We start from the raw sequence: 51,534 nt of genomic DNA, 5'->3' as shown, positions 1-51,534 counted from the left end.
CGTTCCTTGCACTTCTTGTTAGGTGCATGGCCAGTAGTCGGCATCTGGTTTACCGCTTTGGGTATCTCCACGATGGCGTTCAACTTGAACGGTTTCAACTTCAACCAATCGATTATCGACTCTCAAGGTCGTGTCATCAATACTTGGGCTGATGTCATCAACCGCGCTAACTTGGGTATGGAAGTGATGCACGAGCGCAACGCTCACAACTTCCCTCTCGATTTGGCTGCTGGTGAGACAACTCCCGTAGCAATGGTTGCTCCTTCCATCAACGGTTAATTTTTAACTTGAGATAAACAAAAAGCGCTCCTAGAAATAGGGGCGCTTTTTGTTTGGGAAAAAATATTTTTTTAGACTTTATTCTGCCTTCTTCCCTCTATCCGTTAAATCCGTTAAATCCGTTACCCCCGTTACCTCCATCCGTTGCCTTCCTTCTTCCTTTTTCCTTCTTCTTTCTTCCTTGATCCTTAAATTTTTTATGATTACTATAGAATATAGCCACTATGCCGATCGAGAGACTGTGACATACTCCCACACTAAATCTCATATTATGGTCTAGGATTCCAATAGTCGGATTCAGAATATGTTGGGCTTGCTATAAAGTGTTCGCTAGCAGCAATGCAATTGTGTCAATTCCAGAATCTAACCATAGACAAATGTAGCTGATCGGGAGTCGCTCCTCACCGTCCCAAGCGCTCTATCTGTAAGGAGAATTTGTATTATGAAAGATGGACAAGAAGTACGCCGCGTCTCCACAGCCGTCATTGCCGGTGTTTGCGGGTTGGCTTTAGTGGCGGGAGGGGGCATTGCCTGGTGGACTGCGAACCGTTCGCCAACCCCCCCAGACACGCAGTCTTCCGCTCAGACTAACCCTCCGGTGCTGTCCCCAAGTCCTGCGGAATCCCCTGCTGTAATTATCCCCGTACCCCCTCCAAATCCTGTACAAGCGCCGCAGGCTCAGACGCCGCAGGTTCAGACGCCGCAGGTTCAGACGCCGCAGGCTCTGGCTCCGCAGGCTCTGGCGCCAAAGTCGCCACAGCCAAAGCCTTTGCAGCAGACTGATTTCCAGACAGTGCAAGTCTACTGGGTTAAAGATGCGAGTGGTAAATTTGAGGGAGTTCCTACGAAAGTAGCTGTCAAACAAGCTGACAAGCCTGATGCAACTTTACAAGCTGCTTTTAACAGTTTGTTGACCGGGCCGAAGGATGCAACTGTTTCTAGCGAAATTCCTAGGGGGACAAAACTCCGGAGTTTGAGTGTCAAGAATGACGGAGTTTATGTAGATTTGTCGGCCGAATTTACTTCGGGGGGAGGCAGCACTTCGATGACTGGCCGGTTAGGGCAAGTTATCTATACGGCTACGAGTTTAAAACCGAATACCCCGGTTTGGATTTCCGTCGAAGGCAAGCCTTTAGAACTTTTGGGCGGCGAAGGTTTGGAGGTGGCTCAGCCGAGTACCCGCCAAAGTTTTGACAAAAATTTTCCCCTTTAGGAATTATGAGTGATTAGTTATCAGTGATTAGTCATTAGTCTGAAGGCAGAGATTAGGGATGGGAGCATCACAATGAGGGCTTTCACACTCCGTGCGAGCATCTTACTCGCGCTTAGATAAGGCTTTACTTTGCAGGATGCTCGCACTCCTAAAAAACGCTTTTTGCTCTCCTTGAAATGCTCCCAGTAGGGAGTAAAGATTGATAATTGATAACTCCTAACTAATGACTAATGACTAATGATTGATGACTCATTTTCAGTGCTTGGTAGTCAGGCTAAATGCCCGAAAGTGGAGGGCTTGCTGTTCTATCCGGGTGGCAAGCCGATCGCACACCATATTACACAGCTCGAAAATTAACTCGTCTTGCACCTTATAATAGGCTGAAGTCCCTTCACTCCGGCGAGTGAGGATACCAGCTTGGAGCATGAGTTTTAGGTGCTTAGAAACATTGGCTTGACTTGTTTGAGTAGCTTCCACCAACTCTTGCACGCATTTTTCGCCGTCGCGAAGCAAGTTCAAAATTCGTAAACGCATTGGCTCGCTCAAAATACTGAAATACTCAGCAACTTGTTGCACAACCTCTTGCGGGACAGGCTGGGATGACTTCATCAAACTCACCGGAGAGAAGTGATCGGGAAATATTAGCATTTATTCCATAACAATAAAGTAATCTTTCAATCCGGATTAATTCGCATCAACACTTGACCGTATTCGACAGGTTCGCCATTTTGAACTAAAATTTCCATCACTTGACCGGACACTTCATCAGCATCGATCTCGTTCATCAGCTTCATCGCTTCGATAATACAGACTGTCTGGCTGACCTTGATGCGATCGCCCACATTCACAAAAGGCGGCTCGTCGGGGGCAGCAGCGCGATAAAAGGTTCCTACCATCGGCGAGATAATTGGCACCCATTTCGGATCTACAGAAGCTGGTAAGGCAGCAGGGGCGGCGGCAGGGGCCTCAGCCAGAGCAGATCCTGCATTTTGGTCAACAGCAGGAGGTGACGCTAAGGTGGGGCTAGCAACAGCACCCAACGCGATCGGAGCGACTGTCGCCGCGGCAGCAGGGAGCGCAGCAGCGGTTCCTGGTGAACTTGCCAGAACGCCTTTGCGTACTGTCAGTTCAAGATCCCCACTTTTTAACGTCAGTTCCGAAATGCCAGTTTTGTCTAAAACAGTTAGCAGTTCGCAAAGCTGGTTTAAGTCTAGTTGCACAGCAGATTCAAGGGTAATTGAGAATTGAAAATTGAGAATTGAAAATTGAAAAATTGAAAAATTGAAAAATTCGGCGAAGCTAGGATAATTCACCGAGTTTGGAGGCAAAAGGGATAGTTTTCAAGCTGTGAGCGATGAGTGTTGAATTTTGACTTCTTTAACTTATAACTCAGAACCAAAAACTAAAAACTCCCTTTTCCTCCGTTATTTCTACTCTCGGCCGAGGTACTTGTCTTCACGAGTATCAATCCGAATCCGTTCTCCAATGGAAATAAATAGAGGCACCATAACCTGAGCTCCGGTGGAGACGATCGCGGGTTTGCTGCCACCGGTGGCAGTATCTCCTTTGACTCCGGGATCGGTTTGCATCACTTCCAAGACTACAGAGTTTGGCAGTTCCACTTCCAGGATTTGGTCGTTCCAGCGAAGGATGTTGACTTCCATCCCTTCATTGAGGTACTTGACACGATCGCCTATTTGCTTGGCACTGAGGCGACTTTCCTCGTAGGTTTCCATATCCATAAAGACGAACTGGTCGCCCTCTTTATAGGTATGCTGCATTGCGCTCTTTTCCAGGTTGGCTTGAGGCATAGTCTCGCCCGCCCGGAAGGTTTGTTCTACTACGTTTCCGGTTTGGACGTTTTTTAATTTTGTCCGCACGAAAGCCGAGCCTTTTCCGGGCTTGACGTGGAGGAATTCGATAACCCGCCACACGCCGTTATTCCATTCAATTGAAACACCTGGTCGAAAGTCGTTACTGGAGATCATATAAATTTTTGCGGGCAATCCCGTCGCCTTGCCGGCACGGGGGAACTACAGTCAGTCGATTTTAGATTTTAGATTTTAGATTTTAGATTTACTCCACAGATGAATTTGGGAGATTGAACCTTGGTCTAAAATTTTGATCTCTCCACGACAGGAGTCTGGGGATTGTATCCGTTTTTGAGCGGGTCAGGTTAAAGCCGCAGTCTAGCTGACGGCATCAAAAAGCAATTGGCATTTTATTTTACCGTTCAAAGGGAGCAAGTGCTTTACGGAAATGTTAATGGCAGTTGTCAGTTGGCAGTTGTCAGTTGACTGTTGACTGTTGACTGTTGGCTGTTGGCTGTTGTGTCAACCCCACTCCCCCGGGCGAAGGAACAGACACTTTAGATGGGTAGCAGCTTAGAGGGCGGGCAGCGCTGTGGGAAGATAATAGAGGCAATAAAAGTTAAAGTTATGTTGCATTGGCCTAATTTCTCGATCGATACGTGCAAGCGCTGGGTCAAAACCGTCGCTTTAGCGCTCTTGCTGTTCACTCTCGGACTGAGTTTCAGCGCAGTCTCCCATGCCAAACGCCCCAGCAGCAGTATGCCTGCAGGAAATGCGATTACCGACGGCCGGGCGCTGCTGCGCTTGGCTTTACCTATTGACAATCAGACTGTGCGAGAGTTGCAAATCAGTCTCGAAGACATTGGCAACCACATACGATCTAAACGTTGGGGCCCCATTAGCAGCGATGTCAGCAAGGCTTCCAGGATTCTCAACCTTCGGGAATCTGACCTTTTAGAGAGTATTTCCGACGCCAAAAAGCCGGAAGCTGAGGTGCTAGTTGCAGGAGTCAAGGACGGAATTGCTCAACTGGAAAAGGCTGTTGAGGCTAAAGACAGGGACAAAGTGATTGACTTGAAAGCCACAATCCTAGGTTCGGTAGGCGAAATCGAAGAGTTGATGGTGACAAAGTTTCCGTTTGAAGTGCCGGCAAAGTATGCTAATCTGCCTCAATTGAAAGGGCGGGCTACTGTGGTTGTACAAACGGAAAAAGGGGAAATTACTTTTGTGGTTGACGGCTACAGCGCGCCTGTGACTGCTGGTAATTTTGTGGATTTGGTCGATCGAGGTTTTTATGACGGTTTGCCGTTTATTCGATCGGAAGAATCCTACGTTTTGCAAACGGGAGACCCCGAAGGCAAGGAAGTCGGTTTTATTGATCCAGCTACTGGCAAATACCGGAATATACCGCTAGAAGTGCTCGTCAGGGACGAAAAAGAACCTATTTACGGGATTACTCTAGAAGATGCGGGGCGTTATCGCGACGAACCTGTTTTGCCTTTTTCTGCTTTCGGTACTGTGGCAATGGCCCGTACTGAAACTGACCCAGATAGCGGTTCTTCTCAGTTTTTCTTTTTCTTGTTTGAGCCTGAACTGACGCCCGCCGGTCTGAATTTGTTGGACGGCAGATATGCTGTTTTTGGTTACATGATTGAAGGAAAAGAAGTTTTGGAGCAACTGAAGCAGGGAGACAAGATTCTATCTGCTAAAGTAGTTAAAGGAATCGAAAATTTGGTGCAACCTCAAGTTTAATTAATGACAGCGATTGAAATCGCTGCTTGTCAAAAGTGAAGGCGATTGAAATCGCTTCTGCACACACAAAGCCCGCCTCTGCGGGCTAAAAAAATCTAGAGTGACGGCGATTTAAATCGTTTTGAAATCACTTTTGCACAGACAAAGCCCGCCTCCGAGGGCTGGAAGAATAGATAATTTTTATAGTTTCGTTATTGAGAGCGGAAATTTAATCGAGAATATGGCAATTTTAGAATTTTTATTGGTAATTGGTTTGGGCGGATTCGCAGGCTTGCTGATTGTAAATAATATCAATGAAAGCAAGCAAAAGCGACAGTTAGATGAGGCTTTTTATCAGTTGTTGGAAACTCAAAACAGTCAGGTTTCGCTGATTCAACTGGCCGCTAATGCTAGGGTTGAGGCTGAAGTTGCTCAGCAGTATTTGAATCGGCAAGTTAAGATTTTTTCGGCGATTTTAGAGGTAGATGATGAAGGGGATACTTTTTATAGGTTTCCTAGGTTGCGCTTGCCGCCGAATTCGGGTAAGGAATGGTAATTGGGAAGTCATTAGTTATTAGTTATTAGTTATTGGGAATGGGAACCAACAAATAACAACTGACGAATGAATCAGAATGTAAATATAGGATGCCCGACTTTTTCAACAAGTCTGGTATCCTATATTCTATTTATTTAGATTGAGTTATATAGCAATCCTAAATGATTTGCTTGCATTATACGCGAGCTTTCTGGCTCGCACTGCAAGGATTCTGGTCTCGCTCGATTTTGCGACTGATGCGAGGATTGCTATATCAAATCAATTATAATCGGAATTATTATCTCTCTCTTCTCTTCCTCCGTGCCCTCTGTGGCCTCTGCGGTTAAATCATTCAAAAACAACCGCAAACGATATTACATAAAATCAAATATAATATTATCAAATTAATAAAAACTCTCTTTCCCCTCTGCAATTAATTCAAAATTATGCTGATTAAAGATATCGGCGAACAAGGTCTTTTAAGAATATTGCAAAAATTCTGCCCCGCAGAGATAGTGGGTGATGATTGCGCTGTCATGCCTACAACTCCCAACCAATCTCTCGCTATCACTACAGATATGTTGGTGGATGGAGTGCATTTTAGCGATCGAACTACGGGGCCTTATTACGCAGGATGGCGCGCCGCAGCCGCGAATTTGTCGGATCTGGCAGCTATGGGAGCAAGGCCTCTGGCGGTGACTGTAGCCCTCGCTGTGGCGGCGGATACGGCTGTGGAGTGGGTTGAAGAGTTTTATCGGGGGATGACGGCTTGCTTGCAAGAATATGATACGCCGATCGTCGGTGGCGATGTTGTGCGATCGCCCGTGGTGACGGTGGCGATTACGGCTTTCGGACAGGTTGAGCGCGATCGTACCATTAGTCGGTCAAATGCGCGATCGGGCTGGGCGATTGTGGCTACGGGTGTTCACGGGGCCTCCCGCGCGGGATTAGAATTGCTGTTAAATCCAGAATTCGGGCAAAATCTTACAGAAGTCGATCGATCTTCTTTAATTCTCGCTCACCAGCGCCCTAAACCGAGGCTGGACGTTTTGCCGGTGGTTTGGGAAATTTTAGATTCTGCGGGTGAGTTTTCCATCGCCGGAATGGACAGCAGCGACGGTTTAGCAGATGCGATTATTCAAATTTGTCGGGCTAGCGGTATTGGCGCAAAAGTCTATTGGACAAAAATACCAATTCCCGATATTTTCAGCAAAATTGTATCAACCGAAAAAGCTTTAGATTGGGCATTATACGGCGGGGAAGACTTCGAGTTAGTGCTGTTTTTGCCGATCGCAAATGCTAAATTATTAGTCGAAAAAATTGGTAATGGTGCTGCGATTGTGGGAACAGCTACGGAGAGCACCGATATTTGGTTGACTGATAGCAGCGGGATTTATCCTGATGCGGGGTTAAAGGTCGATCGAGGATTTCAACACTTCTGAATTATCTCTTACTCCGCATATGCGGACTTGGTTTGTGTAGGCGCGGTTTCAACCGCCTGGTTTTTGCCCGTTACAGATTTTGGGCCAGCGAACCGCTGACCGAAAGCATCCAGAATACAAGCACCCGGATTCATCCCTGAAAAAATAAAAAACCTGTATCCGATAAAGGAGCCCCCGAATTTATCCGTTAAACAAGCCTCCGAATTTATCCGTGAGGTCAATGCTTCAATTCTTTAATCTAAAATCTAAAATCTAAAATCGATTGACTCTGTTCTTGTAGGCAGTAGCCAGATAATTTTGAGTTTGCGTCCATTTTTCGCTTCCTGGTTCCCGATTATTTAAAACTATTTGATAACCTGTAATGGCAATTTCAATATTGTTAGCTCTATTACCGCTGGGAAAGTCACTAATATGAACACTCAAATTTTCAATCAGGCTGATAATTGAGCTAATTGTTTCTGAGTTTTCGCCGTCAATTAACTTCTGGGCTACTTCCTGTAAAATCTCGGCAAAACGGGCATTGAGGAGATGTTGCCGTTGTTCGAGCATGGGGTAAATTACTGCAATATCGCTATTACTATCTTGTTCGGCTCGCAATAATTCTAGGAAAAAGTTTGCATACTCTTGGAAATTTTCACTTTCAGAGTTATTGCTATCTCCGTCATCGTTCATATCGATGAGTGGCGCTAGGTAACTAGCTAGATGTCGGAGGAATTTAGCGCCATTTTCCCCTCCTTGTTCTGCTAAGGTTGATGCTACTAACTCGCAAGTTTCCATAAATTCGCGATCGAGTAATTCTGAGTTATCCTGTAATATCTGCGCTTCCTCTCCGTTGGGGGAATTCAGCAGGGTGTGAATTAATTGCAGATAGGCTTGAGCGCGGTTTTCTTCCATTGTGAGGAGTTGTGAATAACACCGGGATTTATTTTATCATGATTGGTGGGTGGCCAGAAACCGGGTTTTTGCGAGAATATTTGGTTACAGGCGAAGATTCTGGAAAAAACCCGGTTTCTTTGGTTGTGCGTAGAAAGAATGGACTCGGCGGTTTCAATCGCCGAATCATCTATTACAATTGATTTGGATCGATTCCCATTTCTCGGAGTCTTGATTCTAAAGCTTGCGATCGCGATCGTTCTTGTTCCAATAAAGCTTCTGTGTCAGTCGCTCTTTGCTCTGCTTGCTGAGCTTGTTGCTCGGCTTGTTGTCGCAGTTGCTCGGCTTCAATAGCCCGCGCTTGGGCCTGTCGTCGCAGTTGAGCGAGTTCCACAAAACTCATAAACGCTTCTCCATCAGGGCCGAACATTTCCAGTCCCGTTTCAGATAATTGGAACCGCACGCCCAGTCTGGGGCTGATCCAACCGTCTATTTGTTCGATCGCTTCTAATTCTTCCTCTTGACGTTGCCATCCTGTTAATTCTAATGTTTGTGGGTCGTACAAATAGTATTCTTCCACACCATAACGTTCGTAAAATTTGAACTTTTTAATCATCGGAGCAGGCCGATTTCCGGGCGACCAAATTTCAAACACGACTTGTGGCGAAATATTATCTTCATTCCACTGTTGATAGGAACCACGATAACCTTTTGGTCTACCAAAAACTACCATCACATCTGGTGCTTGGCAAAGTTTATTATTTCCTTCAACGGGATACCAAAGTAAGTCGCCGGCGACAAAAACATTCGGGTCATTCGCAAACAATAGTTCAGAATTTTCTTTAATCCAAACGATTAATCGAAACTGCTCCGTATTATCTGACATTGGTTCGCCGTTATCGTCGGGGTAGATGATATTTTGTTTGTCGGGAGATTGCAGTTGTGTAACCATTGCTGTTTCCCCAAATTCAATGGTAATTTTATTTTATTGTAAATGATATCAATCAGATTTTGTGTGTTTAGACGCGATTTCAATCGCCGAATCATTCCTAACGCCTAGATAATGCTACTTTGGGCATTAATCTATCCAAAATTTGCTCGATCGCAATTACTGTCCAATCAATATCAGCTTCTGTGGTTTCTCGTCCTAGAGTTAAGCGAATTCCACCAACTGCACCGATTTCGTCATATCCCATTGCTAATAATATCGGACTGGGAGTTAGTTTGCCGCTGCTACAAGCGGAACCGGAACTAATGCCAATTCCGGCTAAGTTTAGCTGTCTCACCAAAGTTTTGCCTGTGATTCCCCCTGTATCTCTCTTTTGGTAAGGGCGGGAGGAAGGGGAGACGATGCAAAAACTGACGTGGTGCGGCAGGCGATAATATCGATCGCCCGTTGGTACTAAACTGGGTACGTGGGATAATCGGTCAAAAAGCCGATCGCGCAATCCAATTAACCTCGGCGTTTCCACATCTATTTCCTGCAAAGCTAACTCCGCCGCCACCCCAAAACCGACGATTGCCGGCAGCGCTTGCGTCCCGGAACGCAGTTTCAATTCTTGGCCGCCACCGCCTAACATTGGCACTAATTCTACTCCTTGACGCACGTAAAGCGCCCCCGCACCTTGCGGCCCGTAAAGTTTGTGACTGGAAACCGAAAGCAAGTCTACGGGCAATTTCTGCACGTCAATCGGCAGCTTGCCGGCAACTTGAACTGCATCGGTATGAAACATGATATTGCGATCGCGCGCAATTTGTCCTAATGCCTCAATTGGTTGCAGCGTCCCAACTTCGCTTTGTCCGTAAATGATTGAAATTAACACTGTATTCGATCGCAGCGACTCTTGCAAATCCAAAGGGTGAATTCGCCCAAATTTATCCACCGGTAAGCGCGTCACTTCCCATCCCAAATGTTCTAGTTGTCGCGCTGGTTCTGCTACTGCGGAATGCTCTACGCTGGAGATAACGATATGCTGCGGCTTTGTATAAAGACGGGCAATTCCCATTATTGCCAAATTGTCCGCTTCAGTGCCGCCGGAAGTAAAAATCATCGATTCCGGTAGCGCGTTAATCAAGCTAGCAACCTGCATTCTCGCTAATTCTAAAGCTGTCGCCGCCCTTTGTCCCCACTCGTGCAAGCTAGAAGGATTTCCCCACTGCTGAGTCAGGGCTTTTTGCATGGCTTGAATCGCTTCTGGGCGTGTGGGCGTGGTGGCACTATAGTCGAGGTAAATTTGCATGATTTTAATGAGTTAGTTGTTAGTTGTTAGTTGTTAGTTGTTAGTTGTTGTTGGTTATTGGTTGTTGGTTATTGGTTATTTGTCAAGAGTCTGTGGGTGGTTTGCTTTTGGGTATTTTCTTAATTTTCAACGCTTGAGTATTTGCTTTGCTTTGAATTGAGTTTAGGTAAGCGTTGAGTTTGGGAGATACTTCGTCTATTAAAGGTTTTATGCGCTCGATTTGCTCGGTGGTTAACAGGTGTCGGGCACAAGCTAATCTTAACCAGTGTCTTGTTTCATGCAGTGACCCCCTGGCTATTTTGATAAAACGTTGATTATCATTGTAGTTATACCGCCCATTCCCCTCGGCAATATTAGCACCAATACTATCGACTGACCTAACCAATTGTTGCCCCACTGTATTTTTAGCAAAGAAATCCCAGGATTGAACAATCAACCAAACTTCATTAGAAATTTGCTCTGCTAATTGATAAACCTGCAACTCTTGAAACCTAACCATACATTTAAAATTTGAACATTGAACAATTATAACATCTTCCAAAAAAAAAGCACAACTAACCAATAACAACTAACCAATAACAACTAACCCATAACAACTAACCCATAACAACTAACCCATAACAACTAACCCATAACAACTAACCCATAACAACTAACCCATAACAACTAACCAATAACAACTAACCCATAACAACTAACCAATAACAACTAACCCATAACAACTAACCAATAACTGATGACTAACTTCCTGGTTTGCAGACGTTGTAGTCTTCGTGCGACAACACTTTTTGGGGAATTAAGAAAGTGCCGCAATCTTCACAAAGCATTCTGTAGTTGCGCGTTACAGGAATACTGATTATCAAACGGTTGTGACGCAGGCGTTTGCCGCCGAAATCTCTGTAATTCTTATTTTCGCCCAAAGCTGCTATAATTGTGCGGGCTTTAGTGACTACGTGGTCGGGCAGACCTCTGAGATCGATGATATCTCTAGCAAATGATGCTTCCCTCTCTTGTTTTTTGGTTTGTTTTTCTGTCAGCACTACTTCAACGTAATGCTGCTGCGCCACCAACTCTTGGCTGCAGCGATGGCACGCTTTACCATATCCTTTGTGACCGCACGGAAAAATTCTTTTTCTTTTAGCCATAAAGCAGCGGTATCGGGTTTGACCCACGCCCCTGAATGCTGCTACCCTACCAGTGATGCTTCCGGCATCGAGGCAGTCCTACAAGACGCAAAATCTATTCCCTTGCATAAATTTAATGGGTTCTAAGTTTACTTTATCGAATATATTTGAACTGTGGGTGAGCCAATAACCTCAATAATTTTAAATTTTTGTGACTGTATTTTATTATCATTTACTGGGTTTGTGTTGTGCTGGGTTGCTGGGGATCAGTCTGGCGGGCTGCGGACAAACAAAGCAAGACGTGCAGAATTTACCTCCCACTCCGGCTCCGCTGCCTCAAGACCCGTTGTTGCAAGTATACTTCAATCAGTCGATCGCTTCGAGTTATACAGAGCCTTACCGCCAGCAAACTAGACCTGGAGATGATTTAGAAAAGTTGGTCGCTTTTGCGGTAGCTAATGCTGGATCGACGGTAGATGTAGCGGTTCAGGAGTTTCGCTTGCCCGGTATTGCCCAAAAGATGGCCGATCGGCAGCGATCGGGAATTAAAGTTAGATTAATTGTCGAACATCTGTACAGTCGCCCCCCTGGCGATTTTACAGCCCAGGAGTTGGCGAAATTACCCGAAAGAGAGCGCGATCGCTACAGCGAATTTGTCCAACTTGCCGATACTAATAAAGACGGCAAATTGAGTGCCGAGGAAATCAAGCAAGGCGATGCTTTGGTAATTGTCAAGGATGCCGGGATTCCTGTAATTGACGATACTGCTGACGGCAGTAAAGGCAGCGGTTTGATGCACCACAAATTTGTAGTAATTGACGGCAAAACAGTAATAGTAACTTCTGCCAATTTTACAACAAGCGATATACACGGCGATTTCAAAACAGCAGCAAGTCGCGGCAATGCGAACAATTTACTGAAAATAGAAAATGCTCAATTAGCGCAACTATTTACTCAAGAATTTAACATCATGTGGGGCGACGGGCCCGGAGGCAAACCCGACAGCAAATTTGGCATCAAAAAGCCGTTCCGTCAAGTACAAAAAGTGAGAGTAGGGAATGCGACTGTTGCGGTGCAATTTTCGCCGACTTCCAAGATTTTGCCTTGGGAAAAAAGCGTTAACAGTTTGATTAACAAAACCTTGGGTAGTGCGAAAAAGTCGGTTGATTTGGCACTGTTTGTATTTTCGGCTCAACGGTTGTCAAATACTCTGGAAATTGAAGCTAGGCGGGGAGTTGCGGTGCGAGCTTTGATTGAGTCTAATTTTATTTATCGCTCTTACAGTGAAGGTTTGGATATGATGGGTGCGACTTTCATGGAAGATTGCCGGTTAGAATCTGACAATCGCCCTTGGAGAAAGCCGCTGACTGCGGTGGGAGTGCCGCTGTTACCGATGGGCGATCGCCTGCACCACAAGTTCGGCGTTGTGGACGGCAAAACGGTGCTTACAGGTTCTCACAACTGGACTGAGGCGGCAAATCACGGGAATGACGAGACGCTGCTGGCGATCGATAGTCCCACAGTTGCGGCCCATTTTGAGCGGGAGTTCGATCGGCTTTACAAAGGTGCTGTCTTGGGAATTCCCGCCCGAATTAAACAGAAAATTGACGCTAAGAAAAAAGAGTGCGATTCGCTACAAGCAGCATCAAAATCTGCGATCGCTAAACCTCAAATTGCTGGTAAAAATTTAATTAATTTGAATGCCGCGACTCAGGAAGAATTGGAAACTTTGCCTGGGGTTGGCCCGAAGTTAGCCGAGAGAATTATTGCAGCGCGGGAAAAGCAGCCTTTTGGGTCGTGGGAGGATGTGGAAAGGTTGGAAGGAGTCGGAAACAAGACTCTAGACAAGTGGCGCGATCGAGTAACTTGGTAGTTATATAGCGGTTCTCAAGTAAGTGAGGTACGTAGTCGATGCTCTAGCCCTCTTAATTGTGCTTATGTAGTTAAGTGAGGTAAGCACCGCCATCAACTCCCATTACCAATTAATACTCATACCTCATCTACCTGAGAAAGGCTATACTAATTCTCAAAACTCATGCAATAGTATATGTAGGGTGCGTCGCCACCATTAAATCTTAAATAATATCCACAATCTTTGAGCGACGCACCGATGCAGAATATTTCAGCAAACAAACCCACACTCATCATTGTTGCTTTCTGGAGGTGAGAATTGGTATTACAGCGTATTCCCGGTTTGTAAAGTGTAGGGACACGGCAGTGCCGTGTCCCTACAGGGAAGCTCACGATAGGCGGGTGTACTTCATAAATGTGGAATCTGCTGTAAGTTCGGACTCAGGACTTCAGTCCTTTCTTATCAAACTCTATAAGCTGTTCGGCATTTAAATGAGGATAGTAGGGTGCGGAGCGTAATAAGCGTTTCCCATGTATAGTAAGTGTTCTAGCTGACGCACCTTACCTGGATCGTTAATGGTTTAAATGCTCCACAGCTTATTAGAGAGTGTAAAATTAATTTCGTAGGTTGGGTTTCGTTTCTCAACCCAACCTACACTATCAACTAAGCAGAAAGTGTAAAATTAATTCACAGAACTCAAACCGGAGCGCGGATAAATATGTCTCAGTCTGTTTTACCTGTTTCGGAAAACGATCGAGTTGATGCTTCGCCAACCTTAACTTTTGAAGAATATCTTGTTTATGAGGGAGAACCTGACGTTCTCTACGAACTTCACAGGGGAAAATTAATACCGATGGCAGCAGCAACGGCTTTACACGCAAGCATCTGCGAATTCTTAGTTTATATATTGCAGCGTTACTTAGCTGAACGCAATCTCGATTTGGTGGCAAAAACCAATGTGGGAGTGAGAACGGAAGAGAATTCCTCGCGCATTCCTGATGTGATTGTTTGTACTCAAAGTCTTTGGGAACAACTGCTTGCTAGACCCGGTGCTGGTGTCTTCGATTTAGATGAAACGCCAGTGTTAATTGTTGAAGTTGTCAGCCAAAACGAGCGTCAAGATTACGTGACAAAAAGAGCAGAATACGAAAATGCTGGAGTACCGGAATATTGGATGGCAGACCCGAAACCTAACCGGACTAGAGTGAGAGTTGTAACTTTGCCAGAAAATGAAACTGCTTACGAGCAAGCGAATTTTGTCCCTGGGCAAAACATCGTGTCTTTGCAGTTTCCCGATCTAGTTTTATCAGTAGATCAAATTCTATCTCCCCCACTTGTCGAAGATTTAATCAGACAAGAACAATCTCGATTGCAGCAAGCTGACAGACTGGCGGCACGCTTGCGGGAGATGGGAATAGACCCGGATGCTATTTAGCAGTAAAGTGCGTTGCGCTTGCCGCGCAATGCACTTTACGGGCATTACTCGTTACCAAACTATTCTTGGGAACCAGTTAATAAAATTCAGTTATTGTGGAACAGGCATCTTGCCTGTTCAACGAGAAATCAAGTAATGGGATGAAAGTAAAATGCTGCGGCTAACACGATATATGTTGCTAAAAGCAGCACTCCTTCGAGCCAATTAGAGCGCCCGTCGAGACTGATTAGATTGGCAATTGTCACTGCGATGGCAACTGCAACTACTTCAAACGGATTGAAGTTTAAATCCATCGGCTGATGAATCACTAATCCGATAATCACCAACACCGGCGCTACCAGCAAAGCAACTAGCAAACTAGAACCCATCGCGACAGAAACTGACAAATCCATATTGTTTTTCATCGCAACTCCCACCGCAGTTACATATTCGGCCGCGCCGCCAACAATCGGCAACAGAATTACCCCTGTAAACAGCGGCGTCAATCCCAATCCTTTGGTAGTTTCTTCGACAACGCCAACGAAAATTTCAGATTCAAAAGCAACGGCAACTGTTGAAGCCACTAGCACCCCTATCCACAGCCACAAATTCGGTTTGTGTGCAGTAGATTCATCGGTATTTTGAGGATTTTCTGACTCTAGTTCTAGTAAGCCGACTTCGTAAAGATAGCTGTGAGTTTTTAAGGAAAATAGCAGAGTTAGAGCGTAAACTGCAATTAGGACGATCGCAGTTATTAAGGAAAGATTCTGAATGGCTGCGGGATCGACTCCATTAGAGGTATAAATTACCATTGTCGGCAGCAGAATTGCAATCACTGCTAGAGTCATGGTGGAACCGTTCACCCGCGCGATAATTGGCTTAAATTCTTGTTCTTTGTAGCGGATTCCTCCTAGCAGCATGGAAAATCCCATGACTAAGAGCAAGTTGCTGATAATTGTGCCGGTTATGCTGGCTTTCACAATGTCAATTAAACCGGCTTTCAGGGCAACTATGGCAATAATTAATTCTGTAGCATTGCCGAAGACTGCATTTAATAAGCCGCCTATGGAGGGGCCTGTAACGATCGCCACTTCTTCTGTTGCTGTGCTCAACCAAATCGCCAGAGGTATAATGCCTAAAGCGGATGTGATGAAAACTGCGAGGGAGCCCCAGTGCAAATACTCAGCGGCAATGGAAATGGGGATGAAAATTAATAATGCTATGGACAGAATTTTTTTGATTGACATAAGAACTCGGATGGTGTAAGAAATTGTGAGCTTTAGTTGTCGGGGCGATCGCAAAGTTGATTTTACACTATGCAACTATTCTCTGACAATTCCGGCGGCAGGTGCGATCGATAATTGGGAATTTTTAACCGCAGATGCACGCAGATCGAGGCAGATTGAATATAATAGAATTATATCGACATCGGTGAAAAGATATGTCTCAATCTGTAGTGCCAGTTGTTGAATCAAAGCAAATTGATACTTCACCCACCTTGACCTTTGAAGAATACCGATTTTATCAAACTGATTCCGAGCTACAATATGAACTGTACAAAGGCAAATTAATTTCGATGCCAACCGCAACAGTTTTACATATCAAAATTTGCGAATATTTAGTTTACAAATTACAGCGTTACCTAGCTGAACGCAATCTTGACTTAGTAGCAAAAACAAGTTTAGGAGTGAGAACAGAAGAAGATACATCTCGGATTCCTGATGTAGTTGTTTGCACTCAAAGTCTTTTGGAACAAGCAGCAGCTAGACCAGGTTCTGGTATCCTCGATTTTGAGGAAAAGCCGCTGTTAGTGATAGAAGTAGTGAGTCAAAATCGGCGCGCCGATTATGTGATTAAACGAGCAGAGTACGAACTAGCTAACGTGCCAGAATATGTAATTGTTGACCCTACACCTAACAAGGAACTGGTGCGAGTTTTAGCCTTTCCTGAAGGTGAAGACATCTATACACAAACAGATTTTGTGCGGGGGCAACAAATGGTGTCTGTAGTATTTCCCAATCTGACATTATCAGTGAATGAAATACTGTCTCCGCCATTAGTTGAAGGGTTGATTAAAGCAGAACAAGCTCGGTTCCTGGAACTCGAGCAGCAAGCTGCGGTGGAGCGCCAACGGGCTGATGAACAGCGCCAACGGGCTGAAAGATTGGCGGCGAGGTTGCGAGAATTAGGAGTAGATCCCGATCGCATTTAGGAGCTTGGATGACAAAGATGTTATGAGTTAGTTGTATCAAATCCCCGCTTCATCGGAATTATTCAGATATCTCTTCTCTTCACCTGCGTGAATCCGCGTCAATTCTTTGTCATCTGCGGTTCATAAATTCTCTTTTTTTAACCGCAGATACAGGCAGATTAACACAGATTAACGCAGATGAGTTAGATATATAGATCGGGTTTGATACTGTGCAACTATTCCACCCAACGCACCCGAACAAAATGAGCTTCGCGTCCCCAGAAGTCGTGACTTACAGTAATATCAACAACACTCAAATTAAACGGAATAGCAGTTGTGACGTACCGCTGAGCCAGAGCTCCCAAATCAGGAGCTAACTGAGCCGCCGCCGCTGCTGCTGCACCCAAACCCAAAAGTTGTAAAATCGGCCCTCGCGGTAAGGCTAAATTAATGCCAACAGCAAGTCCAGCAGTCAGTAGCATTGCCACCGACAAATTAGTGCCGCAGCGGGGATGCACAGCCAAATCCCACTCTCCACTGGCGATTCGATACAAAGCTGATTGTACGGCATCCCTCAACTGCGAAGTATTAACGCGGCCGTAGAGATAAAATCCTTGGTCTGTGGACATCCCGCCCAATAACTCATTATCGGCTCTTGCTGTCGCCGTACCGCCAGATTGGCTGAGTACCCAAACAGTTGCGTGTTCCAAAGCATGAACTTGGCGCAAAGTCAAGACTTCCTTCAAACCCGGCACAAAATCGAGTTGTCGCAACAAGTCGGCATCTTGAGTCGGTTGCGGGGCAAAGTCGAAGGGAAACTGGCCGGGGCGCCCGGAATCAGAAGCAGTAGTTGTCATATCAAAACGCCTCCATTAAGTCGATATTTAAGATTAGCAATTCGGTTGAGAAAAAGTATGTCAAAAATTATCAATAGTTTTGACTTTAAAACCTAGCAAGGGCAGATTTTGTGCAAAAATCGTTAGCCCTCAATCTGCCCTTAATTAGCTGGATAAAAATAAACAATGTCATTGTTCGCTGTGCGTCGCAATCTCAAAGCGCAAGCGAATTGCTTCACACAGCGAACAATGACATGACCGCGTTTATTTATGTCCGACTACTTACTAACCGATCGCACTTATTCCCAGTTTATCGTTCGACCCGCTGGCCGTCGCGGAACACTCCCGGAAACCGCCGGCCTCTGGTATCGATAATTGTCCCTTTGCCGTGAGGCAATCCCTTGCGTAACTCTCCCTCATAGCGGATACCGTTGGAGAACGAACAGCGACCCTTGCCATCGAGTTCTTGACTGTAGAACTGTCCCGAACACCGGCTGCCGTCAGCGCGGGTGAACGAGCCCGTACCTAAAGGTTTGCCCCCTAAAAATTGACCGACAAACCGATCGCCGTTAACAAAAATGAATTGCCCCTGTCCAGTCGGCACGCCTACTTTTCGATCGAGAGAAAACGGCCCTACATAGCGATCGCCATTAACAAAAATAGCTGTCCCGGAGCTGATTTTGCCATCTCGGAATATGCCCTCGACGCGGGCATCGTCCTTAAATATAAATTGTCCTCGACCGTTTGGTTTACCCAGACGGAACTGCCCTTCATATCGATCGCCGCTGGAATATACGTATACCCCCGTGCCACTGGGCAAACCGTTAACGAACTGTCCGATGTAGCTATCACCGCTGTCATAATCGCACCTGACCCTACCTGTAGCGATACTTGGCACACACTGACCGGTTTTAGCTTCTGTTCCTTGCGCCATTAAGGGAAACGGATAAGTGGCATCACTACCAATTCCCAACACTGATGCAACTAATAAAGCGATTCCACTGGTTTTAAAACGGGAAATCATTAATCAACTTTCTCCTATGCGCTGTTAGATATTATTTTCTTCTGTCCTTTGCCTTTTGTCCGATTTGTTGTCAAAAGTTGCCTGAAAACCTCAATTTATCCTTTACGAAAGTCCGGGCTTGCCGTTGCGAAATACCCCCGGAAAGCGCCTGCCGCTAGCATCGATCATCGTTCCGACACCGTGAGGCACTCCCTTTCGCAATTCTCCTTCATAGCGCGTACCGTTGGGGAAAGTGCAGGTGACACTAGCGTCAAGTTCTTGATTGAAAAACCTGCCGGAACAGCGAGTGCCGTCTACGCGCACCAATACCCCCGGGCCAAAGGGCGAGCCTGCAAAGAATTGTCCTTCGTAGCGATCGCCGTTCGAGTAAAAAAATTGACCCCGCCCTGCGGGTTGGCTGCTAATGGCATTAGTCTGAATGTTCCTGACAACTGCGAAGTCTCCGACGTAGCGCTCGCCGTTGGGGAAAACGACCGTCCCAGACCTCATTGTGCCGTCTTGGAACACGCCTGTGTAGCGGCCATCATCTTTAAAAATGAATGTCCCTCTACCATTTGGCACTCCATTCCGAAATTGTCCTTCGTAGCGATCGCCATTAGCGTACACGTAGACTCCGCTGCCGTCGGGCAGGCCGTTGACGAAACTTCCCTCGTAGTTATCGCCTCCCTCGTAATTGCATTTCACTCTTCCCGTAGGAGGGTTGCCTTGGCAGATGGGAGGGCGTTTTCCTTCTTCTTTTTTTGTTTCTTCTTTTTGCTGAGCCATTGACGGCTGGGGATTAAACAGATGACCAGCACCGCCGATAGCAGCAGCAACTAATATCGCCATCCCTAATTTTTGAATTGAACTGACATCTTGCACCATTTGCAATAATCCCGATCGGGGCGGGCAGGATGCCCAACCCCTACTCCCCACAAGAAAATTCACTCTTCGCTTCACAGGCATCTTCCCTGTTCTTGAGAATGGTGCAAGATGTAAGATTGAACCGAGCATGATAAATCTCCTTTGATTTCAATTACTAATAGGGATTTTCTAGAAGCGAAGACTCGCTGAAATGTCTTCTATTTTTTAATCCCTCTATTAATTTTACATTCAGATTCGAGATCGGTCTTAAATGCAAAAAGGCAAAAATTAAAGTTTTTGCCTTTAGCATTTTTCATGCTTTAGTGTCAATTTTCAGCGTCGCGATGAGCTATTAGTAATTGGCAAACGGCTAATCACTGCATTAGCGGGTTGTTGTTGGCGACTTGCGGGTTTTTCGCCAACAGCTTTGGCAACCTCAACGCCGTTTTCCTCCAGAATCACGATCGGATCGGCTCCTTGCTTGAGATCTACACGCTTCACCAACACTTGCCCGTTAGACAGCCGCTGGCCGACTTTGACATATCGACTTGTTGGTTCATTGGGTACTCTGACAATCACTTGCGTCTCGTTCCCCACTTTTACCACCCCGCTGACTTCAGTGCCTGTAGCTAGGTCAGTAGAAGGCGGTGGCGGAACTACTGGGATCTGCGGAGGAGGCGGGGGATTTGGGTCTACCCACTGGGGCGGGCGCTTGTCTACTGGCAGTTCCGGCAGATCCGGCACTCCTATGGGTCTAGCTGCTATTGGCTGGGGCGGGCGCGGTGGGCTCGGACGGCGAGTCTGCGGCTTCGGCGCACTTTGGGGTCTAGCTGCTATTGGCCCTGTTCCAGGAGTACGGGTGCTAGTACCTCTTCTTACCCTGGCATTGGGGTCTCTCCATTGGGGGGGGCGGTTTTCTACTGGCAGTTCCGGCAGATCCGGCACTCCTATTGGTCTAGCTGCTATTGGTTCGAGTCCAGGTGGGGATGTACGAAGACGACCTAACTGAGGAGCATTTAGCCCCGGAACTTGGGGAGGCGAGCCAAGTTGCGCCCCATTACCTCCGGGTAAGGAACCATTTCTGCCACCGAGACCTAACTGAGGAGCATTTAGCCCTGGAACTTGGGGCGGTGAGCCAAGTTGCGCCCCATTACCTCCGGGTAAGGAACCATTTCTGCCACCGCGACCTAACTGAGGAGTATTGATCCCCGGAACTTGGGGCGGCGAGCCAAGTTGCGCTCCATTACCTGCTGGAAGTAAAGGGTCTCCCGGGCGAGCTGCTACTTGCTGAGTTCCTCGCGGGCCAGGGATCTGGGGTCCTCTCTCAGTACCTGGAACGGGCGCTCCAATTGGGGGGGGAGCCAAGAACTCGGGCAGTTGGGGTAGCACGGCTACTTGTCGCTGTGGGAGTTTGGGGAGTGCTGAGGTCATCCCACCGACTCCGCCTGCTCCCGGAGGGATTTGTAATGCGATCGGCGGCAGCGGCCCAAAGGGGTCTACCTGAGAAGGATTGGCGGTCAAAGGGCCTTGGGGCACCGGCTGAAGCGGAAGCGTTGGATTCCTGTCCTTTTTGTCGCCAATATTTGTTTGAGCCTGTCTTGCTCGTTCGTCTGGGTTGGTCGATCGAATTAACCCGGGAGGCTGGGCGGCTACTATTGGAGACTGGAAAGCCTGAGTTCCTGGGGTGGGGCTGGCAGAGGCTGCCGGAGACGGAGAAGCTGCACTGGGGCTGGGGCTGGGGCTGGCTGTGTCGCCTCCCCCGCCACCGCAGCCTGCGATCGAGAAAGCTAGTAGTCCTATAGTCGCAAAATATAAAAGTTTGTGCATTGCCGATCGCCCCTCACTCCTTAATTTCAAGATATCCAACCAGGCTAAAGCAAGTACAGCCAGTTGTCGCTCTCAGTTTATCTGTTTATAGCAGTTTTCAATTCTATGAAATACAACAGACGGCTGTAGGGACACGGCTGGACTTTAGGGACACGGCAGTGCCGTGTCCCTACCGGACATCTGTACTTCACTCCACTGAAAACCGCTATATCTGTGTTCGATGTTATGCGATCGCATCACAATTGCCAAGTTCTCCAAGACTTAATTCCACTCGCCCTCACCATTATGAAAGCATGGGCGATCGGGCAAATGCAAAATTGTTTTCCTCACGCTCAATATTCTTGACATCTGACCGTGAATTATGCTAATGTTCCGTTCTGATAGCGTAGATCAAAATTTCACTTCATAATATATTCTGTCTACTTAACTGAAAAATTATACTTACAAAATAAGGTATTCGCATGGCACAAGCGTTTGTATCTCCTGTAGTGCTGATTATTCTAGACGGCTGGGGTTATCGTGAAGAAAAAGACGGAAATGCGATCGCCGCTGCAAAAACACCCGTGATGGACAGTCTCTGGGCAGCTTATCCCAGAACTCTGATTCACACGTCGGGCCGGGCGGTAGGGCTTCCTGACGGACAAATGGGTAACTCGGAGGTCGGTCACTTGAATCTGGGCGCGGGCCGCGTGGTTCCTCAAGAGTTGGTGCGGATCTCGGATGCCGTCGAAGACGGTTCTTTGCTCAACAACCGGGCCCTGGTTCAGCTTTGCGAGAAAGTCCGCGCCACGGGCGGCAAATTGCACCTAACCGGTCTTTGTTCTGAAGGCGGAGTTCATTCCCATCTCAGTCACATTTTGGGTTTGCTGAAATTAGCAAAGGCACAGGGAATTTCTGAAGTGTGCATTCACGCGATTACAGACGGCCGCGATACTACTCCGAAAGAGGGTGTAGAAGCTCTAGCAAAGATTGAAAGTTATATCGAACAGGTAGGGGTCGGTCGGATTGCGACCATCAGCGGCCGCTACTACGCGATGGACAGGGACAAGCGCTGGGATCGGGTGCAGCGCGCTTACGAGGTGATGACGACTGAGGGTGCTCCTGACGGTCGATCGGCTGTTGATGTGTTGCTGGCCTCTTATGCTGAAGGAGTGACGGACGAGTTTGCAGTTCCGACTCGGATTGCTCGGGGGGCGGTGGCATCCGGCGATGGGGTAATTTTCTTTAATTTTCGCCCGGACAGGGCTAGAGAATTGACTCAGGCTTTTGTGTCTCCCATTTTTAATGGGTTTGAACGGCAGTTAATTGAGCCGCTGACATTTGGGAGTTTTACTCAGTACGACCCGAAGTTGTCGTCGGTAATGGTGGCTTTTGAACCGCAGAATTTGAACAATATTCTGGGCGAGGTGATTTCTAAGCACGGTTTGCGGCAGTTGCGGACGGCGGAAACTGAAAAGTACGCTCACGTGACTTATTTTTTTAATGGGGGTCTGGAAGAGCCTTTTGCAGGGGAAGACCGGGAATTGGTGCAGAGCCCGATGGTGGCGACTTACGATGAGGCGCCGGAGATGTCGGCGGCCGAGGTGACGGATGTGGCGCTGGCGGCTTTGGAAAAGCGGATTTATTCGTTTGTGGCGATTAACTACGCTAACCCGGATATGGTCGGTCATACGGGGATGATGGATGCGACGATAATTGCGATCGAAACTGTGGATAAATGTTTGGGGCGGCTGTTGGCTGGCATTATTAAAGCTGGGGGAACGGCAATTATTATTGCTGACCACGGCAATGCTGAGTTGATGTTTGACGAGAACGGGAATCCCTGGACGGCTCACACTACTAACCCGGTTCCGTTTATTCTGGTGGAAGGCGAAGGTCTGAAGATTCCGGGTCACGGAACGGATGTTCCTCTGAGGGCGGACGGTTGTTTGGCTGATATTGCCCCGACGATTCTGGAGCTGTTGAGGTTGCCTCAGCCCCCGGAGATGACGGGACGCTCTATGATACGATCGGCTGATTTTGAAGTTCGCGCCAATCGCACTCCGGTGCGAGTCCGGTTGTAGTAGGGACGCAGCAGTAGGGACACGGCACTGCCGTGTCCTAAATTAATTGTGCGCGATCGACTGGATGTGCGCGATCGACCGGATTTGATAAGATGATTGATTACCGATTACTAATTACCAATTACGGCTGATTATGAATATTGTTGCTGTGTTACAAGTTATCTGGTCTTTGTCTGCTTTAGGACTTGTGGTTTTTGTGTTGCTGCACAGTCCTAAAGGCGATGGCATTGGAGGGATTGGCGGACAAGCTCAATTGTTTACCAGCGCCAAGAGTGCGGAAACGAGTCTGAACCGGATTACTTGGGGTCTGTCTATTGTTTTTATGGGTTTGACTGTGATTTTGAGTGCTGGTTGGTTGACCCCTAAGTTATAAAATTAGGATTTTTAACCGCAGATAGCTCACGGGCGAGACGCCCGTGCCACATAAATAAATATTGTGGGGTGGGCTTCTAGCCCGCCGCCCGTGCCACATAAATAAATATTGTGGGGTGGGCTTCTAGCCCGCCCTGATGAAATTTAAGTGCGGTTGCAAAAATGCGGTTGTGGAAAGTTACGGTAAAACCTCGATTGCTGGCAGGTTTGGGATTGGCTGTATGTTGTTTTAGCCTGATAATTTTGACTCAGGTTAATACTCCGGCGGCGACTCTTTCTTCTCTCCCGAATAGTTTGCCGAATCCACAGGTTCACCCTTTGCCGCCAACGCTGGCGAATTGGCAAGATTCCACCGATAGCGGTGATTATTTTGACCAGGTTAAGCCACCGAATTTCGGTCATTTGCTGTGGTCGAAGTTTCCGATTCAGGTTTATGTTGAGCGTCCAGTTGATGCTAATAAGTCTGAAGAATGGGTGGCGGCTGTGTTGGATGTTGTGCGGGAATGGGGGGTTTATTTGCCTTTGGAAGTGGTGGATAGTTCGGAGGTGGCTGATATTAAAATTTTACGTCGGGCTCCGCCTTTGCGTCAAGGGGTTTTGCGATCGCGCTCTGGAGAGGCTACCTATGAATTGTACGCCCGTCTGGATGGGGATAAAACTGTGTTATCTCATCGGTTTTCGGTTTATTTGAATCCGAATCAAGTTGGCAAGTATGTTCCGGCGACGGCGCGCCACGAGTTGGGTCACGCTTTGGGAATTTGGGGCCACAGTTTGATGGAAACTGACGTGCTTTATTTTTCTCAAGTGAGAAATCCTCCGCTTATTTCGGCTAGAGATGTTAATACTTTGAAGCGGGTTTACGAACAGCAGACTCGGTTGGGGTGGGGTTTGTAAGTAATATCAAATCTAGCGGCATCGGAATTATGTAGTGCGAGCGTCCCGCTCGCGAGTTTGGTAGCGAGCGGGGACGCTCGCACTGAACATCACCCAAATATATTATTCCGATGCCAGCGGAAATGATATTACGTTCTTAATAGGAAATATAAAAAATATGAAAGATGAATGTTTTGGGATTGTGCCGATTTTTGGAAAGGAAGCTGATGCTTTGTTTTTGTTGATTCAACATCAAGCGGGACATTGGGCGTTTCCGAAAGGTCACGCGAATCCGGGGGAATCTCCTGCGGAAACGGCAAGGCGGGAATTTGAGGAGGAAACTGGTATATCGGATTTTGAAATGCTGGATGAGCCGACTTTTACAGAACACTATTCTTTTGTTAAGGATGGGGAGCAGATTGAAAAATCTGTAACTTATTTTTTAGGTTTTGTCAAGTCGATGGAAGTTGTTTTGCAAGAGGAGGAAGTTCAAAACTCTGCTTGGCTTTCTGTTGAGGAAGCTGTTAAGCGGATTACTTTTGATGCAAATCGCCAAATGTTCGGGGAAGTTAAGGCATATTTGGATGGCAGGAAGTTATACTAATTCTCGCCTCCAGAAAGCAACAATAATGAGTGTGGGTTTGTTTGCTGAAATATTGTGTAAGGTGCGTCGCTCAAAGATTGTGGATATTATTTAAGATTTTTGAGGGCGACGCACCCGGAGCGATACTGTTGCATGAGTTTTGAGAATTGGTATTAAAAATCGGCGGTTGAAACCGCTACTATATCAACGAAGTCTCTCTCTAAGAGACTAATAAAATTTAAGACGGATTTGGTATAAGTTCTGATAGAAAGACCCGGTAACTTTTGCGATACCGGGTTTATTAAGTGTCAGATTCTGTGGGCGAATTATGCCGCCAATCTGAGATTATTTGTTGGTTTTCTGGGCTTGGGCGTGGTGTTGCAAGCGAGAGAAAACGTTGTAGGCGTCGGGGCCGGGATTGTCATGTTCGACTGCGCCGTCGATGGGGCCGTCGATGGCTTTCCAAGCAGGAATTCCGCCTTTTAGTTCGGCGACTTTTCTAAAGCCTGCTGCGCGGAGAAGATTAGCAGCTTCGGCGGTTTGTTCGTCGTTTTCGCCGTAGATGTAGATGTCGCGGATGGGTTCTAAACTGGAGTTTGCTCGATCGACTAATTCATCTATTGGCATCGGTACGGCGCCGGTAATGTGGCTTTTGGCGAAGGTTTCAAAGTCACGGGCGTCGATGATTGTGAGTCCGGGTTCGCCCCAATCTAAACGGGCTTTGAGGTCGTGGCTAGATGCTTGAGCTTTTAAACCGGGGGGGGTGGGAGTCAAATCGGGTAGTTTTTCTTTGATGTCTGAAATTTTGTCGGGAATAGTTTTCATGGCTAAACTGTTGTTGAATGTTTTGATTGCTATTGCAATGTAACAAGATGCCTAAGTTTAATTCGTCTTTCTAAAGGCAGAATCGAGCATTGAACTAAAGTTGCAGTTACGCTCTCAACTGCTGGTTATTAGCAGCAGTTGAGAGCGCTATCTTTGTTGAGGTTGCTAGGAGGTAGCGGGCTGTGCTTAAAATGGTTTCGATCGTATTTGCTGCGGAGAAATTGAACTGCGATCGCTCGTTTGATTCGCTATTTTATTATCGAAGGAGCGCATTTTAGTCAATCCGAATTATTTTTAAATGAAATTTGCCTAAGTTGTGTCCAGCGTCGCTAGGGATTTTGCGGAAAAGTTGAGATGTTTGTCAGCAAGATTTCTGATAAAATTTGATAGTAAGAACAAGTATTTAAGGGTCTGAATATGTCTGAGAAAGATGAAATTGCGGTGTCTAAGACTTTGACAGCCGAAGAGCAAGCGGTTTGGGATGCGAAGGCGAAAGTGCGGGTACTGCTGAATCTGTGGGATTTGAGCGGCGGGAAGATGAAGGTGAAAAAGGGGGATTTGACTAAGCGGATTGTTCGCACTAATGAGACAAGTCAGAGATATGTGGGAGTGCTGGGCGAGTTGCAGGCGACTGGGGCGATCGAGTATTCGCTGGTAAATCGGGTGACGCTGGTGGAATTGAGCGCGAAAGGGAAAGAAGTTTTAGCGGATGGTTTGAAAAGTCGGGATTCTCTGTTTGAGTTTGACGGTTCTCAAATTGGTACTCGGCTGGGAAATTCTTTGTTGAAGTGGATTCGGCATCAGGATGGTGCGGCGGGTGTTGGTGTTGAGAAAGGGAAGGGGGATGTAGGGGCGATCGCATCCTATGAGGATTTTAAGGCTGTGGCGATCGATGTGTATGACAGCTTGAACCGGGATTATAACTTAGATGATTTAGTGCCGATTTATCGGATGCGGCGGGCGATCGGGGAAAGGGTAGGGCGATCTCAGTTCAATGAGTGGCTGTTGGAAATGCAGGCTCAAGATATTCTCCAACTTATAGGTGGCAGTGTAGAAGACAGCGCCCCCGACAAAATCGAAGATTCTATCACCACAAAAGTGAACGGTTTGCGCTGCTATGTCAAGCGTTTAACCTAATTAACTTGAGTTAGTTGCATTCGCTCCTTTATCTTCACACACGCACAAAACGATGAATAACTTTCACTCCTCAATCCCCGACCTCAATAAAGCTATTGCAAGTCAAAACCCTTTTGACAGATCGTTAATAGTCAGGAGCAATGATATTTGGAAGCCAAGTTTTCCTGACGTTCCTTCTATCAATGCTCATGCCTCTGATGCTATCTTTCAGGCGATAGAGCAAATCCGCGCCGGGTATCGCACAGTTAGTGGCATCACGATCAAAGCTGAAAAAGGTCTAGGAAAAAGCCACCTAATCAGTCGGATTCGCAGCCGCCTTCTAGATGAAGGTGGTTCTTTATTTGTTTATATGAGCGACGTAGACTATGGAAACTTAAACCGAGTCCATGCTAACTTTTTAAACACTTTGTCTTTAAGCCTGAAACAGATTGGTAACGAAGGGGTAATGCAGTGGCAAGAATTAGCAACTGCTTTGATCAATGAGGCATTAGGAAAAACTCACATACCTCAAAATTTAGTCAAGCAATTTTCGGGGGCATTAGCTAAAAATCCTAAATTAGTCGATCGCTTAACTGAAAAAGTGCTTCAACTGAAGTCAAACATCGAAAATCCTTATTTGATCCAGGCTATTCTGTGGACACTTGCTTCAGATAAGGTGAGCTTTGCAACCAACTGGCTGTCTGGAAAAGCTTTGGCACAAGCACAAGCTGATGCAATGGGTTTACCAAATTCTACGGAAGAGGATAAAGAAGGCGAAGCATTTCAGACTGTTTGCCAAATTTTAGACTTAATCGGTGATTACAGAACTCTAGTAATTGGCTTTGATGAGTTAGAGAGTGTAGATCGGAATGAAGCTGGTTTCAACAGGGCGCAGGTCGTCGCGCTCTTAGTAAAAGACCTGTACGGTAAAATTAAACGAGGTGTCTTAATGACAGCTATGTTTGATGAAACTTGGCAATTTCAAATTAGAGCATTACCCCAGGCCGAGTCAGTCACAGCTAGAATGGGTGAAAAGATTTTTGATTTACAGTATTTGAATGCTGATGATGTAGTGACTCTAGTTTCTCAATGGCTCAAAGAATTTTATGACAGTAAAGGTTTAACTCCACCTTATCCCGTTTATCCTTTTCAGGAAGGTGAATTAAGAGAACTGGGAAAGGAAAAATTAATTGTCAGAAAAGTTTTAGAAGAGTGTGCTAAGAATTGGAAAGTACCTAACGATCCTACTCCACCGCCAACAGCAGCAGATCCACTCCATCAAGTTGAACTTGCTTTCAACAACGAACTGAATGCACTTGAGGGAACAATCGACAAATATTTTGACGATAGCAATATTTTAGCCGAGGCTCTATATTTGGCCTTCCTTGCAGTCAAAGGGGAGACTGTGGAACGAATGCAAGTTGAGGAGATTGAAAAGGTACAAACTAAAGCTGTAGACAAAGGTTATCTCCACTTTAGAATTCGAGGCAAAGAAAATGGAAAGTCTGTCAAGATAGTAGTAGCAGTTGTCCAAGAATCTGGGGCAAAGTTTGTCAGTGCCGCATTAAAGCGATTAATTGAGTATCAAAAGTTTGATATGACTCGCGGTTGTTTAGTTCGTTCTAAAGATGTTAAACCGAAGACTGTAGGAAAACAGTGTTTGGATAAACTTCTTTCTCAAGAACTAGGTGGAGAATTTGTCAAGCTTGCAAGTGAAGATATCAAGCCTCTCTTAGCCATTTATTTGGTCAACAAAGCTCGCACAGAGTACGATGTAACCGAAGAGAAAATACTGGAGTTTATTGTTCAGAAAAAACTCGCGACTGAAAATTATATAATTTGTGAAATTCTTAGCGATCCATCGGGTCAGATTCCTGATGGGTTAGTTGATGAAAATGAGATAGCTGAAAGTACATTCATATCTGATACAACGGAAATTAACAACCTCGACGAAGCACTTGATAAATTATTAGGTCAATAAGTGGATGAGTTATTCTGTTTTTGTTGATACGGCTTTGCAGTTACCTGCGCCAGATGTGGAAGCCTTAATCGAAGGGCGAGTGATTGCAGCCATGCCTCGAATTTTCATCGAGCCTGGTAGGTCATTTGCCCTATATTCAGCCAATATATCGAGTAATTTGCTCCCCCATGAGCAATACTACCGATCGAGTTTTTTACCAATTGCTAAAACCTCATTTTCTCAGTTAACTTCTGAGACGATTTTGATAAAAGCTTGGGCTAAGTGCGAATTCTGCCAAATACTAAACGATCCAGAATCATTAGAGGCTGTGTCGCAGTTGACAGTCTGGACAACAGAGGCATTACAGCAAACTCTCCAGCAACGACGTTATATTTTTCTAGCTCATCTTCGCGTCTATTTGCTGCCTCAGCCGCTGGAAATGCCTGTGCATCCCAGCGCCAATTTTGTATCTTTGCCAAAGTCTCTAAATGTTACTGATGCAACGCCTGTGTTGAGCGAGTCTATCTTTGCTAAACGCCGTCAAAAGCTGGAAAACCTAGAGCCGCCAGAACATCCAGAATTGGAAGAGTTGCAAAGTGCATTAGTCCATTTATCCACCACCAACCCAAAAGCCAAACAACTAGACGCAGAAATCAAAATATTTCTAGGTTGGAGTAGCGACAAGCCTGTAAAACCAATCAAACGCGATTTAGCTTGGATAAATACCATAGCAGCTTTGGGAAATCGCACCAAAGAACTAGATACAAACAAAAGCAACTATCAAGCAGGAACAGACTTTGAAATTGTAGTGCGCGATAGCCTTGAGTTTTTGGGATTTACCATAGATTATGCTCACAAAGGTGGTGCTGGCGGCTTAGATTTATTATGCTCAAAACCTTACCCCTTAGTTGGCGAGTGCAAAGCCGGTAAAAAAATCCCTAACGATACAGCAGTTCAATTGCTGAATTTAGGAACGCTACGGCTCAAAGATCAAGAAACACTCGCAAAAGCAACTAAGTTGATTATTGGCCCTGGCTTTCCAACTACTCAACTTATGGATGCAGCCAAAGTACACGGTATGGCAATTATGAACCCTGAGACGCTGGAAAAACTGGTTAAACTTCAAAGCAACTATCCTAACTCGGTGGACTTATTTAAACTGAAAGAATACTTAAAACCGGGGCAATCTGATGATCGAGTTGCTAAATATATTGAGCAGGTTGAACAAGAAATTAAAGTGCGATCGCACGTTCTTTCTATTCTGAAAAAGTATCACGAAATTTCTGGTTCTGAACGAGCAAGTGTCGATGCTCTTAGCGGCGCGTATTCAATGTCTAACCCGCCGAAGAAGTTGTCCCGCGAAGAATTGCACGAAATGTTAGTAGAACTTTCTTCTCCGCTGACAGGTTATGCAGGGCGAATTAAAGGCGAGCATTTAGGGCGCGATCGCTTTTATTTCCTGCGCGACTTGCCGCTAGATGATTGAGACTAAAAAAGGTCGATCGCACTTTTTACCCCCTATGCGATCGATCGGACTTGATATTACAGCATATTCCATGTATATGTAGTACACACAATCTTGTAGTAAGGTGCGTCGCCACCGATCAATCTGCAAGTTCCATTTAAAAGTCGCAGCGACGCACCCTACATATTAACATCACACAATATAAATATAGCGGCTACTGTACTTCATCAACCTGGAATATGCTGTAAATCCTGTTCTAACTTCATATAGAACAATTTTTAGAGAGCGACTCAATCAGTAGCAATCGTCTAAACACAAGCACCCTACTTATAGCGTGCCTGCGTAAGTCCTATTTTTTAATAGTCGCTTGCAAATAAAGCAGCGGATCTTCAGCAACCCAACCCAAACCGGAATTGTACCGAACTTCAAAATGCAAATGAGATTGCCGAATGTCCCGTTTCCCCGTCCTCCCCACAGTTCCTAAAACTTCTCCAGACTGCACTTTTTGACCGACTTTTACGGCAATATCTTTCAAATGAGCGTAGCGCGTTTGCTTACCCGCTTGATGGTTCACCACCACTAAATTCCCGTAATCCCCCTGCGGCCCGGCAAAGGCGACAGTCCCCTCCCCCGCCGCCAAAACCTGCGTACCCTCCGACGCTAAAAAATCTACGCCGCTGTGGAAAAAAAATTCGCGGCGCACCGAATGCCACTGCCGCCCGTAACGCAAAGCTTCCACCGCTGGGGCGGGCAACGGAAATCCTTGCACGGAGGGTGTTGCATCGGGATTTGCAGAAGGCCCGATCGACCTATTCACCGCAGGCACAAACACTGTTTGCCCTAAAGGCCTGCACCCATTCGCCTCAAATAGCAAATCTGCGCGTACTTTGTAACGTTCTGCCAGTTTTTGCCAATTCCAGCCCGCAGGCACTTCTACCTCGATGCCGCTGTACGGAGGAATGACGATCGCACTTCCGGCAGAGACTCGACCTCCCCGCAACATCGGATTTATCCCGATCAGCGCCGCAGGCATCACATTGTACTGCCGCGCGATGCTTTCTATGGTTTCGCCCTGGGCCGCAGTGTGGCGGCGCAACCGAGACATCGCCGGGCTCGGGCAATCGCGGGCGGGGTCGGGGTTTTCTACAGGTGTACCTGAAGGAAGATTTGCAGGTGGGAGCTCGGTATTTGCCGCCGTTTTCCCAACGGGCGCGATCGACCAAATTAGTGCACAAATGAGGGGAAATAAGTGTTTAAAGGTCATTATGTAGAAAAAAAAGTATTCATTTCGGACAATTGACAATTTTTGAGCCGAGTGAAAGTGCATATTTGAAAGCTCTAGCCGCCCCCCAGACTGTAAATCCCAGGCTAAGCCAAGTTAGGATGAGAATTATTAGTTTCGATCGCTCTTGGCAAATCAGGCAAAAATTGCCTGTGATGCCGATGGGCGCCTGCCGGTTAACAGCTATGTTCTTGAGGAAGCGGTACGCCCCGCCCCGCTTTCTTCCCGTCGCCAAGACAAAAATGCTTGATTCGGAATCTGTCTGCGGGGATGAGGTATCCAGCGGGAGTTATTAAATGAGTTTATCTTTTAAGCAAGCGACCCTTTATGTGACTTTGCTGTCGATCGGGGGAGGCGTGGGATGGTTGGGGAATCGCTATCTGCAAGGCTCAAGCAATCTGGAAACCGGATCGGTTTTGCCAGTAGTGCGTAACCAAATCCCACCCTATGCGTCTCCTCCAGTTCAGGAAAATCGGGCAGTCGATCGCAGCAATCCCAATTTTATTGCTGAAGCAGCCGAAAAAGTCGGCCCGGCTGTAGTGCGGATTGACGCATCAAGTAAGGTAGCGAATCAAGTACCGGAAGCTTTCAAAAATCCTTTGTTTCGCCGGTTTTTTGGAGACAATTTACCGCAGCCTGAAGAACGAGTCAAGCGGGGTACGGGTTCGGGGTTTATTCTCACTTCTGACGGCCGCATCGTTACTAATGCTCACGTTGTCTCCGGGACGGATACTGTCAAGGTGACGCTCAAAGACGGCCGCGAGTTTGAGGGTAAGGTGCAGGGAGTCGATCCGCTGACTGATGTCGCTGTTGTGAAGATTAATGCTAAGGAACTGCCGCAGGTGGCTTTGGGTCGATCGGACAATATTGTACCCGGACAGTGGGCGATCGCGATCGGCAATCCTTTAGGTCTCGACAATACCGTGACTGTGGGCATTATCAGCGCTACGGGTCGATCGAGTTCCCAAGTCGGCATCCCCGACAAGCGAGTCCGCTTCATCCAAACCGACGCAGCCATCAACCCCGGCAATTCTGGCGGCCCCCTGCTCAACGACCAAGGCGAAGTAATTGGCATCAATACCGCCATTCGCGCCGACGCTCAGGGCTTGGGATTTGCAATTCCGATCGAAACCGCCAAACGAGTTTCCGATCAGTTATTCGCCAAAGGTAAAGCCGAACATCCCTATCTCGGCATTCAAATGGTCAGCTTGACTCCCGCCACCAAGGCAGAAGTCAACAAACAGCTCGATAATAATAAAATTACCCTCGATCGAGGCGTAGCCGTGACGCGAGTCGTGGAAAATTCCCCGGCTCAAAAAGGCGACTTGCGCGCCGGAGATGTCATTCAAAAAGTTGATGGAATTCCGGTTAACACTCCCGGGGACGTGCAAGAACGGGTGGAAAACACTGCTGTGGGCAAAGAACTCGAAGTGGAAATTAACCGTTTGGGTCAAGTTCAGAAAATTAAAGTACGTCCGGGTGCTTTTCCCCTATCGGGTAGCCCCGCCGGTGGATAGTTGCAAAGGGTGGAACAAGACTAAATCGCCAAAAAGTTTGCTAAACTTGTTCATAAACTATCGCAAAAAGAAGTTTGTATGTTTGCCATCAAGCGAGCCCTTAAATTGAATAATCAAGCTTGCACCTTATTGGCAAAACACGCAGGTTTCAGACGGGTTGTGTTCAATATGGGATTGAGTCTTCGGACTCAAATGTACGGTGAAGGCAAGTTTTCCGACTCAAAAATCATTGACGAAGTAAAAAAAGTCTTGACGAATCACGTCAACAAACAACCTAAATTTAATTGGATGAATCAACTATCTAGCCGAGTATATCAAAACGCATTAATCGACTTGAAGGATGCGTTTAGTCGTTACAGAGCTGGCAAGTCAGGTCATCCAAAATTCGCCAGTCGCAGAGATGGACAATCCTTCACAGTAGATTCGTCAAACGGGAAAGTTTTACTGGCTGCTGGGAATACAATTAAAATTCCCACACTCGGAACATTCCGACTGCATGAACCACTGGAATGTAGTTTTGTTTCCCAGACTTTCACCTTGTCAAAAGAAGGAAGTCGTTGGTTCGTCTCTTTCTGCGTAGATGCCAAACGTTTACCCGGGAAGCAACTTCAAGAATCCGTAGGCATTGATTTGGGAGTCAAATCTTTCGCCACCCTGTCAAACAGTCAAGTATTTGATGCACCGAAACCGTTGATAGCCAGTGCGAAAACCAAGCTAGCCAGACTGCAACGTCAGGCATCAAAACAGGTAAAAGGTTCCAACAATCAGCGCAAAACTTACAATAAAATTAGTCGAATTCATTCACGAATCTCTGCGATCGGCAAGGATTTCCTGCACAAGTTAACAACTTATTTAGCTCAAACTTTTCAGCTAATTAAGATTGAAGACTTAAACGTAAAAGGGATGATGGCTAATCACAAACTTGCGGGAGCTATATCGGACTTGGGCTTTTATGAATTCAAGCGCCAACTCAAATACAAATGTCAGATGTATGGAGCAAGTTTAGTGCTAGTAGACCAATGGTTTCCTAGTTCTAAAACTTGCTCGAACTGCGGAAATAAAAAAGATATGCCACTGAATCTTAGGACTTATGATTGCCCTGTTTGTGGTAGCTCGATTGACCGAGACTTAAATGCCAGTTTGAATATTTTAAACTGGGAACCCTTGGCTTGAGGGGGATAGCCTACTGATCTTGGGATGGCCGACCACCCAACAGCGTAGGAAGTAAACACTAATTATTTCAAAGGATAACTTTGGATAAGTCTAGATAAGTTTTATGGAGCAGGATGGAAGATGAATCTGATGCTTGATAGTCCTGGACGCAGCCGCCGGGTTTTTTCACCAAAATCCTCGGTGTAGCGCGAGGGATATCCGGTTAAAAACCCGGTTTCTTAATTCCCTGTGCGTCCAAGACTGTTGATTTTTTTGAACAACTTTCATCTTTCCCCCTTCCCCAATCCGTCGAGCTTTTTACTTCTCTTTGGGAGAGTTTGGTTGAATCGAGCTGGTGCTTGCTAAATTTTCTTCTAGGTGCATCCTCTGCTCCATTTGCCTTAGAAAATAGCCTGTCATCATCGCTGAAGCTAGCAAACCTGCTAAGTTTTCGCGGTCAGTGGTAATTTGGACGTTAAAATTGTCTGAGGGCAAGACGCCGACAAGTCCTTGAACGTTATGAGAGATAATTTCTTGGATTTCTGGGGTGACGGACTTGGCGACGCGGGCTAGAACCTCCGGAGATTGGTGTTGGAGGTACGTCAGAAGTGGATTGGCTGCGGTTTGTTGGGCATTGTCCCGGTCAAAGTCAGGGTGAAAAACCATTTGGCGATTCTTAATTTCTGGCTTGCTACATTCTACTTCAAACTACTCGTCATTGCTTGGATACAAATTTGCCTGAAAGTCAATCTGCAATTGTTTTGGCAGTTGGTCTACTTGAAAGTACCGATGAAATTTATCGGTAACTTGTAACCAATACGATCGCCCTTCAGTCGGCCGCCGTTTGCGGACGAAACCCATTTCTACAAGTTCCTGCACTTGTTGGTAAGCACCGGAACCCCGCAAATCAACTAAGTCTGGCTGAGCGATGCCGCCTTTGAGGGCGATCGCAGCCAGCGTCCGCAAAGCTCCAACACCTAATTCTGGAGGTATTAAAGTTTGCATTAAACTCGCAAATTCTTCTCTGAGTTGCAAGCTATATCCGGTGGGGGTTTCGACGACTTCTAATGCACTGTCGCGGCGGGAGGAGTCAGACATGAGTTCGATAATCGCATCTTCGGCTTCGGCTCGATCGCACTTGGCAATCTCGGCAATTTCTGCTATTGAGACCGGCTGACCTTTGAGGTAAAGTATGGCTTCTATTGTTGTGGCTAAGCGAGTCATTCGATTTTAGATTTTAGATTTTAGATTTTGGATTGACCCCACGGATAAATTCGGGGGCTTGAGGATTTTAGATTTTAGATTTTGGATTGATTCCACGGATCGATCGCGTGGCGGGTACCATCAAGAAGTTTTTGGTCATTTGGGAATTGAGAAGTGGGACTTGGGACGTTGAAGTTCGGCAAGGATTCAGTGTACGAGATTTAAGAAATGAATGTTGAGGTAATAAGTCCGAGGAAAGAAGAAGGAATTAGCAAAAAAACAACTATCCGTCTATCCGTAATTTCCGTATCGTGAATTTTCGTAATAAACATTCTCATTACACCAAAGATTGAGAGTTTCGGTAGCTTTAGAAACAAAGCAAAACTCTTTCACTTTTCATTTTTTGATTTTAACACTGGGATTTTAGATGAAAAAGTTGACCGTTTAAATCGCCATTTTTTAAATCTCAAATCTCCAGTCTCAAATCAAAGGGCTGCTGTTAGCAATGAGCCATCGCTCAATCTAACTGTCTGCCAGTCAATTCTACAAAAATATCCTCTAAATTAGAAGAGCGAACCATCATCCCAGTTTTATCATCTTTGGCATCCAGATATAAATTAGCTTCTTCCAGACTAGGAAAAAACTTGTATTCCCAGCGATCGCCTATTTGTTTCATTACTAACCCTTGACCGTGTTGCTGCCGCAGTTGAGCCAACGTTCCCAGTTGAATTAACTTGCCGCCGTCCATAATGCCGATGCGATCGCACAAATACTCCACTTCATCCATATAATGCGTTGTTAACAGCATTGTCATTCCCTGCTTGTTCAAATCTCGAATAATTTCCCACAATCGGCGTCGCGTTTGCGGGTCTAACCCTACAGTCGGTTCGTCCAAAAATAAGATTTGCGGTTCGTGCAAAAGTGCTCGGGCAATTTGCAACCTCCGCTTCATCCCCCCCGACAAAGTTTTCACCAAGTCGTCTCGCCTTTCTGCTAATTCCACATATTCCAACCACTGTTTAATTAACTGTTGCCGTTTCGGATTTGGGATGTGGTGCATCCGCCCGTGAAACTCCATATTTTCCCATACGGAAAGCTCAGTATCAACGCTGGTTTGTTGGAGCACGACGCCGATGCACTGTTTCACTTGCAAGCTTTGCCGCATCACGTCATATCCAGCTACCTGAATTTGACCGCTGCTAGGCTTAGTCAGAGTAGTCAGCATCCGAATTGTGGTCGATTTGCCGGCACCGTTGGGGCCCAGGAGACCGAACATTTCTCCGGCTTCAATCGTGAACGAAAGGTCATTGACAACCGGTATTTTGTTGTAAATTTTGCAGGCATTTTGCAAGGAAACAGCGACATGCATAGGTATTTCGGTATCAATTATTGTAATCAGGCTCTTTCTTCTCTGTCAGCTCGTGTCTGGTAAATTAACCATAATAGTTGTAGAGGCGGGTTCACCAACTATCTCTAATTCACATCCACAATCTCTATAAACCAGCCCCTACCGGGCGACAATATTTGATTGCAGGCAATTCAATAGATATGATATCATTCCTGGACGCAGAAACCGGGTTCGATCGCCTAAAATCTCTGGCGATCTTCATCGGTACTGATAGAAGAAAAACTTATAGCGGTTCTCAAGTAAGTGAAGTACGTAGTTGGGCTTTAGCCCTCTTAATTGTGCTTCTGTAGTTAAGTGAGGTAAGCACTTAACAACTCCCATTACCAATTAATACTCATACCTCATCTACCTGAGAAAGGCTATAGTTTTTCTGCTATAGCAATCCTAAATGATTTGCTTGCATTATACGCGAGCTTTCTGGCTCGCACTGCAAGGAATCTGGTCTCGATCGATTTTGCGACTGATGCGAGGATTGCTATATTTGTGCGCGAGCTTTGTTAGCGTAACTAATCAGAGTGTCATCCGCAGGTAGAATGCTGATTTTTTTAACCACCGCTTGCAGCATCCACTTATTGCGGTTGAGTTAAATCAGGTTTCAATTGCATCATCCGGCTGTCAAATTTGCTCGCTGCTTCGCTAATCGTGATAGTCGGTGTAGTGCCGTCGAGATATATACAGCATATTCCAGGTTGATGAAGTACAGTAGCCACTATATTTATATTGTGTGATGTTAATATGTAGGGTGCGGATCTGCGACTTTTTAAATGGAACTTGCAGATTGACTCCTTGGCGACGCACCTTACTACAAGATTGTGTGTACTACATATATAGCAATCCTAAATGATTTGCTTGCATTATACGCGAGCTTTCTGGCTCGCACTGCAAGGATTCTGGTCTCGCTCGATTTTGCGACTGATGCGAGGATTGCTATACATGGAATATGCTGTAGTTGTCATAAAAACCCCTATTTTTTTTCCGTCGAAACAGCGTCATATCGACATTCATCAGTATATTTTCTATTTTTCCTTGACAAGCGATTTTTTTGATGGTACCCGCCACGCGATTGATCCGTGGAATCAATCGAAAGCATCTCAAATCTAAAATCCTCAAGCCCCCGACTCGATCCGTGGGGTCAATCCAAAATCTAAAATCTCAAATCTAAAATCGAATGACTTATCCATCCAGCCGATACTTCGCCAATCTTGTCTGGCAAACTTAAAGGGGCGGGATGACTGAACCGCGATTCCTTGTTACGGTTTAAACCTTGAGAGAATGCTTTTGCAGCAATCCCTTCACGGATTGCTCGATCGAAGGTAGCTTGTCATATCCGATCTGACAGTTGCACTGTAAATTCTATCACGAATTGAAGTTGAAACAGCTTGCGATCGATTTTTTGGTAAGCAAAGATGCTGGCTGGCTTAAAGTCAGGGCCCTGGCTGAGTTGATTTCTGAAATTTGCCACATCATCAGTAACATCTCTGTAAAACCTGGGGGGAGGTGTTGTAAAGTAAGAACTAGATTCGATAAGTCCGCTGCGGAATCGGGAATACCGGCAGACAGAATATTGCTGCGATCGCTGGAGTTGCGATCGACTCTTCGCCAAATCGACCACCCCATACAACACTAATTAGCAAACAGACCAATAACACAACTTTTTTTCATTACATTATTTTACCCTGTTGCTATTATTCATTACCAATCTCTACCTAACTCTACCGCAAAGCGCTGTCTTTTAGTCTGCTGTTTCTAATTCCTCTAATTCTTGCGTAGACTGCCATCCAGCTTGCCAGAGCGATCGGTCTTTGAACTGTTCGGCGTTCAGCCAGAAACGGACATTTGGATCGCAAGCCGCCACCATTTCCGCAAATACCCATTTACCTTCGTTTTTTCGGTTGACTACTTGAAAGTGCCGCCAACCCCAAGTTTTTTGGTGTGAAGTCCACCGCGAACCAACTAAATAAGGAAATTTTTGTTTTTTCGGCACAGTATTTTTGTTAACAAATATATGAGTAAGCAAGTTAATTCTAATAACTCCTGCTGTTCGATCGTATTAACTCCCTAAAACTCATCAAATCCTCTCCCCTTCTTCCCTTCCCCTCTCGAACATAACAGAAAATATAGAGACGCAGCAGCTTACATGAGAGTTCACCTAAACTCTATCTGCAAGTAGATGCGTTTATTGTAACTTGCAGAAGTTTCGCCTCGGAGTTCAAAAGTAAGGGCAGTTCAATGACTGCCCCTGTAATTAGTTATACCTATTGAATAGGATGATTTTTCACTCGATCCACAAATAGCAAATTTATGCAGTACGAGCTAAATCGTGAATCTCAAATCTAAAAGCAAATAACCCAGGTTATAGTTGTGCACAATAATCCGTTCTGTGAAACTTACTCAAATCTACTTTTCGAGCAGCTTTGACTTTCACTTCCTGCTTCTACCAAGGGGTTCGCCCCCTTCTTATCCGCAGGCGTCTTTTCGAGCCCAACTCTCCCTTACAAACATTTTTTCAATCTTAACGGTGTCTCATTGATGCTGTACAGCTCAATAAAAAAGCACTTTTCGGCAAGATTGACTAATTTCTTTGATTCTGTCGTTACCCCTTGATTACTTCCCTGTTAAGGCTTTTGGCCCGATAAATCCAGAGGAAGTTGGGGAAGTCGGAGCCGGACGGCATTTGTTTGCAGCCAGAGAGTGATCGCGTGCTTCCGCTGCGGAGTCACGTATTCTCCCGGTCTGATCACGCCAGCACAGACGCCGATGTTTTTAATAAGGGTTTCTCGCTCCGATGAACTTGCACCCTGTAGCAACCTGACTTGGGCTTTGATAAAATCCACGTTCATAGCTGAAAGTAAAAGTAACTAAAGAACTCAGTTAAATAGCGATGCTTTGGTTCCGATTGTAACTCTAAAACCACTTGGTATGAATCAAATTGATTCAACATCCCCTGGATGGGGATCGGGGCGTCTAGAGCTAGCCAACTTTATTTACTTTATATGTTTTTGCTAGCAAAAGTGTCACCATGCTAGCAGTTTTGGCAGAATTATTCATAGTTAAGAACTGTTACAAATTTGGCTCGCTTCCCACAATACGGCAGAGTTTAGTGCTAATGCTACTCTCCTGAACTCAAAAAGTTCAGCATTGTCTCCCGATCCTTGCCTTCCTAGGTTTTACCCTCCCCCATTGGGAAGCGATCGCTCGCCGAACGTTCCTCTTCGATCGCCCCTCTTAACATTTAGACACTGCCACCTCACCCTATTGATTTATATCTGTCCGTAAGCCTCGCTGTGGACTATAACTTCAGGCATACGTGTTGTTACCTGGGCTACCATAAGCGATCGAGTTTTTATTCTTGTTTCTCAAGGATATATTTTTTTGCTTTTCTTGCAAAGCCCTTATTTGTATTAATTAAGACAGCTTTTTGATGTCCGCGCCAACGAAGACTCGCAGCTTGCTAATCCAGATATTTTCCGCTCCGTGGCGGTGAATCTGTTTTCTGAATTGATTGGGGGCGATCGATCGCCAACTATAATTACCAGTAACGGCTCATTTTGTATAATTGATAACACATCGAGCGATGCTAATAATTTAAAAACAGCACAATTATCAACAATCTTCCACCCGCAGATCGTTCCTAACAGCCCAAAATATGGGTCAAAAAATCAACAGGGCAATACCTGCGGTGTCAAGATTGAAGGTGCCGATCTTGTCTTCTCTGTTGCTGTTTAATAGCAATTAGAGATTGCCAAGTTTGCTAATTAGTAAAGTTGAAATTAAGCAGAAATTAACCAGATAAGCTGAAGCGATCGAATACACAAATTATCTCGTTTCCGGTTGCATCGGAATCATATATTTGGAGCGTATCAGCGCTCACGTCGTCCATAGCGAACGACATAGATCGTTCGCTATGGAAGACGTGAGCGCTATATAATTCCGATGCTACCGGATTTGATATTAACTGTTTTAATTGCACGTTAAAACTAACTCATTTAGGACTTGCGTATCAACGTTTTTTTTTCAAAAAATATCCCTACAACCATCCTTATGGTAAACAAAACTGGTTTTTTCCTGTGGAGAGGCGGGTTTATCCAGATCCCGCACGTCAATTAAAGATATTAATTAACCCGCCTCTACGATATCTTTCACTTTAAAAAAACGAATCGACCGCCCATCATATAAAATCCATTGGCTCGCGATATGCGAAGGGGAAATAGTAAATAAAATTATTGGTTTTAAATTATCGATTTGTAGGTGTTCTCTTGAAGTGTCAAGAGGTATCGATATATCTGGGCTTTGTAGCTAAGATAATTTCCCGGTGGGAAACCGGGAAATCATCAACTAAATCAACCTTTTTTCTGGCGTTGCAGCTTAGTTTTCCAATTGGCGATCTCCTTCTGAGCCGGCTGATAACTCTTAGTACCCGACGGCACCAGCGAAGCAGCTTCAACTGCCTCTTTCAGCTTTCCTTGAGAGCCGCGCAACTGAGCAATTTTGAGAATACTTTCGCTCCACTCTCCAATCAATTGCTGAGCTTCTTCATGCTTCGGCTGACCGGGCTCAATTTTATTAGCTTGCTGGATGCCTTTACTGTAAGAAGAGGCAACCCCCCGCTTAATTTGGCCCTTAGCAGCCGAGAGCAAAGCAGCATTTACGTCCTGGTCTTTCGATAGCTCCTCCCACTGAGCGATCGCCTGTTTCGACTGATTGTAAACTGGCCCATTGACATCAGGCATCAATTTACCCGCCCCGATCGCACCCTGGAAATCGCCCCGAGCAGCCCGCCCGTTAGCTATATCCAAAATCGTCAAACTCCAGCGCTCAATATCCTGCTGAGCCTGCGGGTAGAGCGGATCGCTAGGTGGAATCGTTCGAGCCTTAGCCACCGCCTTATTAAAACTAGAAGCCGAACCATCCTTGAGGAAAGTCTTCGCCTCAGCCCACACCTCCTGGCTCGATGGCGGCTGCTTGGTTCCAGTTCCTGCTTGCACCGCCCGCGGTTGGTTCTGCGACACCCCAGCACCAGCAGATTTTTGAGATCCAGAGTTTTGGGCATTTTGAGCAGGCGATCGAGGATCTCCTTCCTGCTGACCGATAAAAATTGATTTGTTCGTCAGAAAAACACCCAACAGCAGCACCACAGCCGTAGCTGAACTCCACAAAACTAGCTGCTGCAAAAATGACTTGTCCGATCCCCCGCTATCGGCATCCTCCGGCTTTTGCAAGTTCGGTCGATCGCCCCCCCCATCAGCAGGGCCCACAGCATTCGGCTGCGACACAGGCGCCATCTCAACCTGCGAATCCTGAGCGTTGCGAACTGCCGGAGGCAGATCCATTCGAGCCGTAGCCGTCGCCATTTGCGGGCGATCGAACCCATCAGCCGCATTAACCGCCATATTGCCATTGCGTCCTGCCAATACAGCACTTGGCACCCCAGAAGCATCCGGCAAAATCACCAAATTAGCCTTTCCTGGAGGATTCACCACCATCAAAGGTTCTTGTTTGGGACGCAAATGGTGGTCGCACAGATCCGGCAGCCGATCGCTCAAAAAACGGTCTAAACCCTTAATGGTCGTGCACTGTCCCGATCGCAGCCCCTCCAAAAGCGCCGTAGTAAAAAACCCCTGACGCAGAGCCGAAGTTTCCCGCGAAACTTGATTCGGGCGGCAAGAAAGCACAGTCGGGATTTCCAGTTCCCGCGCCAGCTCGACAGTTTGAGAGCCGATCGTTTCCCCCGCTTTCACAATCTGGCTGCGGTTCATATCAACCAGCACCAACACCGTTTCCGTAGGAGCGTTTTTCAGAGTATTCAACAGCAACTCTACCGGAATTCCCGTACCCTGAATATCAGCCGGATTCCCGTCAACCGGCATCAAATAATCCTTGCCTTCATAGCTGACACCGTAGCCGCTAAAAAAACACCAGAGTAAATCTCCCTGTTGCAAATGTTCCGCGCACAGGCTTTGGGTCAACCTCAGAATATTTTCCCGATTCGGATACGTGGATTGACCCCACAGCGACGGCGAGCTATCGGTCATCAGCAGACATCCATCCGGCGCAAAACCCGCCTCCTCAGTCAAAAAACCGTACAGTGCCTCTGCATCCTCTTGGGCATAACTCAAAGGCTGGAGTAACTGATATTGATTGATGCCTATTGCAATACAAGCGTGATGTTTCATCCCCATATGCCCTATATATATAGTGGACAGCTTGCACAAAACGATAACACATAGCCGTTTAAGGTTATACGCGCTTTCGCCAGCCGTCAGATAGCAGTTGGCCGAAGGCAGAAGTGCCAACAAGCGCCCAAATTCAGCATCCTAAAATTTTAACTTTTTATATTGCCATAAAAAATTATACCCTGTGCCTGCCTTTAGAAAAATGACGTTAAATTGGATACACAGGCCAGTTTATTTGACTCTTATTTTCAGAAAACAACACCAAAAAGGAATAACCCGCCAATGATCTCTATCGCCCAAAAAGAAATCTCCGCCCCCAGCGAATCGCTACTGAAGCAAAAGCATCCTAAAACTCACAGCCACTATAGGTTTCAGGATTTTTTTTCCTTCGATCGCCAGATGGGTACAATTAACGACTGGAATAAGTCGCGCAACATTTTTACCAGCGAAGACTTCATTATCGGTTTGGTGGAGGGACTCGAAGAAGAAGTAGGCCCGGCGTCCTCTGTCATCATGTATACTATTGGTTGCCATTGGGGGCTCCAAGATTCCGAATTTTTTCAAAAATGGTTTAGTGCCGAATTCAGCCAGAACATCCGCCAGTCAAATCTCATGTTTCTGCTAGAAACTTGGTGGTGGCCTTTCACTGCTCAAGGTTGGGGTCGCTGGGAAGTTGACATGAGCGATCGCAAACACGGCTGCATCTTCATCAATATCTTTGACTCAGCAGTTGCTCGCACTTTGGGCGACGTAGGCAAACCGGTTTGTCACCTATATGCCGGTTTGTTCGCTGGTTTCTTCGGAGCTCTAGTCAAAAAGCCTCTGAGCTGCATAGAACTCCAATGTTACTCAATGGGAGAAACATATTGCAAGTTCCTGCTCGGCAACCCTGATAAAATTGATGCAGCAGCATTCTGGCTCAACGAAGGTGCCAACGCCCGCGATATTCAAACTCGACTGCAACACGGTGAAATATTGCGGTAAACAACGTGGAAAGGCACATCCCCTGCCCTGCCTTTCCTCCCACCAATTTCGCGATCGAGAGTCCGATGGTGGGCCTCTCCAGGCAGGAAAAAAGATGAAAAGTCAAACTTCATGGTTGGACAAGTCTGTCCAAGATTTCTTTGGTCACTATAATTGGTTGGGAAAACCTTTAGAAACCCAAAATGGCTCGACCCCCGGTCAAGTTATGACTTTAACCCAGCCAGTAGCAGACTTTTTTCAAGCTATTTCTTGGGAAGGAATTCCCGAAGTAGGTGCTCTACCCCTACCGCCACCCTTGCCAGTAATTTCTATTTCTGAACAAGCAGAAGTCACCATTGATGACCTATTCGACCTGTTTTAATCTGTGTGCGAAATGGAAAACAAAAAATATGACAATCCCTCATCCCTCATTTTTCATATCTCCTCTCTCAAAATCCCTCCGTTAAATCCGTTAAATCCCGTACACTGCTCCTTGCCGAACTTCCTTCCTTATATCAATTACCGATTACCACTTAATAAAAATCATGCACCCTGAGATTGAGTCGCTGCTGGATCAGGCAGAAAACCGCTTTTTAAAAGGCGAAGAACTCATAGCTTTTAAGCGTCAAGCTGCAACTCTTGCCCAGCGCTTAAAAATTTACGAATTTTTGCGAGATAAGGAAGCAAGCATCTTCCAACCAATAGCCAACCAGCTACAAGAAACATTCCCCGACGAAAAACAAGAAACCTTAGAACGATCGCTCAAACACTGGCTGTTAGTCTTGCGGTACTGCGCTATGGCCATGCTGCTTAACGATCTAGATTTGCTCGAACAGCGCCTCCTAGACTGGCTTTCCGGCATAGTCGAAGTCCACCAAACTCAAAAGCTCGAAGCAACTGTTTGCGATCTGCTGCAAACTCGTTTAAAAGAACTGCTTTCCGAGCAAGCCAGGGCTATATTACAGCCATTTTTAGACCAAGCGCAGTCAATTGTGATTGACCAAGGTAATAAATAATAAGCCAATTCCCAATTCCCAATTCCCAATTCCCAATGATTAATATTGCCGACTTGCTCAAACAGCCCCGACTCCCTGGAAACTACTTTGCCAGCGATGCCTACGTCCGAGGCGACCTCGAACTCGGCTTGCTCGAAAACCGCCGGGGCGATCGACTCATAGCGCTCCCAGAAACACTGATTCAAGCGATTTATATCGGCTTAGAAAAAGAAACTGGTCAAGCCTCCCGCCTCGTCCTTTTCAACTGCGGTCGCTGGTGGGGTAAAAACTTCTACGTGCGTTTTTGCGAAGAAGTCAGCGAATACTACGGTCAGCCAGTTTCTGAAATGGAAATGGTAGAATTTCTTCAGTCCTTGCAACAGTGCTGGAAAACTCACGGATGGGGAACACTTGAACTGGACCCCAGCTATTCCGAACAGGGCTTTTTAATAATAAAAACTGCTAACTCTCTTTTTGCCAAAACAGCTCCCAAGTCTAAGCAGCCAGCCTGTTTTCTAGAAGCAGGTATTTTAAGTTCGTTCTTTAGTCAGCTTACAGGTCGAGAACTGCACTGCCTGCAAACCTCGTGCGAATCCTTGGGTTCGGACTGCAATCGCTTTATTTTAGGGCTGCGCGATCGCCTCCAACCAGCAGATGTTTTTCTCGAAGAAGGACAAGAACACGAAGCTATTATCAGTCAACTTTCCCAAAAAAGTTGACTTATTTGACAGCTATTAGCAACAAACTAATAGCTGTCAAATCGATAGCTACACAGCCATAAAATCCACTATAATAAAAACTGTGAGTTAAATTATAAAAAAGCTAAAGACTTGGGAAATCCGATTTTAGCTATTTTAAAAAAAACAAGTTATAACTATAGCAATCCTCGCATCATTCGCAAAATCGAGCGAGACCAGAATCCTTGCAGTGCGAGCCAGAAAGCTCGCGTATAATGCAAGCAAATCATTTAGGATTGCTAGAGGAGCTAGACAATTCATAACTTATCCTAGAAACTCAGAAAATTTAAAAGCAATCACAACCTAAAACATTTTGCTAGAACTTAATGGACGCCAATGAACTTCTAAATCGATATGCAGCCGGCGAAAGAGATTTTAGACTGGCAAATCTGCGCGGCATTGTCTTGAGTCCGATCGATTTATACCGTTCCAGCGATGCCCCAACTCTCATCTTGGCAAACCTCAACCAACACCAGCACCGACCCTACTTAATCGGTGCTAACCTCAGCGGTGCCGACCTCACCAAAGCCCATCTGAGCCGAGCCAACCTCAGCAAAGCTGACCTCAGCGGAGCCAATCTCACCGGCGCCAACCTCATGGCAGCAAGTCTCAGCGGAGCCAATCTCAGCGGAGCCAACCTCACCGGCGCCAACCTCGCCGGATGTCACCTGAATTGGGCAAATCTGACCGGAGCAATTCTCCCCAAGACCAATCTTGCAGGTGCAGATCTGAGCGCCGCCAACCTCACAAAAGCCGATCTGGGCGAGGCAAATCTAAGTAAAGCTTATCTGATTAAAGCCAATCTCAACGGGGCCAACTTCAAAGATGCCTGCTTAAGTCTAGCGAGTCTCAAAGAGGCAGACTTGACCGAAGCACAGCTCACCGGAGCTGAATTGTTCAAAGCCAACCTAGCCGGAGCCAACTTAACCCGTGCTAACCTCAGCAAAGCCAAGCTGTTGCAAGCTAATCTCAGGCGAACTAACCTCACTCAAGCCTATTTAAACGGCGCGTGCTTGAGCGAATCAGACCTCAGCGAAGCTTGCTTGGATAGAGCCAATTTGTGCAAAGCAGACCTGAGCAAAACCTACCTGAGAAATATTACTTTGAATGGCTGCCACTTAAGCGGTATCAACCTCAGCGGGGCCGATCTGGGCGGTGTAGACTTGAGCCGCAAACTTTTAACTGGAATCAATATGGCAGAGGCATTGTTGAACGAAGCCAACTTGAGCGGTGCTTATCTGATAGAAGCTAACTTGAGCGGAGCCTACCTCAGCAAAGCCAACTTGAGCCTAGCCTACCTGATCAATGCCGACCTGTCTAATTCTTGCCTGCATGAAATTGACTTGAGCAAAGCTAACCTGAGCAAAGCCAACTTGCAGAAAGCTGACTTGACAGGAGCCAACCTCCGGGGAGCCATTCTCACTGAGGCGGATTTGAGGGGAGCGAAGTTGATTGGAGCCATTCTTCCTAACGGCACAGTTTATCGCCATTAACGTGTCAACCCCCTTGATTATTTGCCGAGTAAAGTGCGGTTGTTGTCCAGAATCGGAAAAAATAAGTTCCTTTCTTCCACAGTGAGATATTGTTTGAGTACCTTTTTCATTACATCGTAGGTCACGGTCGCAGTATTGCGAACTTGAACAGCGCCTAAAATAGTTTGCAACCAAAGCAGGAGCCGATCGCGCAACCGTTCATTATCGTCAATCAACATTGCAGCAGCCGAATGCCTCAACACCTGTACAATATCTCCACGGCACTTTTGGGTCACATCTTGAGCCCCCCGGCGAAATAAATTAGGGTCGAGAGACTGCATTTGTGCTTCCACTTGTTGCATAATTTCTGTTTCAGACGCTTGAATTTTTTTATAAGCACTGATCCGGTGGTTCAAAGAGTGAAAGTAGTCTTTCAAAAATTGGAGTTCTTCAGCACTGGCGTAGCGTCCGTCTGCTTCCGTGCTCAAACGTGCAAGTTGGCTCAACATAAATTTTTCTCTACTACTAAAATACAAACATATCAGTTTTAAGCTTCTTTAGTCCGAACTAAATACTGTCCTACTTGAAAGCGGGTTTCATTAAGCTGTGTAACAATCGAACGAGTAATTAACTTTCCCGATTCTACAACTACTTGACCCGTAATTGGGTGTAATAAATCTTGCTGAGCCCGGCGGCCAATTAGAGCTTCCACATTTTCAATAGCATTAATGTACATCCCTGCGGGCAACTGTACAACCACACCCTCGCCCATAATTTGAGCCTGACAAGCAAGCCGCGAATTGGCTTGAGCTGTAGTAATGACTTCCAAAGTCCTCCTCTCGCGGCGGTTCATGTCAGATAAGCCTTCCATGCCTTCTTTAATGTAAACGTGGCAGGTAGCGCACATTCCCCGCCCCCCGCATTCCTTGAGAACGTCTAAGTCTTTGGAAAGTAAGGCAGACAGGATATTAGATCGGGTTTCGACTGCCATTTCCTCGGAAATTGGATCTAGTCTAATAATTTTAACCATATTGATTGTTGCTCCTGTCAAGTTCAGTATTTAGCAAGTACGATCGACATATTCAAAGCCAAAAAAATTTGGCTAACACTCAAAAAGGTTAAAATGGCTGGATCGCAGCATCGGCTTCCGGCTCTCTAACCCAGATAGTATAACCGCGCTTCTGTTTTAGCAATCGCTGTTCCGTCGGCCCTATTCCCCAGCTTAGCTGCGATTGCTAAAACCTTAGATTTTTCGTTGACTGCCTTGAAACAACTGTAACAGTCGCGATCGACTAAAATAGCAGCCACAGGTAGTTATATATCTCGCACCCGAATCCGGCAAGATTGCTACTGATTCCGAAACTCAAGGATTTTAGTAGGTGTGACTGTGCGATCGCTCGATTGTCGGCTGAGAATCAACCTGAGATAACATAGGCTGTACCTGGCTAGAAATTAAAAAATTTGAATTTTTGTCAAAATTCTTTACATATTTTAATACTAGCTCAAGCATTTCCTACAATTAGACCGATGCAACATTCTAAGTACCGCATTTTAGGGCTAGTCGGACAAGGACAATTTGGTCAAGTGTTTTGTGCCAGCGTTCGAGAAACTCCCGCCAAGGACTCCCGCCTCACCAGCCAACTGGTCGCTCTCAAAGAACTCAGCCATCAAAAAGCCCCAACTAGCGAATTTTTGCGAGAGCTGTGGTTTCTGATCACCTTGCAGCACCCTAACATTGTCACCTGCCGAGCTCTAGAACACACAGCTACAGGCAGGTACTTGGTTATGGACTACTGCGAGGGAGGAACCCTCCGCAACCTGCTCAAACAAGACCGCCCCTTGCGGCTGCTCGAAGGTTTGCAGCTAGTCATGGAAGTTTTAGCAGGCTTAGACTACGCCCACCGCCGAGGCGTAGTTCACTGCGACATCAAACCCGAAAATATCCTGCTAACTTTGGGCTCCAAAGGTTGGTCGCCCCGGCTGTCTGACTTTGGCATCGCGCGCCGCCTGCCAGAAATCGGTACCACTCGCCTCCACCAAGAAATTTCTCCCGACGCTACCGTAGGTTCCCCTGCTTACATGGCCCCAGAGCGGTTTTACGGTCTTTACTCTCCCATGTCAGATATATATGCAGTTGGAATTTTGCTGTTTGAGTTGTTAATGGGCTACCGCCCTTTCGGCGGAACCCCCGGAGACTTGAGATGGGCGCACCTGAATCAACGCTTGCAACTTCCCGATGCCATCCCCGAACCTTTGCAAGTAATAGTCAAAAAATCTTTGGAAAAGCTGCCAGCCCGCCGTTTTGCGAGTGCTGCCCAAATGGCTCAAGCTCTGCGGCTGATCATGTACGACCCCGCTGTCAGGCAATTGGGGGACTGCTTTATTCCTTGGGACAATCCCGCAACTAAGGAGGCTAAAAATCTGAAGTCGGAAACTGAGTCTTTGCTGGAAGTCGAAGAAGAAAAAGCATCACAGTCGGCTATTAATTTACTTCGGACTGTGCGCTATTCGCTTTCGCAGTCAAAGCCACTGATACTTGCTGCACCGCTGACGGCTTTAATTGCCACTGAAACGTATCTCTATGCTGCTGTAGGTAAAGAGGTGAAGGTTTGGTGTCACCCGGGAAAACAGCTAGTTACAGGAGAAATCTCTACTTCTATATTAATGCCGGAAATCGTGCGCGACATTTTACCTGCTTCCTACGGCTGCTGCGTTCTCACTCCGCAAAAACTTTACTGGCTCAACGATCGCTCTTGGGAGCCTCAGTGCTTGCTGGATACAGGTTTCAGGCAAGGGTCTGAGGCTTTAAAAGCTGCTGTTGATTCTCACGGTCGCTGGTTGACAGTAGCGGTTCCCGGGGAACTGCGTTTTTATTCTTTAGCTGCAAACAGCACTGCGGGCGATCGGGAAAAAGCCCTGAAGCCGATGGCTACTGTGCCGTTAGCGGAACACTATTTACCAGAATTAATGTTTTTGGATCGGCGACACGTCTTAGCAATTTGGTCGGACAACGAACCCAAAAATCCCCAAACAATTTTTAGAGTTTACACTCGCCGCGGCACGCCGGTGGGTTCTGTGCGGTTGTCTACCAGTGTCGGACAGACGCTGCTGACACCTGAACCGTATACTTTGCTAGGAATTCCTCAATCTGGTAAAGCGGCCGTGCTGTTGATGAAATTGTGGCCGCTCAAGGTAGCGCGAATTTCCCTTGAAAGTTTGCCCGTGGCTGCTTGTGTGACTAATTGGGGATGGGTTTTGGCAGATGTTGGGGGGCAGATTCTGGTGTTAAACAGTCAAGGCCTTCAAGTAGGGAATTTTAGCAGCCCCGCCGCACCCCGGGCGATCGCCCCTTGGGGAAAGACAGGTTTAGCGATTGCGGTCAATACTGAGGAAGAGAGTCACTTACACTTTTTAGATGTAGATGTAGATGTAGATGTTGAGGAGACCAACTCGCGATCGAGCATCAAAGGCTGATAACTGGCGTAACTGAAGGATGTGTTTCGGGGTTGCTGTAATTGAGGAGAGTGTGTTGGCGATCGATCTAAGCATTGGCTTTTAGTTCTTTTCCCAAAGGCTATGGAGTAAGGCGGGTTACAGTACCGTACCCTGTGGTACTCAATTTTATGTAAGAGGACTTACACGTGGCGGACGATCGTCCGTCGTCGGGTCAATGCCATACAGAACCATCGCTCAGCTAAGTAAAGCGAATGCAGACAATACGTTAGATAGGACTCAGATTCACCAACACCTGCTTGTGTCATGGTGAACCACACCTCCGAGTAAGTCCCACGATCTTTTTTCACCTCTTCCCGATTCTACATACCCTTGATGAGAGTCCCCTGCCAAAAAACCTATTTTTGGGTCAAAAAAAAGACCCCTTCCCATAAAGAGGAGTGAGCCAGCGGATGTCGGAGCGCGGTGTAAGAGCCAAAACCCTGACGGTGTATGGCTTCAAAAAATAATCAAAAATAGTTTCACAAAACGCTTGACAACCCCTTGCGGAATAAGTATATTAATAAAGCGCCAGAAGAGAAGCGGTTCAAACAACCGCGAACTAAAGGCAAAAAACTGAACCTAGAAAAAAGAATAGTTTGAAAGCTTAAAGCACTATTAACCTCGTCAAAAAAATCAAGATCGAGA

The 51,534-nt window shown here is 46.2% G+C and carries 52 protein-coding genes and 1 pseudogene; 28 read left to right on the top strand and 25 right to left on the bottom strand.

Annotated features, from left to right (window positions below; genetic code table 11):
* Together QUA56_RS27030 and QUA56_RS27025 are read left to right on the top strand one after the other, a co-directional pair.
* Nucleotides 1–279 (top strand): annotated as a pseudogene (locus QUA56_RS27030) (photosystem II q(b) protein); the annotation flags it as partial.
* Nucleotides 280–721: 442 nt separating this feature from the next.
* Nucleotides 722–1,492, top strand: a complete 771-nt coding sequence (locus tag QUA56_RS27025) for a GerMN domain-containing protein (RefSeq protein ID WP_333364140.1) — start codon at nucleotides 722–724, stop codon at nucleotides 1,490–1,492.
* 255 nt (nucleotides 1,493–1,747) lie between these two features.
* Here the strand turns inward: QUA56_RS27025 and QUA56_RS27020 are convergent, their stop codons facing one another.
* The 3 genes from QUA56_RS27020 to efp all read right to left on the bottom strand — a co-directional run bounded on the left by QUA56_RS27020 (nucleotide 1,748) and on the right by efp (nucleotide 3,480).
* Nucleotides 1,748–2,140 (bottom strand): ArsR/SmtB family transcription factor, encoded by a 393-nt coding sequence (locus QUA56_RS27020; RefSeq protein ID WP_015175216.1) that lies wholly within the window; start codon nucleotides 2,138–2,140, stop codon nucleotides 1,748–1,750.
* 26 nt (nucleotides 2,141–2,166) lie between these two features.
* Nucleotides 2,167–2,712, bottom strand: coding sequence for an acetyl-CoA carboxylase biotin carboxyl carrier protein (gene accB, locus QUA56_RS27015; RefSeq protein WP_333364138.1), 546 nt, complete (start codon nucleotides 2,710–2,712; stop codon nucleotides 2,167–2,169).
* A 210-nt stretch (nucleotides 2,713–2,922) separates the two neighbouring features.
* Nucleotides 2,923–3,480 (bottom strand): elongation factor P, encoded by a 558-nt coding sequence (gene efp, locus QUA56_RS27010; RefSeq protein ID WP_333364136.1) that lies wholly within the window; start codon nucleotides 3,478–3,480, stop codon nucleotides 2,923–2,925.
* 450 nt (nucleotides 3,481–3,930) lie between these two features.
* Between efp and QUA56_RS27005 the strand changes: the two genes are divergently transcribed.
* The 3 genes from QUA56_RS27005 to thiL all read left to right on the top strand — a co-directional run bounded on the left by QUA56_RS27005 (nucleotide 3,931) and on the right by thiL (nucleotide 7,011).
* Complete coding sequence (locus QUA56_RS27005; protein WP_333364133.1) at nucleotides 3,931–5,055, top strand: peptidylprolyl isomerase; 1,125 nt, start codon at nucleotides 3,931–3,933, stop codon at nucleotides 5,053–5,055.
* 220 nt (nucleotides 5,056–5,275) lie between these two features.
* Nucleotides 5,276–5,590 carry a hypothetical protein gene (locus tag QUA56_RS27000; protein WP_333364130.1) on the top strand — a complete coding sequence of 105 codons (315 nt, stop codon included), beginning with the start codon at nucleotides 5,276–5,278 and terminating at the stop codon, nucleotides 5,588–5,590.
* Nucleotides 5,591–6,015: 425 nt separating this feature from the next.
* The gene (gene thiL / locus QUA56_RS26995; RefSeq protein WP_333364128.1) at nucleotides 6,016–7,011 is read left to right on the top strand and encodes a thiamine-phosphate kinase; all 996 of its coding nucleotides are present in this window, start codon (nucleotides 6,016–6,018) and stop codon (nucleotides 7,009–7,011) included.
* Nucleotides 7,012–7,263: 252 nt separating this feature from the next.
* Here the strand turns inward: thiL and QUA56_RS26990 are convergent, their stop codons facing one another.
* The 5 genes from QUA56_RS26990 to QUA56_RS26970 all read right to left on the bottom strand — a co-directional run bounded on the left by QUA56_RS26990 (nucleotide 7,264) and on the right by QUA56_RS26970 (nucleotide 11,269).
* Complete coding sequence (locus tag QUA56_RS26990) at nucleotides 7,264–7,905, bottom strand: hypothetical protein (RefSeq protein ID WP_333364125.1); 642 nt, start codon at nucleotides 7,903–7,905, stop codon at nucleotides 7,264–7,266.
* A 172-nt stretch (nucleotides 7,906–8,077) separates the two neighbouring features.
* Entirely contained in the window at nucleotides 8,078–8,836 is a 759-nt protein-coding gene (locus QUA56_RS26985) for a Uma2 family endonuclease (RefSeq protein WP_333364122.1), read from the bottom strand.
* A gap of 97 nt (nucleotides 8,837–8,933) precedes the next feature.
* Nucleotides 8,934–10,124: a cysteine desulfurase family protein gene (locus QUA56_RS26980; protein ID WP_333364119.1), complete on the bottom strand. Its 1,191-nt coding sequence runs from the start codon at nucleotides 10,122–10,124 to the stop codon at nucleotides 8,934–8,936.
* An 82-nt stretch (nucleotides 10,125–10,206) separates the two neighbouring features.
* Nucleotides 10,207–10,665 (bottom strand): four helix bundle protein, encoded by a 459-nt coding sequence (locus tag QUA56_RS26975; protein WP_333364117.1) that lies wholly within the window; start codon nucleotides 10,663–10,665, stop codon nucleotides 10,207–10,209.
* Between the two features lie 199 nt (nucleotides 10,666–10,864).
* On the bottom strand, nucleotides 10,865–11,269 hold the full coding sequence (locus QUA56_RS26970; RefSeq protein WP_333364114.1) for a DUF7682 family zinc-binding protein: 405 nt from the start codon (nucleotides 11,267–11,269) through the stop codon (nucleotides 10,865–10,867).
* Nucleotides 11,270–11,459: 190 nt separating this feature from the next.
* On the opposite strand from QUA56_RS26970, the gene QUA56_RS26965 reads away from it, so the two are divergent.
* Both QUA56_RS26965 and QUA56_RS26960 read left to right on the top strand, forming a co-directional pair.
* On the top strand, nucleotides 11,460–13,121 hold the full coding sequence (locus tag QUA56_RS26965; RefSeq protein WP_333364111.1) for a DUF655 domain-containing protein: 1,662 nt from the start codon (nucleotides 11,460–11,462) through the stop codon (nucleotides 13,119–13,121).
* A 697-nt stretch (nucleotides 13,122–13,818) separates the two neighbouring features.
* The gene (locus QUA56_RS26960; RefSeq protein WP_333364109.1) at nucleotides 13,819–14,535 is read left to right on the top strand and encodes a Uma2 family endonuclease; all 717 of its coding nucleotides are present in this window, start codon (nucleotides 13,819–13,821) and stop codon (nucleotides 14,533–14,535) included.
* 128 nt (nucleotides 14,536–14,663) lie between these two features.
* Here QUA56_RS26960 and cax read toward each other — a convergent pair whose 3' ends face one another.
* On the bottom strand, nucleotides 14,664–15,761 hold the full coding sequence (gene cax / locus QUA56_RS26955) for a calcium/proton exchanger (RefSeq protein WP_333364107.1): 1,098 nt from the start codon (nucleotides 15,759–15,761) through the stop codon (nucleotides 14,664–14,666).
* 194 nt (nucleotides 15,762–15,955) lie between these two features.
* On the opposite strand from cax, the gene QUA56_RS26950 reads away from it, so the two are divergent.
* Nucleotides 15,956–16,726, top strand: coding sequence for a Uma2 family endonuclease (locus tag QUA56_RS26950; RefSeq protein ID WP_333364105.1), 771 nt, complete (start codon nucleotides 15,956–15,958; stop codon nucleotides 16,724–16,726).
* Nucleotides 16,727–16,941: 215 nt separating this feature from the next.
* Here the strand turns inward: QUA56_RS26950 and QUA56_RS26945 are convergent, their stop codons facing one another.
* The 4 genes from QUA56_RS26945 to QUA56_RS26930 form a co-directional block, all read right to left on the bottom strand.
* Complete coding sequence (locus QUA56_RS26945; RefSeq protein WP_333364103.1) at nucleotides 16,942–17,562, bottom strand: DUF6391 domain-containing protein; 621 nt, start codon at nucleotides 17,560–17,562, stop codon at nucleotides 16,942–16,944.
* A gap of 289 nt (nucleotides 17,563–17,851) precedes the next feature.
* A complete protein-coding gene (locus QUA56_RS26940; protein ID WP_333364100.1) occupies nucleotides 17,852–18,565 on the bottom strand; it encodes an MORN motif-containing protein in 714 nt (237 codons plus the stop codon).
* A gap of 102 nt (nucleotides 18,566–18,667) precedes the next feature.
* Complete coding sequence (locus QUA56_RS26935; RefSeq protein WP_333364142.1) at nucleotides 18,668–19,429, bottom strand: MORN motif-containing protein; 762 nt, start codon at nucleotides 19,427–19,429, stop codon at nucleotides 18,668–18,670.
* A gap of 312 nt (nucleotides 19,430–19,741) precedes the next feature.
* Nucleotides 19,742–21,235 (bottom strand): hypothetical protein, encoded by a 1,494-nt coding sequence (locus QUA56_RS26930; protein WP_333364098.1) that lies wholly within the window; start codon nucleotides 21,233–21,235, stop codon nucleotides 19,742–19,744.
* Between the two features lie 213 nt (nucleotides 21,236–21,448).
* Between QUA56_RS26930 and QUA56_RS26925 the strand changes: the two genes are divergently transcribed.
* From QUA56_RS26925 to QUA56_RS26905, 5 genes are all read left to right on the top strand, one after another.
* Nucleotides 21,449–21,580 (top strand): hypothetical protein, encoded by a 132-nt coding sequence (locus QUA56_RS26925; protein WP_333364095.1) that lies wholly within the window; start codon nucleotides 21,449–21,451, stop codon nucleotides 21,578–21,580.
* A 116-nt stretch (nucleotides 21,581–21,696) separates the two neighbouring features.
* Nucleotides 21,697–23,298: a 2,3-bisphosphoglycerate-independent phosphoglycerate mutase gene (gpmI, locus tag QUA56_RS26920; RefSeq protein WP_333364093.1), complete on the top strand. Its 1,602-nt coding sequence runs from the start codon at nucleotides 21,697–21,699 to the stop codon at nucleotides 23,296–23,298.
* A 133-nt stretch (nucleotides 23,299–23,431) separates the two neighbouring features.
* Nucleotides 23,432–23,671, top strand: a complete 240-nt coding sequence (gene secG, locus QUA56_RS26915) for a preprotein translocase subunit SecG (RefSeq protein ID WP_333364090.1) — start codon at nucleotides 23,432–23,434, stop codon at nucleotides 23,669–23,671.
* A 161-nt stretch (nucleotides 23,672–23,832) separates the two neighbouring features.
* The gene (locus tag QUA56_RS26910; protein WP_333364088.1) at nucleotides 23,833–24,564 is read left to right on the top strand and encodes a peptidase; all 732 of its coding nucleotides are present in this window, start codon (nucleotides 23,833–23,835) and stop codon (nucleotides 24,562–24,564) included.
* A gap of 157 nt (nucleotides 24,565–24,721) precedes the next feature.
* Nucleotides 24,722–25,147, top strand: coding sequence for an NUDIX domain-containing protein (locus QUA56_RS26905; RefSeq protein ID WP_333364084.1), 426 nt, complete (start codon nucleotides 24,722–24,724; stop codon nucleotides 25,145–25,147).
* 324 nt (nucleotides 25,148–25,471) lie between these two features.
* Here the strand turns inward: QUA56_RS26905 and QUA56_RS26900 are convergent, their stop codons facing one another.
* Nucleotides 25,472–25,951, bottom strand: coding sequence for a rhodanese-like domain-containing protein (locus QUA56_RS26900; RefSeq protein ID WP_333364081.1), 480 nt, complete (start codon nucleotides 25,949–25,951; stop codon nucleotides 25,472–25,474).
* 417 nt (nucleotides 25,952–26,368) lie between these two features.
* Here QUA56_RS26900 and QUA56_RS26895 point away from each other — a divergent pair, with 417 nt between their 5' ends.
* Genes QUA56_RS26895 through QUA56_RS26885 form a run of 3 tightly spaced genes read left to right on the top strand, consistent with a single transcriptional unit; the run spans nucleotide 26,369 to nucleotide 30,513 of the window.
* Nucleotides 26,369–27,088, top strand: coding sequence for a hypothetical protein (locus QUA56_RS26895; RefSeq protein WP_333364078.1), 720 nt, complete (start codon nucleotides 26,369–26,371; stop codon nucleotides 27,086–27,088).
* A 52-nt stretch (nucleotides 27,089–27,140) separates the two neighbouring features.
* Nucleotides 27,141–29,048, top strand: coding sequence for a hypothetical protein (locus tag QUA56_RS26890; RefSeq protein ID WP_333364075.1), 1,908 nt, complete (start codon nucleotides 27,141–27,143; stop codon nucleotides 29,046–29,048).
* A 4-nt stretch (nucleotides 29,049–29,052) separates the two neighbouring features.
* Complete coding sequence (locus QUA56_RS26885) at nucleotides 29,053–30,513, top strand: DUF1802 family protein (protein ID WP_333364073.1); 1,461 nt, start codon at nucleotides 29,053–29,055, stop codon at nucleotides 30,511–30,513.
* Nucleotides 30,514–30,841: 328 nt separating this feature from the next.
* Here QUA56_RS26885 and QUA56_RS26880 read toward each other — a convergent pair whose 3' ends face one another.
* Nucleotides 30,842–31,756 carry a M23 family metallopeptidase gene (locus tag QUA56_RS26880; RefSeq protein WP_333364071.1) on the bottom strand — a complete coding sequence of 305 codons (915 nt, stop codon included), beginning with the start codon at nucleotides 31,754–31,756 and terminating at the stop codon, nucleotides 30,842–30,844.
* A gap of 32 nt (nucleotides 31,757–31,788) precedes the next feature.
* Here QUA56_RS26880 and QUA56_RS26875 point away from each other — a divergent pair, with 32 nt between their 5' ends.
* From QUA56_RS26875 to QUA56_RS26865, 3 genes are all read left to right on the top strand, one after another.
* A complete protein-coding gene (locus QUA56_RS26875) occupies nucleotides 31,789–32,070 on the top strand; it encodes a hypothetical protein (protein WP_333364068.1) in 282 nt (93 codons plus the stop codon).
* Nucleotides 32,071–33,291, top strand: coding sequence for an HhoA/HhoB/HtrA family serine endopeptidase (locus QUA56_RS26870; RefSeq protein ID WP_333364066.1), 1,221 nt, complete (start codon nucleotides 32,071–32,073; stop codon nucleotides 33,289–33,291).
* Between the two features lie 78 nt (nucleotides 33,292–33,369).
* Nucleotides 33,370–34,464 (top strand): RNA-guided endonuclease TnpB family protein, encoded by a 1,095-nt coding sequence (locus QUA56_RS26865; protein ID WP_333364063.1) that lies wholly within the window; start codon nucleotides 33,370–33,372, stop codon nucleotides 34,462–34,464.
* Nucleotides 34,465–34,761: 297 nt separating this feature from the next.
* On the opposite strand, the gene QUA56_RS26860 is transcribed toward QUA56_RS26865, so the two are convergent.
* The 3 genes from QUA56_RS26860 to QUA56_RS26850 form a co-directional block, all read right to left on the bottom strand.
* Nucleotides 34,762–35,109, bottom strand: coding sequence for a DUF760 domain-containing protein (locus QUA56_RS26860; protein WP_333364060.1), 348 nt, complete (start codon nucleotides 35,107–35,109; stop codon nucleotides 34,762–34,764).
* A 42-nt stretch (nucleotides 35,110–35,151) separates the two neighbouring features.
* Entirely contained in the window at nucleotides 35,152–35,667 is a 516-nt protein-coding gene (scpB, locus tag QUA56_RS26855) for an SMC-Scp complex subunit ScpB (protein ID WP_333364057.1), read from the bottom strand.
* A gap of 496 nt (nucleotides 35,668–36,163) precedes the next feature.
* Complete coding sequence (locus QUA56_RS26850; RefSeq protein ID WP_333364054.1) at nucleotides 36,164–37,015, bottom strand: ABC transporter ATP-binding protein; 852 nt, start codon at nucleotides 37,013–37,015, stop codon at nucleotides 36,164–36,166.
* A 179-nt stretch (nucleotides 37,016–37,194) separates the two neighbouring features.
* Here QUA56_RS26850 and QUA56_RS26845 point away from each other — a divergent pair, with 179 nt between their 5' ends.
* Entirely contained in the window at nucleotides 37,195–37,344 is a 150-nt protein-coding gene (locus QUA56_RS26845; RefSeq protein ID WP_333364051.1) for a hypothetical protein, read from the top strand.
* A 279-nt stretch (nucleotides 37,345–37,623) separates the two neighbouring features.
* Here the strand turns inward: QUA56_RS26845 and QUA56_RS26840 are convergent, their stop codons facing one another.
* Entirely contained in the window at nucleotides 37,624–37,764 is a 141-nt protein-coding gene (locus QUA56_RS26840) for a hypothetical protein (protein WP_333364048.1), read from the bottom strand.
* Nucleotides 37,765–38,417: 653 nt separating this feature from the next.
* On the opposite strand from QUA56_RS26840, the gene QUA56_RS26835 reads away from it, so the two are divergent.
* Nucleotides 38,418–38,681 (top strand): hypothetical protein, encoded by a 264-nt coding sequence (locus QUA56_RS26835; RefSeq protein WP_333364045.1) that lies wholly within the window; start codon nucleotides 38,418–38,420, stop codon nucleotides 38,679–38,681.
* Between the two features lie 105 nt (nucleotides 38,682–38,786).
* On the opposite strand, the gene QUA56_RS26830 is transcribed toward QUA56_RS26835, so the two are convergent.
* The gene (locus QUA56_RS26830) at nucleotides 38,787–39,038 is read right to left on the bottom strand and encodes a TIGR02450 family Trp-rich protein (RefSeq protein WP_332984670.1); all 252 of its coding nucleotides are present in this window, start codon (nucleotides 39,036–39,038) and stop codon (nucleotides 38,787–38,789) included.
* Nucleotides 39,039–39,669: 631 nt separating this feature from the next.
* Nucleotides 39,670–39,894 carry a hypothetical protein gene (locus QUA56_RS26825; protein ID WP_006635912.1) on the bottom strand — a complete coding sequence of 75 codons (225 nt, stop codon included), beginning with the start codon at nucleotides 39,892–39,894 and terminating at the stop codon, nucleotides 39,670–39,672.
* Between the two features lie 640 nt (nucleotides 39,895–40,534).
* Here QUA56_RS26825 and QUA56_RS26820 point away from each other — a divergent pair.
* Nucleotides 40,535–40,780: a hypothetical protein gene (locus QUA56_RS26820; protein WP_333364041.1), complete on the top strand. Its 246-nt coding sequence runs from the start codon at nucleotides 40,535–40,537 to the stop codon at nucleotides 40,778–40,780.
* Between the two features lie 614 nt (nucleotides 40,781–41,394).
* On the opposite strand, the gene QUA56_RS26815 is transcribed toward QUA56_RS26820, so the two are convergent.
* On the bottom strand, nucleotides 41,395–43,233 hold the full coding sequence (locus tag QUA56_RS26815) for a peptidase C14 (protein WP_333364038.1): 1,839 nt from the start codon (nucleotides 43,231–43,233) through the stop codon (nucleotides 41,395–41,397).
* A gap of 276 nt (nucleotides 43,234–43,509) precedes the next feature.
* Between QUA56_RS26815 and QUA56_RS26810 the strand changes: the two genes are divergently transcribed.
* From QUA56_RS26810 to QUA56_RS26790, 5 genes are all read left to right on the top strand, one after another.
* A complete protein-coding gene (locus QUA56_RS26810; RefSeq protein ID WP_333364036.1) occupies nucleotides 43,510–44,211 on the top strand; it encodes a V4R domain-containing protein in 702 nt (233 codons plus the stop codon).
* A 94-nt stretch (nucleotides 44,212–44,305) separates the two neighbouring features.
* Entirely contained in the window at nucleotides 44,306–44,572 is a 267-nt protein-coding gene (locus tag QUA56_RS26805) for a hypothetical protein (protein ID WP_333364034.1), read from the top strand.
* Nucleotides 44,573–44,735: 163 nt separating this feature from the next.
* On the top strand, nucleotides 44,736–45,206 hold the full coding sequence (locus QUA56_RS26800; RefSeq protein ID WP_333364030.1) for a phycobilisome protein: 471 nt from the start codon (nucleotides 44,736–44,738) through the stop codon (nucleotides 45,204–45,206).
* Between the two features lie 35 nt (nucleotides 45,207–45,241).
* Nucleotides 45,242–45,904, top strand: a complete 663-nt coding sequence (locus tag QUA56_RS26795) for a V4R domain-containing protein (RefSeq protein ID WP_333364027.1) — start codon at nucleotides 45,242–45,244, stop codon at nucleotides 45,902–45,904.
* A 344-nt stretch (nucleotides 45,905–46,248) separates the two neighbouring features.
* Nucleotides 46,249–47,415 (top strand): pentapeptide repeat-containing protein, encoded by a 1,167-nt coding sequence (locus QUA56_RS26790; protein ID WP_333364024.1) that lies wholly within the window; start codon nucleotides 46,249–46,251, stop codon nucleotides 47,413–47,415.
* Nucleotides 47,416–47,432: 17 nt separating this feature from the next.
* Here the strand turns inward: QUA56_RS26790 and QUA56_RS26785 are convergent, their stop codons facing one another.
* From QUA56_RS26785 to QUA56_RS26775, 3 genes are all read right to left on the bottom strand, one after another.
* Entirely contained in the window at nucleotides 47,433–47,903 is a 471-nt protein-coding gene (locus QUA56_RS26785; protein ID WP_333364021.1) for a phycobilisome protein, read from the bottom strand.
* Nucleotides 47,904–47,941: 38 nt separating this feature from the next.
* Complete coding sequence (locus tag QUA56_RS26780) at nucleotides 47,942–48,424, bottom strand: 2Fe-2S iron-sulfur cluster-binding protein (protein WP_333364018.1); 483 nt, start codon at nucleotides 48,422–48,424, stop codon at nucleotides 47,942–47,944.
* Between the two features lie 125 nt (nucleotides 48,425–48,549).
* Complete coding sequence (locus QUA56_RS26775) at nucleotides 48,550–48,702, bottom strand: hypothetical protein (protein ID WP_333364016.1); 153 nt, start codon at nucleotides 48,700–48,702, stop codon at nucleotides 48,550–48,552.
* A gap of 219 nt (nucleotides 48,703–48,921) precedes the next feature.
* Between QUA56_RS26775 and QUA56_RS26770 the strand changes: the two genes are divergently transcribed.
* On the top strand, nucleotides 48,922–50,868 hold the full coding sequence (locus QUA56_RS26770) for a serine/threonine-protein kinase (protein ID WP_333364013.1): 1,947 nt from the start codon (nucleotides 48,922–48,924) through the stop codon (nucleotides 50,866–50,868).
* Nucleotides 50,869–51,534 lie beyond the last annotated feature (666 nt).

This window comes from Microcoleus sp. N3A4 (assembly GCF_036701805.1).
In the GTDB taxonomy this organism is placed as follows: Bacteria; Cyanobacteriota; Cyanobacteriia; order Cyanobacteriales; family Microcoleaceae; genus Microcoleus.
This window is presented reverse-complemented; position numbering and strand designations above follow the sequence as displayed.

Coding starts and splice junctions, on each gene's coding strand:
- QUA56_RS26785 (WP_333364021.1), bottom strand. CDS start 47,903: ATGTTGAGCCAACTTGCACGTTTGAGCACGGAAGCAGACGGACGCTAC.
- QUA56_RS26980 (WP_333364119.1), bottom strand. CDS start 10,124: ATGCAAATTTACCTCGACTATAGTGCCACCACGCCCACACGCCCAGAA.
- QUA56_RS27020 (WP_015175216.1), bottom strand. CDS start 2,140: ATGCTAATATTTCCCGATCACTTCTCTCCGGTGAGTTTGATGAAGTCA.
- QUA56_RS26910 (WP_333364088.1), top strand. CDS start 23,833: ATGCGGTTGTGGAAAGTTACGGTAAAACCTCGATTGCTGGCAGGTTTG.
- QUA56_RS26865 (WP_333364063.1), top strand. CDS start 33,370: ATGTTTGCCATCAAGCGAGCCCTTAAATTGAATAATCAAGCTTGCACC.
- scpB (WP_333364057.1), bottom strand. CDS start 35,667: ATGACTCGCTTAGCCACAACAATAGAAGCCATACTTTACCTCAAAGGT.
- QUA56_RS26795 (WP_333364027.1), top strand. CDS start 45,242: ATGATTAATATTGCCGACTTGCTCAAACAGCCCCGACTCCCTGGAAAC.
- QUA56_RS27025 (WP_333364140.1), top strand. CDS start 722: ATGAAAGATGGACAAGAAGTACGCCGCGTCTCCACAGCCGTCATTGCC.
- QUA56_RS26805 (WP_333364034.1), top strand. CDS start 44,306: ATGAAAAGTCAAACTTCATGGTTGGACAAGTCTGTCCAAGATTTCTTT.
- QUA56_RS26950 (WP_333364105.1), top strand. CDS start 15,956: ATGTCTCAATCTGTAGTGCCAGTTGTTGAATCAAAGCAAATTGATACT.
- QUA56_RS26985 (WP_333364122.1), bottom strand. CDS start 8,836: ATGGTTACACAACTGCAATCTCCCGACAAACAAAATATCATCTACCCC.
- QUA56_RS26970 (WP_333364114.1), bottom strand. CDS start 11,269: ATGGCTAAAAGAAAAAGAATTTTTCCGTGCGGTCACAAAGGATATGGT.
- QUA56_RS27000 (WP_333364130.1), top strand. CDS start 5,276: ATGGCAATTTTAGAATTTTTATTGGTAATTGGTTTGGGCGGATTCGCA.
- QUA56_RS26890 (WP_333364075.1), top strand. CDS start 27,141: ATGAATAACTTTCACTCCTCAATCCCCGACCTCAATAAAGCTATTGCA.
- QUA56_RS26825 (WP_006635912.1), bottom strand. CDS start 39,894: ATGAACGTGGATTTTATCAAAGCCCAAGTCAGGTTGCTACAGGGTGCA.
- thiL (WP_333364128.1), top strand. CDS start 6,016: ATGCTGATTAAAGATATCGGCGAACAAGGTCTTTTAAGAATATTGCAA.
- QUA56_RS27005 (WP_333364133.1), top strand. CDS start 3,931: ATGTTGCATTGGCCTAATTTCTCGATCGATACGTGCAAGCGCTGGGTC.
- QUA56_RS26940 (WP_333364100.1), bottom strand. CDS start 18,565: ATGATTTCCCGTTTTAAAACCAGTGGAATCGCTTTATTAGTTGCATCA.
- QUA56_RS26935 (WP_333364142.1), bottom strand. CDS start 19,429: ATGGTGCAAGATGTCAGTTCAATTCAAAAATTAGGGATGGCGATATTA.
- QUA56_RS26990 (WP_333364125.1), bottom strand. CDS start 7,905: ATGGAAGAAAACCGCGCTCAAGCCTATCTGCAATTAATTCACACCCTG.
- QUA56_RS26960 (WP_333364109.1), top strand. CDS start 13,819: ATGTCTCAGTCTGTTTTACCTGTTTCGGAAAACGATCGAGTTGATGCT.
- QUA56_RS26860 (WP_333364060.1), bottom strand. CDS start 35,109: ATGGTTTTTCACCCTGACTTTGACCGGGACAATGCCCAACAAACCGCA.
- QUA56_RS26815 (WP_333364038.1), bottom strand. CDS start 43,233: ATGGGGATGAAACATCACGCTTGTATTGCAATAGGCATCAATCAATAT.
- QUA56_RS26810 (WP_333364036.1), top strand. CDS start 43,510: ATGATCTCTATCGCCCAAAAAGAAATCTCCGCCCCCAGCGAATCGCTA.
- QUA56_RS26880 (WP_333364071.1), bottom strand. CDS start 31,756: ATGACCTTTAAACACTTATTTCCCCTCATTTGTGCACTAATTTGGTCG.
- QUA56_RS26770 (WP_333364013.1), top strand. CDS start 48,922: ATGCAACATTCTAAGTACCGCATTTTAGGGCTAGTCGGACAAGGACAA.
- QUA56_RS26845 (WP_333364051.1), top strand. CDS start 37,195: ATGATATCATTCCTGGACGCAGAAACCGGGTTCGATCGCCTAAAATCT.
- efp (WP_333364136.1), bottom strand. CDS start 3,480: ATGATCTCCAGTAACGACTTTCGACCAGGTGTTTCAATTGAATGGAAT.
- gpmI (WP_333364093.1), top strand. CDS start 21,697: ATGGCACAAGCGTTTGTATCTCCTGTAGTGCTGATTATTCTAGACGGC.
- QUA56_RS26900 (WP_333364081.1), bottom strand. CDS start 25,951: ATGAAAACTATTCCCGACAAAATTTCAGACATCAAAGAAAAACTACCC.
- QUA56_RS26850 (WP_333364054.1), bottom strand. CDS start 37,015: ATGCATGTCGCTGTTTCCTTGCAAAATGCCTGCAAAATTTACAACAAA.
- QUA56_RS26905 (WP_333364084.1), top strand. CDS start 24,722: ATGAAAGATGAATGTTTTGGGATTGTGCCGATTTTTGGAAAGGAAGCT.
- cax (WP_333364107.1), bottom strand. CDS start 15,761: ATGTCAATCAAAAAAATTCTGTCCATAGCATTATTAATTTTCATCCCC.
- QUA56_RS26800 (WP_333364030.1), top strand. CDS start 44,736: ATGCACCCTGAGATTGAGTCGCTGCTGGATCAGGCAGAAAACCGCTTT.
- QUA56_RS26895 (WP_333364078.1), top strand. CDS start 26,369: ATGTCTGAGAAAGATGAAATTGCGGTGTCTAAGACTTTGACAGCCGAA.
- QUA56_RS26790 (WP_333364024.1), top strand. CDS start 46,249: ATGGACGCCAATGAACTTCTAAATCGATATGCAGCCGGCGAAAGAGAT.
- QUA56_RS26945 (WP_333364103.1), bottom strand. CDS start 17,562: ATGACAACTACTGCTTCTGATTCCGGGCGCCCCGGCCAGTTTCCCTTC.
- QUA56_RS26870 (WP_333364066.1), top strand. CDS start 32,071: ATGAGTTTATCTTTTAAGCAAGCGACCCTTTATGTGACTTTGCTGTCG.
- QUA56_RS26780 (WP_333364018.1), bottom strand. CDS start 48,424: ATGGTTAAAATTATTAGACTAGATCCAATTTCCGAGGAAATGGCAGTC.
- QUA56_RS26930 (WP_333364098.1), bottom strand. CDS start 21,235: ATGCACAAACTTTTATATTTTGCGACTATAGGACTACTAGCTTTCTCG.
- QUA56_RS26885 (WP_333364073.1), top strand. CDS start 29,053: ATGAGTTATTCTGTTTTTGTTGATACGGCTTTGCAGTTACCTGCGCCA.
- secG (WP_333364090.1), top strand. CDS start 23,432: ATGAATATTGTTGCTGTGTTACAAGTTATCTGGTCTTTGTCTGCTTTA.